The following is a 57,671-nucleotide window of genomic DNA, read 5'->3' on the forward strand; positions in this document are numbered from 1 at the left end:
TTATTGCAGGGCGAAACCGTCGATTTTCACGGCAAACATATTCACGTTCGCGGGGCAAAACTGTTCTTCCCGCCGATACAGCAGCCGCCCCCTCCACTCTACTTTGGCGGCTCTTCCGACGTGGCGCAGGATCTGGCCGCCGAACAGGTTGATCTTTATCTCACCTGGGGCGAACCGCCGGCGCTGGTGAGAGAGAAGATCGAACAGGTACGCGCCAAAGCCGCAGCACGTGGGCGCAAGATCCGTTTTGGCATTCGTTTGCATGTCATTGTTCGCGAAACCAATGACGAAGCCTGGCAGGCCGCAGATCGGCTGATTGCGCACCTGGACGATGACACCATTGCCAAAGCGCAGGCGGCTTTCGCCAGAACTGATTCCGTCGGTCAGCATCGTATGGCGGCGCTGCATAACGGCAAGCGGGACAAGCTTGAGATCAGCCCAAATCTGTGGGCAGGCGTCGGGCTGGTTCGTGGCGGTGCGGGAACCGCGCTGGTGGGCGATGGCCCGACGGTGGCGGCACGCATTAATGAGTATGCGGCGCTCGGTATCGACAGCTTTGTCCTCTCCGGTTATCCGCATCTCGAAGAGGCCTACAAAGTGGGTGAGCTGCTGTTTCCGCATCTTGATATCGCCGTACCGGAAATTCCGCAACCGCAGCCTCTGCTTCAGCAGGGTGAAGCGGTAGCGAACGAATTTATCCCGCGTAACGTCGCGCAACGTTAAGGAATACATTGATGGCAACGCGAACACACAAAGGGTTACTGCGCGTTGCCCCCTGGTTTTTACCGGTGGGCATCGTTGCACTCTGGCAGCTTGCATCTTCAATTGGCTGGCTCTCCGGTCGCCTATTCCCTTCACCGGAAGGCGTGGTTGAAGCGTTCTGGTCACTCTCCGTCAGTGGTGAGCTGTGGCAGCATTTGGCTATCAGCTCCTGGCGCGCGCTGATCGGCTTCTCGATCGGCGGATCGATTGGCCTGACGCTGGGGCTTATCAGCGGTCTTTCACGCTGGGGGGAACGTCTGCTCGATACCTCAATTCAGATGCTGCGTAACGTGCCGCATCTGGCGCTGATCCCACTGGTTATCCTGTGGTTCGGTATTGATGAGTCCGCGAAGATCTTTCTGGTCGCGCTGGGGACACTGTTTCCTTTGTATATCAACACCTGGCACGGGATCCGCAATATCGATCGTGGATTAGTGGAGATGGCGCGCAGCTACGGCCTGTCGGGTTTCCCGCTGTTTATCCATGTGATCCTGCCCGGCGCCCTCCCCTCGATTATGGTTGGCGTTCGTTTTGCGCTTGGGCTGATGTGGCTGACGCTGATTGTGGCCGAAACGATTTCGGCGAATTCCGGGATTGGTTATCTGGCGATGAATGCCCGCGAATTTCTGCAAACGGATGTGGTCGTGGTCGCCATTATTCTCTATGCCCTGCTCGGCAAACTCGCTGATGTTAGCGCACAACTGCTTGAGCGCGTCTGGTTACGCTGGAACCCGGCCTATTACGTGAAGGAGGCAACCGTATGAATACCGCACGTCTGAATCAGGGTACGCCGCTGCTGCTCAATGCAGTCACCAGGCGCTACGCCAGTAATACCGTGCTCAATCAGTTGGATCTGCATATTCCGGCAGGCCAGTTTGTCGCCGTGGTCGGGCGTAGCGGCGGGGGTAAAAGCACCCTGCTGCGGCTGCTGGCCGGACTGGAAACACCGACGGCAGGCGAACTGCTCGCCGGAACCACCCCGCTGGCAGAAATCCAGGACGATACGCGAATGATGTTTCAGGATGCGCGCCTGCTCCCGTGGAAGTCCGTTATCGACAATGTCGGGCTGGGGCTGAAAGGCAGCTGGCAGGACGCTGCTCGCAAGGCGCTGGCGGCAGTCGGCCTGGAAAATCGTGCCACCGAATGGCCTGCCGCGCTCTCCGGAGGGCAGAAGCAGAGAGTGGCGCTGGCGCGCGCCTTAATCCATCGACCCGGCCTGTTGCTGTTGGATGAACCGCTTGGCGCACTGGATGCCTTAACCCGTCTGGAGATGCAGGACCTGATCGTCTCGCTGTGGCAGGCGCATGGCTTTACCGTGCTGCTGGTTACGCATGACGTCAGTGAAGCGGTTGCCATGGCCGACCGCGTGCTGCTGATTGAGGACGGGAAAATCGGTCTGGATCTGACCGTGGATATCCCGCGCCCGCGCCGACGGGGTTCAGTGCGTTTAGCAGAGCTGGAAGCCGAAGTGTTAAACCGGGTGATGCAACGGGGACACAACACGTGGCCAGTTCGTCAGTTACAACACGGCTAACGGTGACATCGCAGGGCAGAATACACTGCCCTGCCTTCACGACAACGGTTCTTCATTCTCCCTGAATATCGCCGGCATTAATGAGAGTGATTGCAGAATGGCAGGTTGATTTTTTTGTCCCGGATCCCACAGCGCCACCAGCGGATGCGTCAGACCGGTATTGCCAAATTCCGCATCAATTTGGCTGATCCCAGGCCAACTCTCAGCCCCCAGATGCGTCGGTAATAATGCCCAGCCAAACCCCTGCGCCAATAATAATTGCAGCATTTCCAGTTCATTAACCCGCTGAATACGGTCGGCAATTTGCAGGCGCTGCGCCATATGCTCAGGTAATCCGACAAAAGGAATGAGTTGCACTGAGGAGGCAAGGCTGAGTAAAGAGACCGGAGAAGTGGGGAAAAAACCCTCCTTAGCATAGAGTGCCAGCGTTATTGCGCCTATTGACCGCCATTGAAAACGGGCATTGATAGGACGATTAATCGCCTGAAAGATCCCCATATCAGCCGCCCCTGACTCAATCATCTGCTCTGCGCGTTCGCGCCCGGTTAACAGCAGATCCAAATGAATGTGTTGTTTTTTTAGCGAATCAGCCAAGCGCAACAAGAAACGCCGTGGCGTGAACGCGTCGTAGCACAACGTGAGTTGGGTATTTATCTGCTGAGGAATTTGCCCGGCTATCTGACCAAATGACTGCGCCTCCTGTAAAAACAGCCGCGCCTGTCGATAGAGCAACTGTCCTTCTGCCGTCAGTGTTAACGGTCGGGTGGTGCGATTAAAAAGTGAGTAGCCCAAATCCAGCTCAAGATAATCCACCAACTCACTCACGGTCGTGCGATCTTTTTTCAGTTTTTTCGCCGCCGCGGTCAGCGTGCCGCTTTCACAGACACAGGCAAACGCGTCAATTTGCGCAAGCGTAAAGCGGATCGGTTTCATGTTTATCCCTCAATAAACTTTGGGGGATTTTCCCACACTCACTGACTCTGTGCGATCTGTTTTGTTCTCTACACTGACCTCGTCTTAGAACAACATGGGAAAACACAATGAAAAATCAATTGACTGCACTCGCCGCACTGACGCTCGGTGCATCCATTACGTTAGGGGTGAGTGCAAGCGCAGACGCCTGCACCCGACTGTTTATGAACATGTATCCCGGCTATATGGTCAGCGCACGTAATCTCGATTTTTTTGGCCCGGTAGACCCATCCCTGGTGATCACCCCGCGTGGGATTGCACATAACGGCGGTGATGCTAAAGATAGCGCCCACTGGGTGACGCGCTATGGCAGCGTGGCCATCTACGCTGACGGCGTTTTTCCAATGGATGGTATGAATGAAAAAGGGTTGGCGGGGCATACGCTTTATTACTCAAATGGCAGCCAGGCGCAAAAAGATAACCAGGATAAACCGGTGTTAGAGAGTCGTGCCTGGCTGAGCTACATTCTGGACAACTACGCGACGGTTGACGACGCCGTCAAAGGACTCCAGCAGAATGTGCGTCTGGTCGCGGCAAAAATGCCCATTGATTACGCATCCGACACCAAACATATCGCCATTGAAGACGTCAGCGGTGACTCTGCCATTATTGAGATCGACAACGGCACCGTACACGTTTACCACAATAAAGCCTATCAGGTGATGACCAACCCCCCTGCCTACGACGCGCAGCTGCGGAATCTGGCGAAATATCAGCATGCCAAACGTAGTGAGATCCCCGGAGGGCTTGAAGCGGACGAACGTCTGGTGCGCGCCAGCTTTAACCTGAAAAATGTGCCACAGCCCGACAACAAAAATCAGGCCCAGGGTTTTGTCTTATCCGCGATTAACAACGTGGCTTACCCTATCGGCTATCCGTCAGGTCCGGGTGAGCAAAAAGTCACTGATATGTATGCGAAATACAGCAAACATCCGGATCAAAACAAAGGTATCGGCACTTACTGGACGACCCTTTCTGATTTAAGCCACGGGGAATACCACTTCAAATCGACATTTGCTGCCGGTCAGGTGTGGATCAAAATGCAGGAGATTAACTTTGCTGCCGGTGAACCGGTGAAACGAATCGATCACCTGAATGACTACGCGCAAAAAGGATGGGAAGGGAACGTGCTGTCCAGAGCACAGATAGAGAAGTAATCTCTGAGTGATAAAAGCCCGGTGGCACTTACGCCACCGGGATTTTTATCAGGCTAACGCCTTACTGATTTTCTCGAACAGATCGCCGGAGAGATTCTCCAGACCTTTTAACTGTTCCAGTGCCGCACGCATCTTCGCCTGACGTTTGGCGTCATAACGTTTCAGTCGGATCAGCGGTTCGATCAACCGTGAAGCCACCTGCGGGTTGCGACTGTTGAGTTCGGTCAGCATTTCAACCAGGAACTGATAACCGCTGCCGTCTTCGGCGTGGAACGCCGCCGGGTTGCTGCCAGCAAACGCGCCAATCAATGAACGAATACGGTTCGGGTTGCTCAGGGTGAAGGAGCGGTGTTTCAGCAGGCCACGTACCGTCTCCAGCACGTTGTCGGCCGGGCTTGTGGATTGCAGGATGAACCATTTATCCATCACCAGCCCATCCTGATGCCACTTATCGTCGTACTCTTGCATCAGGGCGTCGCGACACGGCAGTTGCGCCGCCACCGCCGCAGAAAGTGCCGCCAGCGCGTCGGTCATGTTGTTGGCTTTCTGGTACTGTCGGCTCACTAATGTATTTGCGAGTTCGGTTTCACCAAAGGCCAGGAAACGCAGACAGGTGTTGCGCAGCGTACGTTTGCCGATATCGGCATGCTCAACCCGGTACTCATCAAGATGGTTAGCGTTATAAATGGCCAGCAATTCATCGGCCAGTTCCGTCGCCAGCGTGCGGGTTAATGCTTCGCGCACGGCGGCGATCGCCAGCGGATCGATAATCTCAAACAGTTCGGCCATTTCATTGGCTGAAGGCAGCGTCAGGATCTCAGCCGCCAGCGCGGGATCAATCTTCTCGTCCAGAAGTACCGCGCGGAAGGCGTCAGCGACATGGACCGGCAGAGAGAGCGGTTGCCCCTGCTGATGACGCGCAACGTTCAGCTTGATATACGTCGCCAGCAGGCTTTGCGCCGCATCCCAGCGGGAGAAATCATTACGCGCGTGACGCATCAGGAAGGTCAGCTGCTGATCGCTCCATTTGTACTCCAGCTTCACCGGCGCGGAAAACTCGCAAAGCAGTGCGGGAACCGGCTGGAAGTAGACGTTATCGAAAACAAACGTCTGCTCAGACTGCGTCACATTGAGCACAGCATTGACCGGATGACCGCCCTTCTGCAACGGAATCACTTTACCTTTGTTATCATACAGTTCGATAGCAAACGGAATATGCAGCGGTTTCTTCTCCGCCTGATCCGGCGTTGCAGGCGTACGCTGACTGATGGTCAGGGTGTACTGCTCGGTTTCCGGGTTGTAGTCGTCTTTTACGGTGACTACCGGTGTACCGGACTGGCTGTACCAGCGACGGAAATGAGAGAGATCGACGTTTGACGCATCTTCCATCGCCTGCACGAAATCATCGCAGGTCGCCGCGCTGCCATCGTGGCGCTCAAAGTAAAGCTGCATCCCTTTCTGGAAATTCGCTTCACCCAGCAGGGTATGGATCATACGAATGACTTCTGATCCCTTCTCGTAAACGGTCAGGGTGTAGAAGTTGTTCATCTCGATGACACTATCCGGGCGGATAGGATGCGCCATCGGGCTGGCATCTTCAGCAAACTGCAAACCGCGCATTGTGCGCACATTACTGATGCGATTAACCGCGCGAGAGCCGAGATCGGAGCTGAACTCCTGATCGCGGAACACCGTTAACCCCTCTTTCAGACTCAACTGGAACCAGTCGCGGCAGGTCACGCGGTTACCGGTCCAGTTGTGGAAATATTCGTGTCCGATGACGCGCTCAATGTCGAGGTAATCTTTATCGGTGGCGGTATCGGTACGTGCCAGCACGTATTTGGAGTTAAAGATGTTAAGTCCTTTATTCTCCATCGCGCCCATATTGAAGAAGTCGACGGCGACAATCATATAGATGTCGAGGTCATATTCGAGACCAAAGCGCTCTTCATCCCACTTCATGGAATTTTTCAGCGACGTCATCGCCCATGGCGCGCGATCCAGATTGCCGCGATCAACGTACAGCTCCAGCGCCACTTTCCGCCCGGAACGGGTGGTGAAGGTATCGCTCAGTACGTCGAAATCACCGGCGACCAGCGCAAAGAGATAGCAAGGTTTCGGGAAGGGATCCTGCCACTGTACCCAGTGACGCCCGTTTTCCAGCTCGCCCTGCGCAACACGGTTGCCGTTGGAGAGCAGGAACGGATATTTGCTTTTATCAGCAATGATTTTGGTGGTAAAACGCGCCAGTACGTCCGGACGGTCGAGATACCAGGTAATATGGCGGAAGCCTTCTGCTTCACACTGCGTACATAACGCATCACCGGACTGGTATAACCCTTCCAGCGCGGTATTCGCCGCGGGGCTGATTTCATTAACAATGCGCAGGGTAAAACGCTCTGGCAAGTCACTGAGGATCAGCGCACCCTCTTCTTCTTTATACGCTGTCCACGGCAGAGAGTTCACGTGGATTGACACCAGCGTCAGGTCTTCGCCGTCGAGGCGAAGTGAGGCATCCGACGCGCCATGACGAACAGCCTGGCTCACGGCAGTGACCACGGTTTTTTCAGCATCCAGGTCAAAGGTCAAATCAATATCAGTAATCTGGTAATCCGGCGCACGATAGTCGTGACGGTATTTGGCTTGTGGCTGTTGTGTCATAAAAAAACCTTTAGCATCTTCTGTAGAGTCTCGACTCCAGTCTATTCCTGTTGTGTAAATCACGCTACGCAGAATGTTCATCTTTTCAGTCACAAACACCCTTTTTGCTACATTTTTATAACACGAGGCACGAAATGTACTCGACCCCAAAGAGCGCTTATGTTGTGATCGGGGTTCAATAAATCGCTAAACAAGGTATACTCCAGCGGTTTTCTTAGTTGTTTATTGTACTAAACGCTCCCGTGAGAGGATGCTACTGCGCACCTATGACACAATTCGCTTCTCCTGTTCTGCACTCGCTGCTGGATACAGATGCTTATAAGTTGCATATGCAGCAAGCCGTTTTTCACCGCTACTACGATGTTCACGTAGCGGCGGAGTTTCGTTGCCGCGGCGACGACCTGCTGGGTATTTATGCAGATGCAATTCGCGAGCAGGTGGATGCGATGCAGCACCTGCAACTTCAGGAGGACGAGTTTACATGGCTCTCCAACCTGCCCTTCTTTACTGCTGATTACCTTAACTGGTTACGGGAATTCCGCTACAACCCCGAGCAGGTGAGCGTCACGAATGATAACGGTAAGCTGAATATCCGCTTAACCGGCCCGTGGCGTGAAGTCATCATGTGGGAAGTCCCGCTGTTGGCGGTGATCAGTGAATTGGTGCACCGGTATCGTACGCCAGAAGCGGGCGTGGCGCAGGCGCTTGATGCGCTGGAAAGTAAGCTAGTCGATTTCTCTGCTTTAACGGCCGATCTCGATATGTCCCGCTTCCATCTAATGGATTTTGGCACTCGCCGCCGTTTCTCACGCGAGGTACAACAGGCGATTGTTGAACGCCTTCAGCGGGAACCGTGGTTTGTCGGTACCAGTAACTACGACCTCGCTCGCCGGTTGTCCCTCACCCCGATGGGCACGCAGGCGCATGAGTGGTTCCAGGCGCACCAGCAAATTAGCCCGGACCTGGCGACCAGTCAGCGTGCGGCTCTTGCCGCCTGGCTGAATGAATATCCTGACCAGCTCGGCATCGCACTCACCGACTGCATCACCATGGACGCGTTTTTGCGCGATTTTGGTATGGAGTTTGCGACCCGTTATCAAGGGCTGCGCCACGACTCTGGCGATCCCGTTGAGTGGGGCGAAAAGGCGATCGCGCATTATGAAAAGCTGGGCATTGACCCGTTAACCAAAACGCTGGTTTTCTCAGACAATCTTGATCTGAAAAAAGCGGTCGATCTTTATCGCCACTTCGCACCACGCGTGCAGCTCAGTTTTGGCATTGGCACGCGCCTGAGTTGCGACTTACCGCAAGTGAAGCCGCTGAATATTGTCATTAAGCTGGTGGAATGCAACGGTAAACCCGTGGCCAAATTGTCAGACAGCCCAGGTAAAACCATCTGTCATGACAAAGCGTTTGTGCGCGCACTGCGCAAAGCGTTCGACCTTCCGCATATCAAAAAAGCCAGTTAATCACCCCAGGGAGCCGTTTTGGCTCCCTTTATTTATTGTTTATTTCCGAAATCTTTCACTTTGCCTGTGAATTCTGCTTGTCTGATTGCAGATGCCAGGTAACATAGGTATCCCCCCAATCAGGGTGGACAAGTGTTTATTTTTTCCGACTATTAACAGAGAGAATATTATGAGCGTTGCGCCTGTTGCCGACGTACTCCAGGGCCGTGTAGCCGTTGACAGCGAAGTCACCGTGCGCGGATGGGTACGTACCCGCCGAGATTCAAAAGCTGGCATCTCCTTCCTCGCCGTTTATGACGGTTCCTGCTTTGATCCTGTACAGGCTGTCATCAATAATTCTCTGCCCAATTACAATGAAGACGTTTTACGTCTGACGACCGGTTGCTCGGTGGTTGTAACGGGCCATGTCGTTGCGTCGCCAGGTCAGGGACAAAGTTTTGAAATCCAGGCCACCAAAGTCGAAGTGACCGGTTGGGTTGAAGATCCAGACACCTATCCGATGGCGGCAAAACGTCACAGCATTGAATACCTGCGTGAAGTCGCGCATATGCGTCCGCGTACTAACATGATTGGTGCGGTAGCGCGTGTACGTCATACCCTGGCGCAAGCGCTGCATCGTTTTTTCCACGAGCAGGGTTTCTTTTGGGTATCCACGCCGCTGATCACGGCTTCCGATACGGAAGGCGCGGGTGAAATGTTCCGCGTTTCTACGCTGGATCTGGAAAACCTGCCGCGTAATGATCAAGGTAAAGTCGACTTCGACAAAGACTTCTTTGGTAAAGAAGCGTTCCTGACCGTTTCTGGTCAGTTGAACGGTGAAACCTACGCCTGCGCGCTGTCCAAAATCTATACCTTTGGACCGACTTTCCGTGCAGAAAACTCCAACACCAGCCGCCATCTGGCGGAGTTCTGGATGCTGGAGCCGGAAGTGGCGTTTGCAAACCTGAACGATGTTGCGGGTCTGGCGGAAGCGATGTTGAAGTACGCCTTTAAGGCCGTACTGGAAGAACGTGCAGATGACATGAAGTTCTTCGCCGAACGCGTCGACAAAGACGCCGTTTCCCGTCTGGAACGTTTCATCGAAGCTGATTTTGCTCAGGTTGATTACACCGATGCGGTGACCATTCTGGAAAACTGCGGTAAGAAATTTGAAAACCCGGTGTTCTGGGGTGTGGACCTGTCTTCCGAGCATGAGCGTTACCTTGCTGAAGAACACTTTAAAGCCCCTGTGGTCGTTAAAAACTACCCGAAAGACATTAAGGCGTTCTACATGCGCCTTAACGAAGACGGTAAAACCGTGGCCGCAATGGACGTGTTAGCGCCGGGTATCGGCGAAATTATTGGTGGTTCTCAGCGTGAAGAACGTCTCGATGTGCTGGATGCGCGTATGGCAGAAATGGGCCTGAACAAAGAAGATTACTGGTGGTATCGCGATCTGCGTCGCTACGGTACTGTTCCGCACTCCGGTTTCGGTCTGGGCTTCGAACGTCTGATCGCGTATGTCACTGGCGTGCAAAACGTCCGTGATGTGATTCCGTTCCCGCGTACACCGCGTAACGCCAGCTTCTAATCCTCCGTCACCTCTAAAGGCCAGCCTCGCTGGCCTTTTTTATCTGTGCAATTGTCAAGTTTTGTGAGCAAGAAGTAATCAAATCTAATAGCAACCCCTCAAAATCCACATTCTTGTTACGTCATATTTCCCTGTAATATTTATGCATAAAATATATGCAAATTTATGTTGAAGATGAGTTTTCCCTTAGCTTATAGCACATTTTTTGACCTCCTATTTAGAAGTCCAGACGCCTTCAAATCAAATACCCGTCACCCTGCCGACGGCTCCATCACGTGAAAACACCTCACCTTATCTAAATTAAATATAAGGAAATCATATAAATAGAATTAAAAATGGCGTTTCAAATCGAGAAAAAGCGCTGAAATTTGACGGCGTTCACAAAGTTCATCAAATTTAATTTTTTGTTACATATTTTTTCTCTTAGAAACAAAATCTTTAACTTTGTAGCATTTTCGCTGTAGCGAAACGGTGGTTTGAATGGAAAGATGCCTGTCAGACACATAAAGACACCAAACTCTCATCAATAGTTCCGTAAATTATTATTGACAGAATTCATTGACGGCAGTGGCAGGTGTCATAAAAAAACCAATGAGGGTAATAAATAATGATGAAGCGCAACATTCTGGCAGTGGTTATCCCTGCACTGCTGGCAGCAGGTACCGCAAACGCAGCAGAAATCTACAACAAAGATGCCAATAAGCTGGACCTGTACGGTAAAGCAGTAGGTTTACGTTATTTTTCTAAAGACAACGGCAAAAACAGTTACGGCGGCAACGGCGACGAAACTTATGCCCGTCTTGGTTTCAAAGGGGAAACACAGATCAACTCCGATCTGACCGGTTACGGTCAGTGGGAATATAACTTTGCCGGTAACAACTCCGAAGGCGGTAGCGACGCTCAAGACGGTAACAAAACCCGTCTGGCTTTCGCGGGTCTGAAATACGGCGACTATGGTTCTTTCGACTACGGTCGTAACTACGGTGTTGTTTACGATGCACTGGGCTACACCGATATGCTGCCAGAGTTTGGTGGTGATACCGCCGCATCTGACATGTTCTTCGCTCAGCGTAACGGCGGTCTGGCGACTTACCGTAACGCCAACTTCTTCGGTCTGGTTGACGGTCTGAACTTCGCTGTACAGTACCTGGGTAAAAACGAGCGTGACAGCGATGTTCGTCGTTCTAACGGTGATGGTGTTGGTGGTTCAATCAGCTATGAGTACGAAGGTTTCGGTATCGTCGGTGCCTACGGCGCGGCTGACCGTACCAACGATCAGGAAGCGCTGACTTACGCTAACGGTGGAGCGAAAGCTGAACAGTGGGCAGCTGGCGTGAAATATGATGCGAACAGCATCTACCTGGCGGCTAACTACAGCGAAACACATAACGCAACCCGTATTTCTAACGGCCTCAATGGCCTGAATGGTTACGCTAACAAAACTGAAGACGTCCTGCTGGTTGCTCAGTATCAGTTCGACTTCGGTCTGCGTCCGTCCATCGCTTATACCAAATCTAAAGGTAAAGATATCGAAGGCATCGGCGATGTTGATCTCGTGAACTACTTCGAAGTGGGCGCAACCTACTACTTCAACAAAAACATGTCCACCTACGTCGACTACATCATCAACCAGATCGATTCTGACAACGAACTGGGTATTGGCTCAGACGACACCGTAGCTGTCGGTATCGTTTACCAGTTCTAATAGCAGACCTCTTTGTTAAATGCCTAAAAAACAGGACTTCGGTCCTGTTTTTTTATGTCTGCCAGCAAATTCTCGTGTCTTCTAAAAACAATCAGGCTTTTTGTCACTAACAGTTGGCATTTTGTAAATCTACCGTTAACCTGATTACGGATTTCCCTTCTGTAACTACAATGGAACCTCGTCATGTTTGAGAACATTACCGCCGCCCCTGCCGACCCCATTCTGGGTCTGGCCGATCTGTTTCGTGCCGATGACCGTCCTGGGAAAATTAACCTGGGTATCGGTGTCTATAAAGATGAGACTGGCAAAACGCCGGTGCTAACCAGCGTTAAAAAAGCCGAGCAATATTTACTCGAAAATGAAACGACGAAAAACTACCTCGGCATTGACGGTATTCCGGAGTTTGGCCATTGCACTCAGGAACTGTTATTTGGCAAAGGTAACGCCCTGATCAACGACAAACGGGCTCGCACTGCGCAAACCCCGGGTGGTACAGGCGCTCTGCGTGTTGCTGCTGATTTCCTGGCAAAAAATACCGCAGCCAAACGCGTATGGGTGAGCAACCCGAGCTGGCCGAACCATAAGAGCGTCTTTAATTCCGCCGGTCTGGAAGTGCGTGAATACGCGTATTACGACGCTGAAAACCATTGTCTGGACTTTGACGCGCTGCTGAGCAGTCTGAGCGACGCTCAGGCGGGCGATGTCGTTCTGTTCCACGGCTGCTGCCACAACCCAACCGGGATTGATCCTACGCTTGAACAATGGCAAACGCTGGCTCAGCTTTCCGTTGAGAAAGGATGGCTGCCGTTGTTTGACTTCGCCTATCAGGGCTTTGCCCGTGGTCTGGAAGAAGATGCGGAAGGTCTGCGCGCTTTCGCCGGGCTGCATAAAGAACTGATCGTCGCGAGTTCTTACTCCAAAAACTTTGGCCTGTATAACGAACGCGTCGGTGCCTGCACGCTGGTAGCGGCGGATGCTGAAACCGTTGACCGTGCTTTCAGCCAGATGAAGTCTGTTATTCGCGCGAACTACTCCAACCCGCCGGCGCACGGTGCATCGGTGGTAGCGACCATTCTGAGCAACGACGCTCTGCGTGCTATCTGGGAACAAGAACTGACCGATATGCGCCAACGTATTCAGCGTATGCGTCTGTTGTTTGTGAATACCCTGCAAGAGAAAGGCGCGAACCGCGACTTCAGCTTCATCATCAAACAAAACGGCATGTTCTCGTTCAGCGGTCTGACCAAAGAACAAGTACTGCGCCTGCGTGAAGAGTTTGGTGTCTACGCTGTAGCTTCTGGTCGCGTTAACGTGGCAGGCATGACGCCAGATAACATGGCGCCGCTGTGCGAAGCCATTGTTGCCGTGCTGTAAAACAGACTGAAAAAAAAACAAAGCCCGCTATTGCGGGCTTTTTTATGCGGTTACCAGACAGGCATTTCGTCCTGCAGGAACGGATTATGCAACCGTTCGTTGCCCAGCGTGGAAAGCGGACCATGCCCGGGGATAAACGTCACATCGTCGCCCAATGGCAACAGTTTACGTTTAATCGAATCGATCAGCTGATTGTGATCCCCACGCGGGAAATCACTGCGCCCAACGCCGCCTTTGAAAATCACATCACCAGCAATCAGTAACTGCGATTGTTCATCAAAGAAGACCACGTGCCCTGGCGTGTGTCCCGGACAATGCAACACCTGTAAAGTCACATTCCCTACGCTCACACGATCGCCTTCATTCAACCAACGGTCAGGCGTCAGTGGCTGACACTCTCCGAGGCCAAACATGCGACTTTGCGCCGGTAAACCCTGCAGCCAGAACTCATCTTCTTTTTCCGGGCCGATCACAGGCACGCCATAATGCTCAGCCAGTTCACCCGCCGCTCCAACATGATCAAGGTGACCATGCGTGAGAAGAATCTGCGTGAGCGTAACGCCACTGGCCTCCACTTCGCGTTTGATCTTCTCTGCATCGCCGCCGGGATCGACCAGCGCGGCCAGACGGGTTTGCTCACACCAGATTAATGAACAATTCTGGGCGAATGCGGTGACCGGAATAATACGATAGTTCATACTGCTCCTGTTTCGTTAAGCCTGTGGATCACCAGTGCCGTGCCGGACCGGTGTCAATATGCACAAAGTTACTGCGTGGGTAGTATCCTACACCACCTGCGCGCATAGATAACGCAGCTTTGCGAATATTACTCAATGAAACGCCTTCAATATGGAAATCCATTGCCTGCCCTTTCGTGTGATAGCTTTTTTTCGCTACACCACGGCTGCGCGCGCGTAATTCGTTATTGGTATCAGCCGAACGATACCCCGAAATGAGCTGTACGGGATTACGGGTTCCTAAGAGCCCCTGAAGGCGAAAGAGCTGGTCAAACAATCCTGGGTCGATGGACTTCACTTTATTCGCGCGAAAATCACGGAAAAAATGATTAAGTTTTGCTAATTCATCCTGAATATAGGCTCTGCCATCGAAAAACTCCGCTTTTATCGACTCTCCGGTATGGAGATTATTGAGTGTCAGAATGCGCGGACGAGGGGTAGAGAGGGTTGCAAACGCAGGCGTGGGCAAGATGGCTGCACCGAGGGCAACACCACCTAACGCCAGCAATTTGCGGCGATTAGCGTTGAATTTGTCCATGATAATCAGGTCTACAAGTAAATGTTATCGTTAATATGCACTTCTGGCGCACGAAGGGCACCTTAACTGGCAAAAAAGCCGACGTCAAGATAACCCATCCCCAGCAACGACGGGGCCTGCAGCCAGGCGGCCCCGTTGCGGCTAAGTATTACGACAACAGATTAAGTAGAACGTCTTCATTTACCTGATTAATTGTTCTGCTTTCGACATGATCTGTGCACTGGATCGCGCCGTCTGATCATAATTGTAAATATCTGTACGATACTGGGTGTGCCCATCAGCACCGACGAACGCCGTCAGGTAATAGAGGTTAACCGGAATATTTTGGCGAATGTTGACATACCGTGTATCACCTTGCTTCAGAGCATCGGAGATACGGGTATCATTCCAGCCCGCATCCTGCAGCAGCATATTCGCCAACTCCGACGCTTTATTCACACGTACACACCCAGAACTGAGCGCTCGTGTGTCCTTCTGGAACAACGTGTGGTTTGGCGTATCGTGCAGATAAATCGCTTCAGAACTGGGCATATTGAATTTATAGCGCCCTAATGAGTTGCGCGCGCCCGGTGCCTGCTGGAAGCGGAACGGGAGATTTGACGCGGTAATCGTTCCCCAGTCGACCTGCCAGGGGTCGATCGCCTGTTTGCTGTTCCAGCCACGCATCACGGTATAACCGTGACGCTCCAGATAACCGGGGTCGTTCCACAGTTTCGGCAGGATGTCTTTCCGCGCCAGCGTCGGCGGGACATTCCACGGCGGGTTAACGACCACGTTATTCAATGCGCTGCTCATCATCGGCGTTTTGCGATCGGGACGGCCAACAATAACGCGCGACGCCAATACCTGGTTGCCGTTCTGGTAATACACCAGTGAATAGGCCGGAATATTCACCATAATACCGGTGGATAATTCACCCGGCAGTAGCCGCAGACGCTGAATATTCAGCGCCAGGACACCCGCACGTTGCGCGGCGGTCACGTTTAACCAGTCGCGGGTTGCCGGACCCACGGAGCCATCCGCCCCCAGCCCCTGCCACACCTGAAAACGTTTAACGGCCTCGACCAGTTCACGATCGTAAACGCCGCGAACGGCGGGAGCCGATTTGCGTTTTGAGTTTGTTTGCCGCGCTGCCGGTTTCGCGTCAACGGCAACAGCAGAAGGACTGACCACCGCACTGGCTGGCGTTTCATCGCCAGGCAAAGCGATGTTTGGTCCCCCTTCCAGCATACCTGTCCGCTGTAAAATCTCCCGCAGCGCAGGAACGTCATTACTCCATTGGCCGGGTCGCAGCGTCGCGGTGCTGCTCAACTGCGGCCACGGGCGGGAATCCGCCACCAGCTTTAGCAAATCGCTATGCATCTCCGCGTACTGAGGGTGCTGAGGCGCCAGACTCGTCACAAACGGGGCGAGCTGGCCATTTTCCAACGCGACCTGCCACTGGTTAATGACCGAAATGGGCGGTGTCGTCAGCGCATAGGGTTTATCGCTATACAGCCAACGCGTACCTTTCACCGGAATGTTGGCGATAAAATGGAGATACCCCATCATCGCGTCGGAAAGGACAGTATCCCGTGCAAGTCCCGTCACCGAAGGATCGGTCAGCAACGCAACCCAGGTGGTAAACTGTGGCTGAAATCCTGCAATCGCGACTTCAGCCAACTGCTGTTGAAACGCTTTTACCGCCTCGCGGTTCTCCCACATCGGTTTCATCTCTCGCGCCGCGTACAGAAGCTCGAGCTGATTCATATAGACCGGTGTATACCCGGACGGTAATTGCGATTGTATTTCGGCGCGGGCTTTATCTGCCGCGCCTTCTGGAAGAGGTTGAATCCCGGCCATCATCGCAGTGACGGGCGATTGGGCTTGCGGCTGCGACAACGCGGTAGGCTGTTCGCTGAGCGCGGCGGAACTGTCACCTGGAATCATTTCAGGCTCGTCGGCCTGCACACTAAACAGTGGAGCAAATATTACGACCAGGCATAAACTGATTGCCGAGAGCCGACGACCACATATTTTATTAAGCAACATCCCTTGCCCCCTGTTTTCTTAATCATACTTTACATTGCAAGACCGTCTGCTTAACGCCAATACACACGGAAGTATGACGAGCAAGCCTGCTTACTCGTCAGGCTTACCTTCAGTATATAAACATCAAAAAGTTTTTGCCTGACCTAATGTAAAGAAGTTTAAAGATATTTCACCCAACATTGCTGTTTTCTGAAAAGGAAAAGGCGGCCTTTCAGCCGCCCTTTTCATCTAGCTTGCCTGCGATGAGGCATCTTCGGTCCCTGGAAGAGGCTCAGGTAATTGCGGGGCAAAACCACGCAACCCAACCACATGAACGTGTTCCGTATTATGGAAGACCTTACGCACCAGTTTGTAAGTGGTGCCTTTCTCCGGGCTGATGTTTTCTGGCGCCGCGATGATAAGTTGCATCTGCAAACGTTCGCACAGTTCGAACAGGGTTGCGATGGAACGCGCATCCAGTCGGGCCGCTTCATCAAGGAACAACAGACGGCATGGAGAGATGTCTTTTCCGCGCAGTCTGCGTCCTTCATCTTCCCAGCTTTGTACTACCATCACCAGAATGGACATCCCGGTACCGATCGCTTCACCGGTAGACAAGGCGCCGGATTCTGCTCGCAACCAACCGTCAGACCCACGGTTAACTTCGACTTCCATTTCCAGGTAGTTACGGTAATCCAGGAGCTCCTCGCCAATCGTCTGCGGCGTACGCTGCCCCATATCGATCTGCGGATTCAGACGCTGATACAGCTTCGCCAGCGCTTCGGAGAAGGTCAGGCGGTTGCTGTTAAACAGATCCTGATGCTGTTCATGTTGCTCAGAAAGGACATCCAGCAACGTGGCATGGGTTTCGCGGACATTGACGTTCAGACGCACGCTGTTGACCTGACCGAAGGAAACGCTCTGCAATCCCTGGTTCAACATGCGAATACGGTTCTGCTCACGCTGGATAGTCTTGCGAATAATATTCGCCACGCTGCGTGAACTGATCGCCAGCTTCTGTTCGCGGGAGGTCAACTCTTCCGTCAGACGGCTCAGTTCGATCTCCATTTGTTCAATGGCTTCAACCGGATCGTCAGTACGGATAATATCCTGGCGAATACGTTCGCGCAGGTGTTGATAGACCGCCACGAAGAACTGAATTTTACGCTCAGGACGTTTCGGATCTTCAGACATCCGCAGAACATCGCGAAGATGTTCGTTATCCGCCACGGCCAGACGCAGCGCACCGAGCGCCTTATCCGACATGGAACGGAGTTCATCCGCCGACAGATAGGCCAGTTCGCGACGGTGAAGGCGACGCTCAACGCCGTTGTCTTTCACCATCCGCATGACGGCACACCATCCTGCTTTCGCGGTCACGACCTGCTCACGCATTTCATGATAATCACGCTCAAGCTTGCGCAGTTTGCGGGTCAGGTTGTCCATTTCCGCTTCGCAGAAGGTCAACGCTTTTTCCAGTTGGTTACGACGGGCGCGGTTATTGCTCAACTGCGCATGCAGCTCATCACGACGAATGCGGGCACGCTCTTCCGCGCCGCTGTCAGCACGAACGCCGATATCCTGCAATTCGCGCTGCAAATCGTTAAGCAGCTCTTTTTTGGTGTCGTACGAACTTTTCAACGACGCCATAACCTGATTGTACTGACTCAACTGCGCAGCGTGTCCACGCAATGCTTCGCGAGCACGGGTTCGTTCAGCTTCAGCATGCTCCAGACGTTCACGCAGTTTCTCGTTCAGATCGCTGTTGCCGCTGAGCATTTCCGCCGAGTCGGAGTAGCTAAAGTGGGCACGACGCTGCACTACTTCGCTCAGCGCAAAGGCCTGCTGACGCGCATCACGCTGCACCTGCTGAGAATACGCATAGTCTTCTTTCAACTGCTCAAACTGTTCCGGATCGCTTTGCAGAACAGAAACGATAGGTTCCAGTTTAGCCAGCTGGTTACCATGCTGCTGCACAAAACGCGCGGCTTCCTGAGCCTCATCCAGGCGCTCCTGAATTTCATCAACGCGATCTGCCAGCATTTCATCACTCAGCAGATTCAGGCGTGGCAACAAGCGGTTCAGGGCGGAAACGCCCTCTTTAGCCTGTTCAAACTGGACACGTTGCTGCTGATTCTCATTTTCATGATTGGTCAGCGCGCGTTCCAGTTCAACACGGCGACCATTCAGCTGGCGAATTTCCGCTTCCGGGTCGGCATCAAAGGCAACACTTAAGTGGCTGCCGATAAAACGGCTGAACGCCTGGTGCAGACGCTGGGTTTTCTGTACATCGAAAGAGAGCGTCGCGAACCGTTCGGAAAGCCCTTCACGCTCGGCGTGCAGGTTTTCAATACGGTTTTCACGCGCCGCGCGCCCGAAGATCGGGACTTCCGGGAAGCGGGAGTAGCGCCACTGGCGCTCGGCAGTCTTCACCACCACCGCTTTTTCCAGTTCGTCGACGCTGAAGACGCTGTCATCAAACGACTGCGGGTCACCTTCGATAAAATAGAGATCTTCAGGGCAATCCGTCAGCCCTTCCAGCTGTTCGCTGATGAGAGACAGATCCGGCACCACGATCGCATGGCGCGAAGGGCCATACAGCGCGGAGAAGTACGGCGCATCTTCAAGGCTGACGTCATCATAAATTTCGGACAACAGCACGCCGCCAAAACGTTCGGCCAGCGTATTCAGACGCTGATCTTCCGAGCCGCCCGGCTGGCTTAAGCGTTCAATCTCTTCATCTATCGCATTTTTACGCGCGCCCACTTCGTCGCGCTCAACAATCGCCTCACGTTCACGTTCGAGCAATTGTTGCAGATACTCGGTCACGTCCTGTCCGGAGGTAAACTCTTCGCCACTCTGCTCGCACAACTGATTCAGGCTATTTTGCGCCGCCAGCCAGACAGGGGCTCGCCGCATCAAATGCTGAATACGCGACTCAACCTGCTCCTGCTCCTGGCGCAGCGTCATTCGCTGTTCACGCGCATTCGACACGCTGTCAGAAAGGTCGGCGATGCGTGCTTCCAGTTCCTGATGCAGAGCTTCCAGTTCGTCGATATCGAAATGCTTACCCTGACGCTTACAAAACTCAGCCAACAGGCGTTCGGCTTCCTGTTGTTCACGCAGACGCTGTTCCAGTTCGTTCAAACGCATACGCAACGGCTGAACCTGTTCTGCCAGATGACGCTGGTTGACGCCGTCGCGCAGCAGTTCCCGTGCGACATCCCACGCTTCACCGCGCGCCAGCGGGCCATTGATCGCCGCCACCAGCTGATACGCCTGCTCAAACTGACTGTGCGCGGTTTGCGCCACACTCATTTTTTGTTCCAGCGAGAGCAGTTTTTCCGTCGCTTCCTGCTCTTTGGCCTGGAAGGTTTCCAGCCACTGCGCCGCACTGTCCGCCGTTAAATCCGGCAGATGGCAAATTTCTTTAGCCCGGGCAAGCGCCTGAATCGCCTGGTTGTATTGAATGGCGCGCGTTTGCTGTACATCCAACGCCTGCTGATAATCGGCGAGCTGATTTTTCAGCTCATCCACTTCCAGCTCTGCGGCTTCGGCACGAGCTTCATTCTCTTCCTGACGATCGACCGCTTCGGCGACCACTTCATTTTGTTCTTCAAGGCGGATCTGTAATTCATCCAGGTCAGCCTCGTAACGTTCAATTTTTTCTTGCTGACGCAGGGCCGTTTGCACCAGATTCAGGTGATCGCTCGCCGCCTGATAGTCGGCTTCCAGATCGCCCTCTGCACCGTTGTGCTCGCCCAGTTCACGCGCCATATCGACGTGCTTGTACTGCTCCGCCGCCAGTTGCTTACGGGAGGTGTGCAATTCACGGCGATACTCAAGGGCTTTATCCAGATGGACCCGCCGCTCGTTAGCATGACGCATGTAGTCAGCCGCCACATAGTTAGTGGCTTCGCTGATTAGATGCTTAAACAAGTCGCGGTCAGACTGGGTGACGCGAATCGCTTCCAGCGTCATACGGTTTTCACGCAGCGCAGCTTCCATATCCTGGAACGCTTTACGTACGCCGCTGTTTTCCGGCAGCAGGTAGTCGCGCAGCGAGCGCGTAATCGCGCTGGAGATACCGCCGTAAAGTGACGCTTCGATCAGTCGATAGAATTTACTGCGGTCTGACGCGGAGCGGAGACGGCGAGCAATAATGCCCAGATCGAACATCAACGAGTGATAGTCGGTGATGGAGTTGAACTGCTTAAACTGCACGCCTTCCATCTCGTCGAGCTTTTCTTTCAGCTCCGCAAGCGTCAGCACGCGAGCCTGGCGATCGTTGAGGGTTTCCGTGACCAGTTGCGTCGGTTGTACCGACATCGGCAGCCCCTGAATGGCGAACGGCTTGATGTCGACTTTACGGTCACGCCCGGCAACCTGCTGCAAACGTACGCCCACAACCACACGCTGATGGCGTGAGTTGAGGACATCCAGCATGGAGTAACAGACGCCTGCTTTCAGCTTACCGTGCAGACCTTTGTCTCGCGATCCGCTGGTCGCTCCCGCCTCGGTGGTATTACGGAAGTGCAGCAGGGTCAGGTCCGGGATAAGTGCCGTAACGAACGCCGCCATGGTGGTGGATTTCCCTGCCCCGTTCCCCCCGGATAACGTGGTGACCAGTTCATCGAGATCAAACGTTCGGGCGAAGAAACCGTTCCAGTTAATCAGCGTTAGTGAGCGAAATTTACCGCGTTCAATCATTACTCTTCCTCTCCACTGTCCGCCTGATTCTCTTCGGTCTCATCATTGAGCTGTAGATGGTTTTCGACAGGCATCGCTTCGCCATCACGAATTAAGCGGCGCTGCGCTTCACGAGGATCGTCGCCGCTACGGACATCCGCCCCAAAGCGAAAGACCGACTCGGTGATGCGGAATTTACTGCTGTCGTGGCCCATAAACCACACCATGCCCAGGCGACGCAGACGGTTTAACGATGAACGTACCTTTTCCTGCAGTTTCTGACGGTCAACGTCTGAACCGGTCGAGCGGTTGTTTACCAACTTCAACAGTTTGGCTTCGTCAGCCAGCGTCAGCAGTTCGTCGTACAACTCTTGCTGGGTAAAAATCCCTTCATTCGCCAGACGTTCCGGACTGAGATAGAGATAGCACAGGATTTTACCGACCATCATGTCCAGCTCAGACAACACGGAGCGCGGAATAATCGTTGTGGAACGCGGGCGAAGATAGAAGAAACCTTCCGGCGCGCGAATTAACTCAACGTTATAGCGGCTGTAAAACTCTTCCAGATATTCCTGAAAATCCATCAGAAAGGCATGGTTATCCAGTTCATCCAGACCAATATGTCTGCCCGAGCGTAGTGCGCTGTCCAGCGCCGGAAATAACGGGTTTGCCAGCGCCTGCGCCAGCTTAACCGGCATCACTTGTTCAATATTTGTCAATGACATGCGCCTGTACCTTGGCTCCGTAATCATTAATCGGCTGCCATTTCGGCGGCAGTCCGGTGAAATCTGCTTGCGCTACGCCAAGACGTACCGCTTGATCAATAACAATACGCGCGACGTCAAAATGACGCGCACGCGGGTATTGCGCCAGATACTCGCGCACCACCAGACCGAGATCCAGTGGTGCTTGTCTGGATTTGTAGATAGCCAGCTGTTCTTCGATGAGCGCCGCCAGCTGTTCCCGAATCTCGTTAAATTCTTCATATTCCAGATCCGGCGGCAGCTCCCCGGTTACCTCTTCGTCGCGCAGGACCATCTCTTCATCGCGCATGTCCAGCAGGCGGTCTGCATTGGCGTAAGTTAGCGCCCACGGATCGTCAAAATAGGTCTGCACGGACTGACGTAAACGTTGCGCAAAGACGCGGTTTTTATCCATATCAATCGCGGTACGGATAAATTTATGCACGTGCCGGTCATAGCCAATCCACAAGTCGATGGATTGCTGACCCCAGCTAATAATGCGATCCAGTTTGCTCTGGAGATCGAAGACCAGTCTGTCGACGAAATGTAGATCGTCGCGCGTCATGATCGCGTCCTGAATGTGCAACAGATTGGCTTGCAGCTTATCGCCCGCCGCTTCCAGCGTATCCTGAAGTTCACGCAACGTGCCGGAGGTTTCAGACAGCAACATTTCGCAGCTCGAAATCGCGGCGCGCCAGTCCTTGTTCAGTAACTGGGCAATGTCGTCTTTCACCTGCTGTTGCTGCTCGTCCATGATGCGCTGCGTCAGGTCGATACTGTCGAAGATTTCCGCCACGGAATATTTCAACGGCGCATAGACATTACGATGCCAGTGGAACTCATCGCCGCCTTCACTCGCCGCATCTGCGGCACGCTTCAATTCACCCGCCACAATGGACAGCTGCATTGAGAGACGCAGCGTGGAAAACTCACGCTGGCGAATATAGTAGTCGGTAATGCCGATCCCAAGCGGCGTCAGACGGTATATGGCATTCCCTTCCGCCTGCTCACTGGTAAAGCGGTTCAGCAGACGTTGACGAACCATATCGTTGATCGCGTTGTTGGCGCGCACGCCGATGGTTTCGCTGGTTTGCTCAAACGCATCACTGACATGGCGGAATGCATCCACCAGCTCCCCTTCGCTCATCTCACCGTCCAGACGCTCGCCGTTGAGCGTGGCCACCGCCAGCAGGAACGAAAGTCTGTCTACCGGCAGCGCGATGGAGAAGTCATTTTTTCTGGCCCAGGCAACCAGTTCGGGGACTGTCTGGGAAAATTCACTCATAAGTTATCCTTGCATCTGCGATTTGCGAGCGGTGACATGAATGTAACGGCCAAGGCTAATGTAAGGCTCCTGGCGACAGTAGCGCGTTTCTAATTCGACTAACATTTCATAACAGTCACGCTGTTGGTGCTTCTCACGCAGATAATCATGAAACACACGTACACCCGTTTTGCCGGTAATCTGCCAGCCAATCTCTTCCAGCCATTGGTAAACCTGCCCCGGTTCACGCGGATAGTCTGGCGAAAGCGTACGTTTTTTACGTTTTGGCATCCCGACTTGCACGTAGTCAAAGTTCCCTGCCACCATGTTGTGCATCAACAGGCCGTTAGCATTGTAGAACATTAATGACAGTACGCCGCCGGGACGTAACACAGACCAAAGCGTTTTTAACATGCTGACGGGGTCAGCGACCCACTCAAGCACAGCATGAAACAATATCAGATCAACCGGGCTTTCCAAATGCGAAGCAACATCCTGAGCGGCGCATTGTATAAAATGCATGTTTCCGCTTACGCCTTTCGCCTCTGCCGCCAGCTGCGCGCGCGCAATCATTTCGCCGGACAGATCGCATAGCGTGACCCGATGACCCCGTTCAGCCATTTTGATCGCGGTTTGCCCTTCACCACCGCCAGCATCCAGGATGTGCAGTTTTTGCTCACCCATTTCCGCCAGTACACGGTCAAGATCTTGCCACAAAATGGCCTGCCGCAGCTGCCCCTTGGTGGTTCCGTAAATGTTACGGGAAAACTTTTCTGCAATGTCATCAAAATTGCGATCCCGCATCGGGCTCTCCACAGGCGAACAAAGGGGTTCTCTGATAAAACCGCTATTTTGTCACAGCCACGCCGAGAATGAACCTGTCTGGTGTAATATCCCTGCAGATCCCCTGCTGTATGGTTAAAAAAGGAACCAAAAAGGATGCTTTTTACACTGAAGAAAGTGATTGGCGGTATGATGCTGCCGCTCCCGCTCATGCTCTTGATCATGGGGGTGGGACTGGCGCTGGTGTGGTTTAGTCGCTTTCAAAAAACCGGCAAGGTGTGTCTGAGCCTGGGTTGGCTCGCATTATTACTGTTAAGCCTGCAACCGGTTGCCGATCGCTTACTGAAACCGATCGAAGACCAGTATCCCACCTGGCAAAACACGCAAAAAGTCGAATATGTCGTGGTGCTGGGCGGCGGTTATACCTGGAATCCGCAGTGGGCGCCAAGTTCCAACTTGATCAGCAACAGCCTGCCGCGTCTCAACGAAGGGGTGCGGCTTTGGCTGGCCAATCCGGGGTCAAAACTGATTTTTACCGGCGCAAGAGCAAAAACGAATAATGTCAGTACGGCTGAAGCCGGAGCCAGAGTCGCGCAGTCACTCGGCGTGCCGCTAAGCGATATCATCACCCTGGACAGCCCCAAAGACACTGAAGAAGAAGCGGCGGCCGTTAAACAGGCCATCGGCGATGCGCCGTTCCTGCTGGTCACTTCCGCGTCGCATTTACCGCGCGCCATGATTTTCTTCCAGCAGGCGGGGCTTCATCCGCTCCCCGCCCCGGCAAATCAGCTGGCGATTGATTCGCCGCTCAATCCGTGGGAGCGCGCGATCCCTTCTCCCGTCTGGTTGATGCACAGCGATCGCGTCGGATATGAAACCTTAGGCCGTATCTGGCAGTGGCTTAAGGGGGCCTCAGGCGAGCCAGGGCAGGAGTGATTTGGCCGCAAGATCAAAGTTAGCGCGGTTAAAACGCCCTGTATTGACCAGTTGCGAAACTTCATCCCACAATACATAGAGCCAACGCCGCCAGATAAAGGATTCTGCGACTGGCGCGCGTTGCAGGTAATGCCAGAGCAACCCTTCCGCCAGTGCGTTGTCCATCAAGCGAAACAATTCGTACTCCCGTGGCGCCCACAGCATCACGCCAGGTCCTACCATTGCCAAAAGCTGATCGTTGCGGGCATCTTTAAGCATACTGCGCAAACTGAAATTGCCGTGAATCAGTACGCAATTGTCGTTAAATCCTTCAAACAACGCAGGCAGGCATTCCCGGGTACGGAATAGAATGCGCTTGTCATGCATCGTTAACCCCGTATTGTTGAACTGGTTTAACGTGCTCCATAACACTTCGACACGCTGGCGGTACCAGGAAGGCCAGATATTTTCCTGCGTATTATCCACCGCGCCCACACAGCCACGGCTATCCTGACGATGCCAGGAGAGCAAACCTTCAACAATCTGGTCTTTTAAATGTTCCCACCGTTCAGGCGTTCGCGCTGGCGCTTCAACGGGTACGCCACGCATCCTTTCCAGCAGTAAAATATCGGGGCCGGGATGCTCTTCATGGGTCATGACGCCGTATATGACCGGCATACGCACCGTGCCGCTACGCGCCAGCATGGTCGTTTTCCACGCCAACTGTTGCGCCATACCTGGCGTGGTGAAACTTCTCGCCATGAGCGGCATCGGTTTTCCCTGGCTGTCATACAGTGACCACAGCGCCGTATCTACCTTTTCATTCACGCACTCTATACGGCTGAGTTTTTCACCCAGTAAATGACTCAATTCGGCTCGCAGCTGTTCCATTTCAGATTGCCCTCATAAACGCTACTGCTTTCATAATGAGCGTCGTATGGACAGATGTCACCCTGATGAGATCAATTGATGAAAAGAAAAGTGGAGGAAAATCGTAACGGTACGACACCCCTCTCATAACTGAGCGGAGTGTCGGTATTGAAGCTTAACGCATTTCAGCGCGAACGCGCTCAAGGTCTTCGGCTGTATCCACACCAGTTCCAGGAACTTCTTTAGCAACGGCAACATGGATTTTTTCGCCGTACCACAACACACGAAGCTGCTCCAGCATCTCAATGTGTTCCAGTGGGCTTGGCTGCCAGTTCACATAGCGGCGAATAAATCCGGCACGATAGCCATAGATCCCCAAATGGCGCAGGAAGGTATCGCCAATGGTCTCACGGCTATTGGCAAAACGGTCGCGATCCCATGGGATCGTCGCACGAGAGAAGTAAAGCGCGTAGCCTTGTTCATCCAGCACCACTTTCACCGCGTTTGGATTGAATGCCTCTTCCGCACTGTGAATCGGCACTGCCAGCGTTGCCATACCGACCTGGCGCTGCGCCAGGTTGTCCGCGACCTGGCGAATAATTACCGCCGGGATCATCGGCTCATCGCCCTGTACGTTCACAATGACGGTATCATCGCTGAATCCGCATTTTTCCACGACTTCCGCCAGTCGCTCCGTACCCGACTGATGATCGGCGCGGGTCATGCACACTTCACCGCCAGCCGCCTCTACCGCGCGCGCCACATCTTCATGATCGGTCGCCACGATAATACGATCGGCCCCGGATTCACGCGCACGTTCCAGTACATGCACAATCATCGGCTTGCCGTTGATATCCTGCAGGGGTTTACCGGGCAGGCGCGTCGATGCAAAACGCGCAGGAATAATGACCACAAAACTCATGATTTGCTCTCGTCGGAGGTCAAAGGACGGGCTTCGGTTTCCAGTAATACCGGAATACCATCGCGTAATGGGAAAGCAAGGTTATCCAGTTTGCAAATCAGTTCTTGTTTTTCCTGGTTGTACCAGAGTTTGCCGTTACATACCGGGCAGGCAATGATTTCGAGCAGACGATGATCCATAGTTCCTCCAGATGGACCGGATTGTGATTCTGTAAATATTAACATAATCGTCTATCCCTCTGCGTCTATTTCCCAGCCCTGTCGGCAGTCACCAAACAAACCCTGGGGACAAACGCCCAGCGTAACGCGCCTTGCCTGCTGCCAACGCGCAAAATTGCTAATCGCCTGAAACAGACCTTTTTGCAGGGTTGCACCGGGCTTGATCCCCTCTTGCAGGTACAACGCAATCACTTCCAGCACCCCGCTTTTGCGGTGCATTTTGGCATCCATCCGCCCGACCAGCGCCCCTCGATGCAATAACGGCAGGACAAAATAACCGTATTGTCGTTTAGGTGCTGGGGTATAGCACTCCAGACGATAGGTGAAATCAAACAGTTGCTCTGCCCGTTTTCGATCCCAGACAACGGGGTCAAACGGTGACAACACGGCGCTGTGCGTCGCCGTTAATTGCCCTGCCAGCGCCTGTTCAAGCAACGGTTGAAGGTCTGCATGGAGCCACAACGTGCCTAATGTTTCAACCTCGACTGGAATGATCTGCTGTTGCTCAGCGCGGGCGTCCCGCCATGCATTCAACGCGGGTCGTTTTAAGCGGTAGTAGTCCGCCAGCCACGGTTCACGGAATATCCCCAGACTGCGCGCACTGTTATCCAGCATGGCGGTTTCCGCTTGCGCCTGAGAAAGTAAGTCACGTTTATCATCCCAGTGGGGCATGACGCGTTGCGTCAAATCATACACCCGCTGAAAGTTGCGACGTTCCACTACCATCACTTTCCCGGCGGTAAACAGTCCTTCGAGATGACGTTTATGGGGCTTCCACTCCCACCAGCCGTTAGCCCCTTTGCGTGGATGTTCAAAATCCGCAGAGCGCACCGGACCGTTATGATGAATATGCTGCATCAGCTGCTCGATTTCATGGGCATGCTCTTTCATCCAGGCCGCTTTATACTTCCAGCCCATGTTCTCGGGCGACAGCATTCGGTGGCGGATGAGCGCAAAGTCGCTACGCGGCAGAAAACAGGCCTCATGCGCCCAGTACTCCATCAGTTCGCCGCGCAATAATGCGTCATCCAGCCACTGCGGCGGATAGTTCCCAAGGCGGCTGAATAGCACCAGATACGGGCTACGTGCGACAATGTTGATGGTGTCGATTTGCAACAGCGACATGCGCGAAATGGCGGCGAGAATATCGCCAGGCTGCGCGCGACGGCGTGATTTCTTTAACAGCCCCTGGGCTGCAAGGTGAAGGTGACGAGCGTCGGTAAGAGAAAGTTGCGGCAACGACATTGAGAACTCCATAAATCGTTCGCCGCCGCAGCCCGATTCAGCTAACGAACCAGCGAAATGAGTTGCTTAAGCAAAGCATCCGGTTCTTCACCTGATAGCTGAGCATCAACGGGCAAATACCACCAGTTATCGTCTGCAAACGAACGGCATTTAACGGCATCCTTTTCCGTCATCACCAGCGTCTGACCTTCGGTGAGCAATGCGTTGACGTCACCATAACTGAGCGACTGATGATCGGCCAGCGCCACGCATTTTTGCGGATGTGCGCCGCATGCGTCGAGTGTCGCAAAGAAACGGGGAGGATGGCCGATGCCCGCCATAGCGACAATATTACGCAGTTGCGCCACATTACAGCGCTCACCGGTGCGCAGATTGACTGCAAGGCCGGGTTCCAGATGCATGGGAATTTCACCCGGTTCAGCAACGCCGCCATTAACAATAACTGCATCCACCGATTTAAGCCGACCCGCGCGTTCGCGCATCGGGCCTGCTGGCAGCCACCAGCCATTACCAAATCGGCGAACGCCGTCAACCACCACGATTTCTACATCACGCGCCAGACGGTAATGTTGCAACCCATCATCGGTCACAATAATTTGCACATCATGATGAGCCAAAATGGCTTTTACCGCATCGCAGCGATTGGGCGAAACGGCAACTGGCGCGCCGGTACGTTGAGAGATCAGAACCGGTTCATCACCCGCTTCCGCTGTCGTGGTCTCGTGTGTCAGGAGCAACGGATAGGATGGCGCCTTACCACCGTAACCCCGTGAAACCACCCCCACGCGAATACCACGTTGCTGGAGCTGTTCAACCAACCAGATAACGACCGGCGTTTTACCGTTGCCACCCGCCGTCAGATTCCCCACGACAACGACCGGCACTGGCGCACGCCAGGTTTGTTTTAATCCCAGCCTGAAGCACAAGCGGATACTCCCGCTCACCAGGCCGTATAGCCAGGAGAGTGGGAGTAATAGCCGCCATAAAGGCGACTCACCGGACCAGATGCGTGCGATCATTGACCAAATTGCATTCTGTGCAACTGAGCATAGACACCGCGATGTTCCAGCAGGTCAGTATGGGTTCCACGTTCAACAATCAGCCCGTCTTCCACCACTACAATCTCATCTGCCTGTTCAATAGTGGAGAGGCGGTGAGCAATAACCAGCGATGTACGGTTTTTCTGTAGTTCGTCCAGCGCAGCCTGGATCGCACGCTCCGACTCGGTATCCAGCGCGGAAGTGGCTTCGTCCAGAATCAGAATCGGACTGTCGCGCAGCAGAGCACGCGCAATCGCAATACGCTGGCGCTGACCGCCAGACAACAGGACACCGTTCTCACCAATGACTGTATCCAGACCGTCATCCATTTTGTTGATAAAGTCCATCGCATACGCCATACGTGCAGCCTCTTCGATCTGCTCGCGGGTGTACACCTCATTACGTGCGTAGGCAATGTTGTTAGCGACGGTATCGTTAAAAAGATGTACGTTCTGTGAAACCAGAGCAACCTGGTTACGCAAGGATGCCAGCGTATACTCACGCAGGTCATGCCCGTCCATCAGGATATGGCCTTCATCAATGTCATAAAAACGGGTGATAAGACTGGCGATCGTCGATTTCCCTGAGCCTGAACGCCCGACTAACGCCACGGTTTTACCTGCCGGAATATTCAGACTGATATTACGCAGTGCAGGCACTTCACGTCCCGGGTAGGTGAAGGTGACGTTGCGGAATTCCAGGTCTCCGCTCGCACGTTCAATAACACGTTTACCTTCATCTTTCTCTTGCTCGCTGTCCAGAATCGCGAACAGTGTCTGGCATGCCGCCATCCCGCGCTGGAACTGCGCGTTGACGTTGGTCAGCGATTTCAGCGGGCGCATCAGGGCAATCATGGATGAGAAGACAACGGTGATCGTCCCTGCGGTCAGGTTTTCCATGACGCTCGGGAAGCTGGCCGCATACAGGACAAAGGCCAACGCCAAAGACGCAATCAGCTGGATGATGGGATCAGAGATAGCAGAGGCTGACACCATCTTCATCCCCTGCATACGCATTTTATTGCTGACTTTGTCAAAACGTTTGGTTTCGACTTCCTGACCACCAAAAATCAACACTTCTTTGTGGCCTTTCAGCATTTGCTCAGCACTGGTCGTGACCTGCCCCATCGTGTTCTGCATGTTTTTACTGATGCTACGAAAACGCTTAGAAACCACGCGAATCGCAATTGAGACAACGGGCGCCAGTACGATCAGAATGATCGACAGTTGCCAGCTGTAGTAGAACATCAAGACAAACAAACCGATAATCGAGGCCCCTTCACGCACAACGGTGATCAGCGCCCCGGAAGAGGAAGATGCGACCTGCTCTGAGTCGTAGGTAATGCGCGAGAGCAAAGTACCTGTCGACTGCTTATCAAAAAAGGAGACGGGCATCCCCATCATATGGCCGAACAAGCGACGACGTATTGTCATCACGACCTTACCTGACACCCACGAAAGACAGTAGCTGGAGACATAGCTGGTGATGCCACGTAATACCATCAGACCAATCACCACCAATGGCATCCAAAGCAGCACCGAACGGTCTGTTTTACCAAAACCTTCATCCAGTAACGGCTTCAGGAGCGATAACATGAAGGTATCGCTCGCTGCGTTGAGGATTAACGCCACACCCGCCACGATCAGGCCCAATTTGAACGGCGCAATGGTTGGCCACAGTCTGCGGAATGTCTGCCACGTAGAGAGATCTTTATCGTTATGCATTCAAAAAACCAGCATTTGTTGAAATAGCCGCATATTCTACCCGTTATCCTCTGACACGCCAAACCACTGATGATACCAACGAGGTAAAATTTGCTCCCGCAGACTGCGTATTCGCCAACCTTGCGAGGAAAAGATAAGCGAAATCTGCCCCTGATGCGGCGTATCCAGCCATTGATATCCCTGTTGCCGGTATCGCTGCCTGACTTTCCGTGAAGGCAATCGCCAGGCGTTGTAACGCGATGCCGAGGCCAGCGCCCCCTGCCCCTCAACATGTTGAATTAACGCCAGCGACGAAGACGTATTGCTACCATGATGCGGAACCTGAATAAATGTCGCCTGTAAATGTTGCCAATAGTGACTTAGCATTTTTTGTTCTGCGCCGGATTCAATATCCCCCGTCAACAGCACACTGTATTTACCGTCATCGACTTTGACGACGCAGGAACGGTTATTCCCGTTTTCTTTATTACCTTTGATCGGCCAGTGCGCGCGAAACGTCAATCCTTGCCATTTCCACTGTTCTGCCCGAAAACAGGGCTGGTGCCCTTCCCATCCTAACGGGCTTCTTATCCAAAGCGTTGGCCAGGCTTTCTGTAATGAGTGCAATCCACCACGATGATCCAGATGTTCGTGGCTGAGAATAATGCCTTCGGGTTTCAGGTTGTGCCAGCGTAGCCAGGGAATGATCAACTGCTGCCCGCTGTCACCCTCCGGCCAGGCTCGCCCGGTATCATAGAGAATAGCCTTGCCATTGCGGGCAATGACCATCGCCAACCCCTGCCCGACATCCAGCATGTGAACCTGCCATTCATCTTTGGGCTCTGTACGCCATACGGGCCAACTGACTAAAATCGCCCCAGCCAGGCATACCCCCGGCCAGGTACGCCAGACCGCAAACCGCCAGGCAATAATTATTAACCAGGGAGACAATGCCAACCATTGCCACCGCTTATCAATACTGATCCAGCCTTCCGGTAAATGGCTGAGTAACCAAAACAAGAGTGCCAGTGAACGATCGGCCAGATACCAACATCCCTCTTCAATGAGGAGTGGTCCCGTCAGATGCACCACCATGCCAGCCAGAATGAGCGGGACAGAAATAAATGTCACCAGCGGTACAGCAAACAGATTTGCCAGAAATGCGGTCACACTCATGCCATGAAAAATCGCAATTTGCACAGGTAAGAGCAACACCGTAATGCCTAACTGCAGATGGATAAGACTCCATATCAAGCACCCCACGCGTGATACCGAACAGGCTGGAGCAGGACCCCATTGATACCAAAACAGAAGTGCAGCAACCGCCAATGCCGACAGCCACAAACTCTGCGACAAAATGGCAACAGGATCGGCAATAACAATCGCCGCCAGACAACAAAGCCAGACCTCCCATCCACTCCATTGCCGTCCGCTTAATTTAAGTATTCCCCATGCACTCAAGGCAATAACCGTGCGTAATGCGGGTGGCTGCAACCCCGTAAGCCAGGCATAAAACAGGGCGCTGCCGATTCCACCCACAAGGGGAACCGGCCAGCGAATCCACCCCGCTGGCAACACAAATTGCATACCTCGAATAATTCCCCCCGCGAGCAGTGCAGCAAAGGCAATATGCAACCCGGAAATCGCCATCAGATGTGTTGTACCAGTATCCCGCATGAGGTCTTTCACCTCCTGCGGCACCGACAGACGCTCCCCCATCCCCAGCCCCAGGATAACCTGCTGCCAGGGATAGTTTTCCAGCGAAGCCGTGAGAGAAGACAAGTAACGAGCGCGTAAGCTGCACCGGGGGTCGATCACACTGGCCTGCAAAAAACGTCCTGTCAGAGGTTGGTGCTGGGCTAACGCATAACGCTGGCTATCGAACCCACCTTCATTCAGCTGAGCATGTACCGCGCGTATCTTTAGCGTCATTGCCCACCGTTGTCCGGCGCACACGTTGCCTGGCAAATACTGATCGTTTAAAACGATGCCCACCGCCGGAAAGAGTCGCTTCCCCTGCACATGCGTAACTTGCCCATAATGCGTCGTCATATGGTCCGTCGCTGTTATTTGCACAACAGCCTGTTGCGTTGCACCAGGCAATGTGTTGCCCGCCCAGAGAGTCTGTTTTGCGGCGAAGATCCCCCACAGAAAGAAGAGCACAGTCAGAGCGACATAACGCGACCAACGCCGGGGAATAAAACAGAATACACACGCCAGAAGGAATACGACGGCGAGATACGGCGTATCCGGTAGTGCGGGTAATAGCAACAGAGGAAGAATGCCAGACAATGCGCACGCACTCACCGTTGTTATTTTCATAGACACCTCCCTGTTAGAGAAAGTGTGCCGTTTTGTGGTGTGGTTGTCCGGTGGCAGTTTGACAACTTACAGCAAGGATTCCGCTGTTTTTGGATGGCGGCTGAAACGCGCAAATACAAATGCGAAGGGGATTCCAGTTTCCCATCTTTGACGGGGTTCCAGAAACGAAAAAAGCACCTCTACGGTGCTTTTTTCTGGCTCAAGTTTTAACGTAAAACTTAACCGTAAATATTGGCGCGATCGCGCAGTTCTTTACCTGGTTTAAAGTGAGGAACATATTTTCCTTCCAGATCCACTTTGTCGCCAGTCTTCGGGTTACGTCCGGTACGAGGTGCGCGGTAGTGCAAAGAAAAACTGCCGAAACCGCGGATTTCAATACGCTCGCCCTGCGCAAGAGTCGAGGCCATATGCTCCAGCATCTCTTTCACTGCATCTTCAACCGCTTTCGCGGGAATATGAGATTGCTGGGTTGCAAGTCTTTCAATCAATTCTGACTTGGTCATGATTCCTCCGGTTCCTTAAAGGCAAAATTAGCTGTTACTGTCGCTGCATTGATTAAGGGCGGCCGTAGCCGCCCTTAGTGCTTGATTACAGGACGAATCCCGCAATCTGTCAAGTAAACTCGTGATACTTCAGGATGAAACACCCCGAAGTTTCAGAGAATTACTCGCCTTTAGCTGCTTTGAAAGCTTCAGCCATTGCATTGTTGGAGAAGTTTGCATCTTCCTGTTTGTTAACAGTTGCGATTGCATCTTTCTCATCAGCTTCGTCTTTCGCACGAACAGACAGGCTGATTGCACGGTTTTTACGATCAACGCCGGTGAATTTAGCTTCAACATCGTCGCCAACGCTCAGAACCAGAGTTGCATCTTCAACGCGGTCACGGGAAGCTTCAGAAGCGCGCAGGTAACCTTCAACGCCGTCAGCCAGTTCTACGGTTGCGCCTTTAGCGTCAACTGCAGTGACTTTACCGTTTACGATTGCGCCTTTCTTGTTCAGTGCAACCCAGTTGTTGAACGGATCTTCTGCGAGCTGTTTAACGCCCAGAGAGATACGCTCACGTTCTGCGTCAACCTGCAGAACAACTGCTGCGATTTCGTCGCCTTTTTTGTATTCACGAACTGCTTCTTCGCCTGCAACGTTCCAGGAGATGTCAGACAGGTGAACCAGGCCGTCGATGCCGCCGTCCAGGCCGATGAAGATACCGAAGTCAGTGATAGACTTGATTTTACCTTCAACACGGTCGCCCTTGTTGTGGGTTTCCGCGAACTGCTGCCATGGGTTGTTTTTGCACTGCTTCAGACCCAGGGAGATACGACGACGTTCTTCGTCGATATCCAGAACCATAACTTCCACTACATCGCCAACGTTAACAACTTTGGACGGGTGGATGTTTTTGTTGGTCCAATCCATTTCGGAAACGTGAACCAGGCCTTCAACGCCTTCTTCGATTTCAACGAAGCAGCCGTAGTCGGTCAGGTTGGTCACGCGACCAGTCAGTTTGGTACCTTCCGGATAACGCTTAGCGATAGCTACCCACGGATCTTCGCCCAGTTGTTTCAGGCCCAGAGATACACGGGTACGCTCGCGGTCGAACTTCAGCACTTTAACAGTGATTTCGTCGCCCACGTTTACGATTTCGCTCGGATGCTTAACGCGTTTCCATGCCATGTCGGTGATGTGCAGCAGACCGTCAACACCACCCAGATCAACGAATGCACCGTAGTCAGTGAGGTTCTTAACGATACCTTTAACTTCCATGCCTTCCTGCAGGTTTTCCAGCAGCTGATCGCGCTCTGCGCTGTTCTCGGATTCGATAACGGCACGACGAGAAACAACAACGTTGTTACGCTTCTGGTCCAGCTTGATTACTTTGAACTCAAGCTCTTTGCCTTCCAGGTGCAGCGTGTCGCGAACCGGACGAACGTCTACCAGGGAACCCGGCAGGAACGCGCGAATACCGTTCAGCTCAACAGTGAAGCCACCTTTAACTTTGCCGTTGATAACACCGACTACAGTTTCAGCTTCTTCGTAAGCTTTTTCCAGCGTGATCCAAGCTTCGTGACGTTTAGCTTTCTCACGGGACAGCAGAGTTTCACCGAAGCCGTCTTCTACTGCATCCAGTGCAACGTCAACTTCGTCACCAACCTGGATTTCCAGCTCGCCCTGGGCGTTTTTGAACTGCTCTGCCGGAATGGCAGACTCAGATTTCAGACCGGCGTCAACCAGTACGATATCTTTGTCGATAGCAACAACAACACCACGAACGATGGAACCCGGACGGGTTTCGATTGTTTTTAAGGATTCTTCAAATAGTTGAGCAAAAGATTCAGTCATGTTTAATCTTCAGGTTTCATATTTAACGTCCACCTGGCTCCATGCCGGATGGGGTTGTTTAACATACCCGCTGTCATTCCATTGCAACGGGGGTACTGCAAATTCGGTCGCGTTTAAGCGAGTGCCAGTTTTTGGCGCGCGTATTGTAACGCTTTTTCAATCACTTGCTCAATGCTTAATCGGGTAGAATCCAAAACTAAAGCATCAGCAGCAGGAACCAGCGGCGCTACAGCACGATTACGATCGCGATCGTCGCGTTCTTTGATCTCGGCCAAAAGGCGATCAAAGTTAACACTAAAGCCCTTCTCCTGCAACTGAAGCATACGGCGATGAGCACGTTCTTCAGAGGAGGCGTCAAGGAAAATTTTTACAGGCGCATCAGGGAATACCACCGTGCCCATATCTCGTCCGTCAGCGATCAAACCAGGCGCATCACGGAACGCGCGCTGACGGCGTAGCAACGCTTCACGAACGCGTGGAAAAGCTGCCACTTGTGAGGCGGCATTGGCGACGTCCTGAGTCCGTATTTCGCCACTTACATCTTCCCCTTCCAGAATCACTTCCAGAGTGCCGTTCGTTGAGACAAAACGGACATCCAGATGAGATGCCAGCGGCACCAGCGCGTCTTCAGAGGTTACATCGACATGATGATGTAACGCAGCCAACGCCAGTACACGATAAATCGCACCAGAGTCCAACAGATGCCACTGCAATGCTTCCGCCATTGCCTTGCACAAGGTGCCTTTACCTGCACCGCTTGGGCCATCAATGGTAATTACCGGGGCAATTGCTGTCATCTTTATCTCCTTAAAGGCATACCGTTAACGTGAACGCCGCGCATTATACGCGTCTGTACGACGGAAAGTGAGTATTGCTTGCAAATTACGGGCAACAGGAGATGGAATGCAGAATAATTACGCAATTATAGCGGGCTGAGAGGGTATCAGCCCGGAAGATGACAAACTTTTACTTTTTATCCGCAGCGATACGTTCGCGGATATGTTGCGCACGTTCGGTTGATGGCGGGTGGGAATCGAACATCGATTTAGCATGACCCGAATCCATGGTTGCCAGCTTATCAAAGCTGCCGACTAACCCTTGCGTGCTGATACCGCGTTTTTTCATCAGATCGTAAGAGAAATCATCCGCTTCCGACTCTTTATCACGCGAGTATTTGGCATTGATTGCCCCGGCAGCAATATCGCCAAGTTGAGATTGAGAAAGCTGAGCCGCTACGCCGCTGGTGGCGGAGATAGCGTCGCGTGCGGCAACGATAGCGTAAGACGCTTTCATTTCTGCCAGCGAATGCCCCAACGCGACGTGACCCAGTTCGTGGCCGAGAACGCCTTCGATTTCATTGTCGTTCATCATGTCCATCAGTCCGCTATAGACACGTACGCAGCCGTTTGCCATCGCCCAGGCGTTAACATCACTGGTCATGTATACCTTATAATTTACCGGTGTACCGTTGATGTTATTACCCAGCGCTTTGGCGATTTTGGCTAAGCGTTTGCTGTATTTGCTGGACGAACTGGCCATTTGATTTTGGCTATCCAGTTCCTGACAACCCTGGTTCGCCATCGCTTTAGCATCGGCATCCGTCAGCGTCGCGGCTTTGTAAGCAGACAACCCTGAACTTACCGCCATATTGGTGTCGATACCGTGTGTATTCTGACAGCCACTCAGCAGCGCGGCGGAAACGGCCAGTGCCAGCAGTAATTTTACATTTTTCATGTGAATCATCCGTTGATTAAACATAATTTATATAAATATTAATGAGTTATAAAAGCACACGGAGATTAACATTGTTGCGAACGGCTAAAAAGTCCGAAAAAAAACGCCGACTCAAGGTCGGCGTTCATCACTCATTATTTATGATTACGCAAGCGTACTAATTCGCGTCAGTTGTTCGAAATAATCCGGGAAGGTTTTGGCGGTACATTTAGGATCAAGAATTGTTACCGGCGTGTCGGATAACGCCACCAGCGAGAAACACATCGCCATGCGGTGGTCGTTGTACGTGCCAATCTCGGCAAACTGCAATTGAGCCGGCGGGGTGATGCGAATGAAATCGTGCCCTTCTTCCACTTCAGCGCCCACTTTACGCAGCTCGGTCGCCATTGCAAATAAGCGATCGGTCTCTTTCACACGCCAGTTATAGATATTACGCAGCGTCGTCGTACCTTTCGCAAACAATGCCGCTGTTGCAATGGTCATTGCTGCATCCGGTATATGGTTCATATCCATATCAATGGCATTTAATTCACCACGGGTACAAGCAATAAAATCGTCACCCCAGGTCACCGTCGCGCCCATTTTTTCCAGCACATCGGCAAAACGAATATCGCCCTGCATACTGTTACGGCCAATACCGGTTACCTTCACCGTTCCACCTTTAATGGCGCCTGCCGCGAGGAAATACGATGCGGAAGAAGCATCGCCTTCGACAAGATACGCGCCCGGAGACAGATACTGCTGCCCTCCCTTGACGACAAAACGCTGGTAATTCTGGTTCTCAATCTCAACGCCAAACGTTTTCATCAGATTCAGCGTGATATCGATATACGGTTTAGAAACCAGTTCACCCTTGATAACAATCGTCGAATCTTGCGGCGCCAGCGGCGCGGTCATCAACAATGCGGTGAGAAACTGGCTGGAAACACTGCCGTCAACCTCAACCTGCCCACCGGTAAATCCACCGCGAAGACGTAACGGCGGATAGTTTTCCTGCTCCAGATACTCAATATTCGCCCCGCCCTGACGCAAGGCATCCACAAGGTGTCCAATTGGACGTTCTTTCATGCGCGGTTCACCCGTCAGCACGATATCGTTCGTCCCCAGACACAACGCTGCTGCTAGCGGACGCATGGCGGTTCCCGCATTACCGAGGAACAGTTCCAGCGAGCCTTCAGCCTGTAACGCGCCACTGTTACCGATGATCTCACAGCGGGTACGATCGGCAGACAGGGTGTAATCAATCCCCAGCGCACTCAGCGCATTGAGCATATGGCGAACGTCATCGCTGTCTAGCAGGTTAGTCAGAACAGTGGTGCCGTGTGCTAACGCCGCCAGTAACAAAGCGCGGTTTGACACACTTTTGGAGCCAGGCAGATTAATGGTGCCATCGACCCGCGCGATGGGTTGTAACGTCAGGGATTCCATGAAACTCAACTCTCAAAAACAGAAATAAAAACCCCACAGGCAAGCTGTGGGGATGAAAAAGTACCGCCAATTAACCGCGACGACGCTCGAAATCGATCATGAAATCGGTCAGCGCTTTAACGCCTTCAAGCGGCATGGCGTTATAGATAGAGGCGCGCATTCCCCCCACCACTCGGTGGCCTTTCAGCGCATGTAAACCTGCTGCAAATGACTCCTCCAGGAAGAGTTTATCCAGCGCGCTATCAGCCAACTGGAACGGTACGTTCATGCGGGAGCGGTTAGATTTCGCCACATCGTTACGATAGAAATCACTGTTATCAATCACGCCATACAGCAGTTCGGCCTTTTGTTGATTGATTTTATCCATCGCGGCCACGCCGCCCTGCTCTTTCAGCCATTTGAAGACCAGGCCAGAAAGATACCAGGCGAATGTCGGCGGTGTGTTGAACATCGAGTCGTTCTCGTTCAGCACGCTGTAATCAAGAATAGACGGGCAGGATGTATGCGCTTTGCCCAGTAAATCTTCACGAACGATCACAATCGTCAGACCCGCAGGACCGATATTTTTCTGCGCACCGGCATAAATAACCCCGTAACGGGAAATATCCAGCGGTGTAGAGAGAATTGTCGAAGAGAAATCGGCGGTTACGACCACATCAGACGCAAAATTCGGCGTTTCATTGATCGCGATACCGTCGATGGTTTCGTTCGGGCAGTAGTGCAAATAGGCGGCGTTATCGGACAACTGCCATTGGCTCATTGGCTTAACTGCACGCAGACCGTCAACGGTGACTTTGGCGTCAATCACATTGGGGGCGCAGTATTTTTTGGCTTCTTTAATGGCGCTGGCAGCCCAATATCCGGCGTCAACATAATCCGCCGTTGTTTTATCGCCCAGAATATTGAGCGGAACAGCGGCAAACTGACCACGACCACCGCCATGGCAGAACAAGACTTTGTAGTTAGAGGGGATGCTGAGGAGATCGCGAAAATCTTTCTCTGCTTCCTCTGCGACCTGGATGAACTCTTTGCCGCGGTGGCTAATTTCCATTACCGATGTGCCAAGACCCTGCCAGTCACAGAGATCCTGTTGCGCCAGTTTAAGCACGTCTGCCGGTAGCATTGCCGGACCTGAACTAAAATTGAAGACCTGAGCCATTTCCCCTCACCACGTTGTATTGTTTTCAACTCAACATCCCGTCAGTTGCGAACAGCAGAACGACAGACATTGGATATATGTTATTGCTGTGGATATCGGTTTTATCATTCAGTGACACGCGCCGCAATGGGTAAAACTGACCGGCGCAAAAATGCGCGTTATATCACACAACAGAATCTGTCGGTTTGTCGGGTTAAAACCGATATTTTTGCTGTCAGACGATCCGTTTTGCCTGACTGGCCCTCGACCATTCTGGATTTGCACAGCGTGGACATAATTGATGATCGCCAGCTTTCATCGCTACCACTTCGCTGCAACGCACACAGGCGTAGTCCCCCGCCTCGGGAACAACTTTAAATCGCTGCGTGCACTGTTTAGGCAAAATGCTGAGTCCAGACTTCACCTCTTCGTCGGCAAAAAAATAGACGCTAATTTGTCCATTGGTTTCGAGGATAGCGAGTTTCACCTGCCCCAGTTGTTCAACACCATTTAGACGCAGCTCCATAAAGAACTCAAACTCGGTCATATTCGCCCGCCCGAGCTTCGACCAGGCCAGTTCACCATCCTCAATGATCACCACGGGTTTGCCTTCCAGCATATCTTCCAGTTTCTCGCTGTGCGCCATCAGCCACATGACCAGCCGATAAAGCAAGGCCAGCGAGAGAAAAACGACCAGCACCGGGAGCAGCGGAACATCATCATAAAACGCGACATCTCCGGCAGCCGACCCCAGCGTCAAAATGATCAACACTTCAAAGAGCGACATCTGCCGTACGCCGCGGCGTCCGGTCATCTTCAGAAAAAGGAACACCAGAACAAAGGTATAGAAGCTTCGCAGCGCCACTTCCCCCAGAAACTCCAGCGGCACGTTATCCAGCGCCATACGTTGCCAATCGAACGCCTTCATTTTTATGCCCTTGCGCGGGTGAGTTTTGTAAAAGCATAGTCAATACTTTTATTTACGCCGAAGGCCCGGTGGCGATAGCGCCATGCCTGGAAAACCCGTATCATTGCGCGCTTTCCGTACGACAAAAGTGATTTTCATGACGCAAACATTTATCCCTGGCAAAGACGCTGCTCTGGAAGATTCCATCGCTCGCTTCCAGCAAAAACTGCTCGACCTTGGTTTCCATATTGAAGAGGCCTCCTGGCTGAATCCGGTGCCAAACGTCTGGTCTGTGCACATTCGCGACAAAGAGTGCGCGCTGTGCTTCACCAACGGTAAAGGCGCAACCAAAAAAGCGGCACTGGCCTCCGCGCTGGGCGAATATTTTGAGCGTCTGTCCACGAACTATTTCTTTGCTGATTTCTGGCTCGGCGACACCATCGCCAACGGCCCGTTCGTACATTACCCGAACGAAAAATGGTTCCCGTTAACCGAAGATGACGACGTTCCTGAAGGTCTGCTGGATGCGCGTCTGCGCTCATTCTACGATCCGGAAAATGAACTGACCGGAAGCATGCTGATTGACCTGCAGTCCGGTAACGAAGAGCGCGGCGTCTGCGGTCTGCCGTTTACCCGCCAGTCTGATAACAAGACCGTGTATATTCCGATGAATATTATCGGCAACCTGTATGTCTCTAACGGGATGTCCGCCGGTAACACACCTAATGAAGCGCGCGTTCAGGGACTTTCTGAAGTTTTTGAACGTTATGTGAAGAATCGCATTATCGCGGAAAGCATCAGCCTGCCGGAAATCCCAGCCGATGTGCTGGCGCGTTATCCGGCGGTAGTCGAATCCATCGCGAAGCTGGAAGCCGAAGGTTTCCCGATTTTCGCTTATGACGGTTCATTGGGCGGTCAGTATCCGGTTATCTGCGTGGTTCTGTTCAACCCGGCCAACGGCACCTGCTTCGCCTCCTTCGGTGCGCACCCGGACTTCGGCGTGGCGCTGGAGCGCACGGTCACCGAACTGTTGCAGGGTCGCGGTCTGAAAGATCTTGATGTGTTCACTCCGCCAACTTTTGATGATGAAGAAGTGGCTGAACACACCAACCTCGAAACTCACTTCATCGATTCCAGCGGTCTGATCTCCTGGGATCTGTTTAAGCAGAATGCCGATTATCCCTTCGTTGACTGGAATTTCTCCGGCACCACGGAAGAAGAATTCGCTACCCTGATGGCTATCTTCAATGCTGAAGATAAAGAAGTGTACATCGCCGATTATGAGCACCTGGGTGTTTATGCCTGCCGTATCATTGTGCCGAGCATGTCTGACATCTACCCGGCCGAAGATCTGTGGTTAGCCAACAACAGCATGGGTAGCCATCTGCGCGAAACGATCCTTGCTCTGCCGGGTAGCGAGTGGGAAAAAGAAGCCTACCTGAATCTGATCGAACAACTCGACGAAGAAGGTTTTGACGACTTTACCCGCGTACGCGAACTGCTGGGACTGGCAACCGGGCCGGATAACGGTTGGTCTACGCTGCGCATTGGCGAGCTAAAAGCAATGCTGGCGTTGGCAGGCGGTGACCTTGAGCAGGCGCTGATCTGGACCGAGTGGACGATGGAGTTTAACGCCTCCGTCTTCAGCGCTGAACGTGCGAACTACTACCGTTGCCTGCAGACATTACTGCTACTGGCGCAGGAAGACGATCGTGAACCACTGCAATATCTGAATGCCTTTGTTCGCATGTATGGCGCGGAAGCCGTTGAAGCGGCAAGCGCAGCATTAAGCGGAGAATCGGCGTTTTATGGGTTACAGGCGGTTGACGGCGACTTACTGGCTTTCCCAGCGCACCAGTCTCTGTTGAAGGCCTATGAGAAGCTGCAACGTGCAAAAGCCCTCTGGTGGTCAAAATAAAACCGAATAGCTTACGCTAAGTAGGCTTGAACACTCGGTTGAGCTATATTACGGGGCGCTTTTAGTGCCCCGTTTTACTTATTTTTGCCTAACCAAAAATAAATGTAATAACAAGGTTAAATATTGGTAGTTGATATTACATAAAATAATGCGTAAGTGTTGCTATATATGTCAATTACTCCATTTTAATTAACTGCATTTCCAGAGGTCCAGAGAAAAAATTCAACTCACATTATAACTTTTAAAATTTATTTTTATTTTGTAAATCAATAAATTACATCGCAATAGTGCAAAAACCATGCGACTTGAAGGCCTATAAGCCAGGTGAGATATGATCTATATCAAATTCTCATCTATAATGCTTTGTTAGTATCTCGTCGCCGACTTAATAAAGAGAGAGTTAGTGTGAAAGCTGACAACCCTTTTGATCTATTACTCCCTGCTGCAATGGCCAAAGTGGCCGAAGAAGCAGGTGTCTATAAAGCAACGAAACATCCGCTGAAGACTTTCTATCTGGCGATTACTGCCGGTGTATTCATCTCAATCGCCTTTGTTTTCTATATTACCGCCACAACCGGTACCGGAACGATGCCGTTCGGTATGGCTAAACTGGTGGGGGGTATCTGCTTCTCTCTGGGGCTGATTCTTTGTGTTATCTGCGGCGCAGACCTCTTTACGTCAACCGTACTGATCGTCGTCGCCAAGGCCAGCGGCCGAATCACATGGGGTCAACTGGCAAAAAACTGGCTCAACGTTTATGTTGGCAACCTGATTGGCGCCTTGCTGTTCGTATTACTTATGTGGCTATCTGGCGAGTATATGACCGCCAATGGCGCATGGGGACTCAACGTTCTGCAAACTGCTGACCATAAAATGCACCATACTTTTGTTGAAGCTGTCTGCCTCGGTATTCTTGCTAACCTGATGGTTTGCCTGGCCGTGTGGATGAGCTACTCGGGTCGCAGCCTGATGGACAAAGCGTTCATCATGGTATTACCGGTCGCCATGTTTGTGGCCAGCGGTTTTGAGCACAGTATCGCAAACATGTTTATGATCCCTTTGGGTATTGTAATCCGCGACTTCGCAACACCGGAATTTTGGGCCGCTGTCGGTTCCGCTCCGGAGAATTTTACTCACCTGACCGTGATGAATTTCATCACCGATAACCTGATTCCGGTTACGATCGGTAACATTATCGGCGGCGGTTTGTTGGTCGGGTTGACATACTGGGTCATTTACCTGCGTGGCAACGATCATCATTAGTTCTTTGATGTTGGTTATACGCAGTAAATAAAAAATCCACTTAAGAAGGTAGGTGTTACATGTCCGAGCTTAATGAAAAGTTAGCCACAGCCTGGGAAGGTTTTACCAAAGGTGACTGGCAGAATGAAGTAAACGTCCGTGACTTCATTCAGAAAAACTACACTCCGTATGAGGGTGACGAGTCCTTCCTGGCTGGCGCGACCGATGCGACCACAGCTCTGTGGGACAGCGTGATGGAAGGCGTTAAACAGGAAAACCGCACTCACGCGCCTGTTGACTTTGACACCTCCGTTGCATCCACCATCACTTCTCACGACGCTGGTTACATCAACAAAGCGCTCGAGAAAATTGTTGGTCTGCAGACTGAAGCTCCGCTGAAACGTGCGATTATCCCGTTTGGCGGCATCAAAATGGTTGAAGGTTCCTGCAAAGCGTACGATCGCGAACTGGACCCGATGCTGAAAAAAATCTTCACCGAATACCGCAAAACCCACAACCAGGGCGTATTCGATGTTTACACCAAAGACATTCTGAACTGCCGTAAGTCTGGCGTTCTGACTGGTCTGCCGGATGCGTATGGCCGTGGCCGTATCATCGGTGACTACCGTCGCGTTGCGCTGTACGGTATCGACTACCTGATGAAAGACAAATACGCTCAGTTCGTCTCTCTGCAGTCCGATCTGGAAAACGGCGTAAACCTGGAAGCGACTATCCGTCTGCGTGAAGAAATCGCTGAACAGCACCGCGCGCTGGGTCAGATCAAAGAAATGGCAGCTAAATACGGTTGCGATATCTCTGGTCCGGCTACCAACGCTCAGGAAGCTATCCAGTGGACCTACTTCGGCTACCTGGCCGCTGTTAAGTCTCAGAACGGTGCAGCAATGTCCTTCGGTCGCGTATCCACCTTCCTGGATGCTTACATCGAACGTGATATCAAAGCAGGCAAAATCACAGAGCTTGACGCTCAGGAAATGATTGACCACCTGGTCATGAAACTGCGTATGGTTCGTTTCCTGCGTACTCCTGAATATGATGAACTGTTCTCTGGTGACCCGATTTGGGCAACTGAATCTATCGGTGGTATGGGCGTTGACGGCCGTACTCTGGTAACCAAAAACAGCTTCCGCTTCCTGAACACCCTGTACACCATGGGTCCTTCTCCGGAGCCGAACATCACCGTTCTGTGGTCTGAAAAACTGCCTCTGAACTTCAAGAAATTCGCCGCTAAAGTGTCCATCGACACCTCTTCTCTGCAGTACGAGAACGATGACCTGATGCGTCCGGACTTCAACAACGACGATTATGCTATCGCTTGCTGCGTAAGCCCGATGGTTGTTGGTAAACAAATGCAGTTCTTCGGTGCGCGTGCAAACCTGGCGAAAACCATGCTGTACGCAATCAACGGCGGCGTTGATGAAAAACTGAAAATCCAGGTTGGTCCGAAATCTGAACCGATCAAAGGCGACGTTCTGAACTTCGACGAAGTGATGGACCGCATGGATCACTTCATGGACTGGCTGGCTAAGCAGTATGTCACCGCGCTGAACGTTATCCACTACATGCACGACAAGTACAGCTACGAAGCCTCTCTGATGGCGCTGCACGACCGTGACGTTATCCGCACCATGGCGTGTGGTATCGCTGGTCTGTCCGTTGCTGCTGACTCCCTGTCTGCAATCAAATATGCGAAAGTTAAACCGATTCGTGACGAAGACGGTCTGGCTGTTGACTTCGAAATCGAAGGCGAGTACCCGCAGTTTGGTAACAACGACTCTCGTGTTGATGACATGGCGGTTGACCTGGTAGAACGTTTCATGAAGAAAATTCAGAAACTGAATACTTACCGTAACGCTATCCCGACTCAGTCTGTTCTGACCATCACCTCTAACGTTGTGTATGGTAAGAAAACCGGTAACACCCCAGATGGTCGTCGTGCTGGCGCGCCGTTCGGACCGGGTGCTAACCCGATGCACGGCCGTGACCAGAAAGGTGCTGTTGCCTCTCTGACCTCCGTTGCAAAACTGCCGTTTGCTTACGCTAAAGATGGTATCTCTTACACCTTCTCTATCGTTCCGAACGCACTGGGTAAAGACGACGAAGTTCGTAAGACCAACCTGGCAGGCCTGATGGATGGTTACTTCCATCACGAGTCTTCCATTGAAGGCGGTCAGCACCTGAACGTGAACGTCATGAACCGTGAAATGCTGCTGGACGCGATGGAACACCCGGAAAAATATCCGCAGCTGACCATCCGTGTATCTGGCTACGCAGTACGTTTTAACTCCCTGACTAAAGAACAGCAGCAGGACGTTATTACCCGTACCTTCACTCAGACCATGTAATTCCCTGTCTGACTGAAAAAGCGTACAATAAAGGCTCCACGTAAGTGGGGCCTTTTTAACAGGTAGTCCCCCTACCCGCAGCCTGTTTCGTCAGCTATCTATACTCAATGGATGACTGCCAAAACAGACTCGACACAGTGAACAACTGTGCACTCACACGGCCCCGGATGGGCCACATCTGGAGAAACACCGCAATGTCAGTTATTGGTCGCATTCACTCCTTTGAATCCTGTGGCACCGTTGACGGCCCAGGTATCCGTTTTATTACCTTTTTCCAGGGCTGCCTGATGCGCTGCCTGTACTGCCATAACCGTGATACGTGGGACACGCACGGCGGTAAAGAAGTGACCGTTGAAGAGTTGATGAAAGAAGTCGTCACCTATCGTCACTTTATGAACGCCTCCGGCGGCGGCGTTACCGCATCCGGCGGTGAGGCTATTCTGCAGGCGGAGTTCGTTCGCGACTGGTTCCGCGCCTGTAGAAAAGAGGGCATTCACACCTGCCTCGACACAAACGGTTTTGTCCGTCGTTACGATCCGGTGATCGATGAGCTGCTGGAAGTGACTGACCTGGTCATGCTTGACCTGAAGCAAATGAATGACGAGATCCACCAGAACCTGGTGGGCGTCTCTAACCATCGCACGCTGGAATTCGCCCGCTACCTGTCCACGAAAAATATTAACGTGTGGATCCGCTACGTCGTCGTACCGGGTTGGTCAGATGATGATGACTCAGCACATCGCCTGGGCGAGTTTACCCGTGATATGGGCAACGTCGAGAAAATTGAGCTGCTGCCGTATCACGAGTTGGGTAAACACAAATGGGTGGCGATGGGTGAAGAGTACAAACTTGATGGCGTTCATCCACCGAAGAAAGAGACCATGGACCGCGTAAAAGGCATTCTCGAGCAGTATGGTCATAAAGTGATGTATTGATATTAATGTATTAAGGAAGCAAAGCATGGATGGCGTTTTGCGATATGGAATGTTCGCGCTTCTGTTTGCGCTGAGCTCCGGCCCGGGTTGATCCTGGCCGGAGCTGTTATTTGTATAACGATGACAATACTGAAGAAACCGTCGCGTTCTTCTACGATAATACCTTTACTCGCTGTAATGAATGTAATCCTTACAGCCAAAGCGATATCGACGCACTACGCTCAGCGCCGCTCAGCCCCCGAATAGGCAATATTTATAAAGTTGCGAATAATCAAATCTGCACCGACGTAACTGAGCGTTTCCCCCTTCCCATAATTAGCCAAAAGAGTCGTCCTGAGCCTATACCGATAATCGTTGATTTAACCGACTGCGAGCAGGTTGCAGCCAGCTTCTACCTGTCAGGCCGTTAAAGGAGATAATTATGCGCTTACTTATTTCAGGGATTTTACTGCTGTCCAGCCAGGGCCTGAACGCCGCCACTCGTTGCGATATTAACGCCATTGTGCAGCACGTGTGGCCAGATGCGAAACCGGCAGCGGAAGGTACGATGATCACCCATGGTAATCAGGTTATCGATATCACGGGCAACTCACCACAAAGCGCGATTTGTCGCGTCTGGCCTGCCCAGCCTGAATTGACGCTTGCCGCTGTACCCCTGATGTCCCAGGAGAAAATCGACTATGGACACAATGGCGATCTGGAGTTGCTGGTGCTCAACTCCGTCACCCTGGAGGTTAAACAACGATTACTCCTGCCAGAGCGGATGAGTGATGATGCTATCCGCATTACGGGTATCGCCCTTGATACCGCACGCTGGAAAGTGGCTCCCGGCCAAACCGCCTTTGGTCTGCACATTACCCGTAGCGGCAGCTCGCGTGTTAATCCGATTGGTGAGGATGCACTGTCGTTGTACGTCATTGAAAATAACCAACTACGCCTGGTATTAAAGGGGATCGCGCTGACGGCTAACAGCGGTGAATGGGACGGGAACTGTGCTGGAGAGTTTAACGATATCAAACGTACCCTTGCTATCGGCTCCTCTTCCCATAAGGGCTACGCCGATATCCGTGTCAGCGAAAAAAGTGTGGCATCCACAGCCTTTATTGATGCTAATGGTGAATGTACTGCGAAAGATACACCTGGTAAGGCCACCTGGACCCTGCACTATGACGGGAAACAGTATACCGTCCCGCAAACACTGGCACCGTTGGAGTAAGATCTTTTCCGACAGCGTATTTGCCGCGCGCTCAACCGAAAAATGCGCTTCTTGTGCGCTTTGCTGCATTCCGCATAGCGCTCATCCAGTTCCTTCAACGCCACAATCGGTTGTAGATTACAGCCTGAAAGACAAGCCAGATGTCAGGAAAAGTGCCTGAAGTACGTCATGCTGTTAATGCAGCTTTTAGGCTTACTTAAAGACGCCGTTTATCACGGAGGTGACAATCGCGGTACTCAGTGCAATTAACACCAGATCCTCACCGACAATGCGCCATTCATAACCCGGATAAGAGGGTAATTGCCCCAGCATTGAAGAAGGCACCATTTTCTTTGCTATCCCCGGCGGCAGAGGCTTACCACGGGCGTAGTTTTTGGCAATGCCGGGTGGAAGCGCTTTGTATCCGGTTAAACCGTAATTGAGTGCCAACGACCGTGCGCGATCGTAATTAATCCGAATAGAGACATCATCATCGACGTTCTTTTTATCCGCCTTTGACTTATTCTCATGATTTTGTTTATTTCCATGGTTACCGGAATTTCCATTACCATGGTTGCCGCTATTGCTTTTACCGCCGCTATTCCCATTACCATTGCCAGGATCGGCGATAACCGGAGCAGAAGCGAATGTTAAAGACAACACCACCGCCAACGCGGTAGTGAGGAAACGACGTGTTGACATGATTGCAGCCTTTTAAAAGAGATGCCTGATTGAATTATCGTTTCTCTCAGGAAGTAAACAATACGTAAAACTCTTAGATATGACGGCATAAAAAAAGCCTGTTGTGAACAGGCTTTTTTACATCAGGCATGCGCCACGGGGGTTGGATGCTTGCCAGCCTTGCGCAGTAACATCAACAGATAAATAAACGATACGCTGGCAATCATAATAAACAGCAGATTATCTGAATAATTTTGCATCAGCATAGCCGTAAATGAGGGGCCAAGCAGGCTACCAACGGTATAGCTCAGCAATAACGCCTGATTCATCGCCACAAGTTGGTGCTGTCCGACCTTTTCACACGCCCAGGCCATCGCCACCGGATAAAGCGTAAAGCCGGCTGCGCCCAGAATAAACAGTGCTGGTGCCATCGCAGCCTGCATCATCATGGCAAGACTGCCGAGGATCACCACAAAGACCTGGACACGTAAAACCAGCAGTCGACCAAATTTGTCCGCCAGACGGCCAATCGGCCATTGTCCCAGAATACCGGCACTCACTAATACCGCCATCCAGAAACCGATACTGGCGTTGCTGATCCCCTGGTGCTTGAGATAAAGCGGCATCAGACCGTACAGCGAACCCAGCACAATTCCGGAAATAATGCAGCCGTTCACACCCAACCGCGCCTGGCGCAGCTTAAGCATAGAGACAATCGGCGTCGTGCTTTGGCCTTCAGACTGCTGATTCAGAATACGGGTAAAGAGCAGCGGTAAAATCCCCGCCAGAATCATACCTGTTACCCAGGGCAGCACGTTCATCAGATCCGTCGGCACTTTGCTGACCAGCACCTGGCCAAGAAATGTCCCCACGTAATAGACCATCATATAGGCAGCAAGCAACCGGCCACGGTTTCGCGACGTGCCGCTACACATCAGCGCGCTTTCGACAACGACCCAAATCATGGCGCAACCGACGCCCGCGATAAAGCGCCAGGTCATCCAGCTCCAGAATCCCACCATCACGCCCAGCCCAACACAGCCGACAGCAAAAATCAGCGACGCAATGTAATAGCTGCGATTAAACCCAAGGCGTTTAATTAAATACCCTGTGAGTAATGTCCCTACCAGGTTCCCGGTAAAGTAGGACGAACTGACAATGCCGACCTGCCAGGTCGGCAGATCTTCCTGGGCGAGCCATAGCGGAACGAGCGTGTTTAATACCGCTATCGCCAGAGTCAATAAAAGCAAGCCACACAGCAACAGCATGACAGGCCGGGTATAGGTGGACATGGATAAAAACCGTGAGGAAGTTCAAATTTCATGCGCATCATGCCACCGGCAAAAACATTGTCAATCGGCGAAATCAGCGGTATGACGGGGTTTCAGGGCTATCGATTTGAAATACTGATTCTTAACATGAATGAATAGAAAGTGATAAATCCCAGGTTATTGTTTTAATTGATCTAAGACAAAATTGTCCCGTTTCGTTCAGTCGAAAAATTTCATGATTGAAAATGCCCTATTTTTCGTTCGTTAGGCTCCTGACCGTTTAAAAAGAAAAACCGGGGCAAAAGCCCCGGTTCAGATAATTGACACTCTCTACGCTTAGCTCGCGACCGCCATACCGACTGTCATGTGCAAGCCGTAGAACACGCCACGACCAATCAACTCCCCCACCAACAGCAGGATAAACGCGACCGACAGCAGCGGTACTGCGGGTTGATATCCTTTGAGCTGCGGCAGGATCCAGCAGCATAACGCCACAGCCAGCAGCACAATACGCCAGGCCATTAATGAACCGTAATCCGGCACCAGCGCAGATGCTTGCTGAATTGAGCTATGGATCGTCGCCAGTTCAGCGCCCTGCATCACGGACATCATGGCACTGACAACCAGCGCCAGTACAGAAATCACCGGTAACAACCGCATTGCCCATCCATCCACACCCGCCAGGCGCAGCAGTAGATAGCCCAATAACGGACCGCCCATTAACAGCGTCAGGAAGAAGCCTACCGGAGTCCACACACTGTACCAGGTCGGTACGGTGTCGATGGTGTTATACACACGCACCATCATCCAGACAAAGACAACGCCCAGTACCATCGTCGCAACCAGCCACAGATTACGCAGCGCGGGAGAGAGTTTCCTGAGCATAGCCAGCAACCAGCCGATCCCGCCAATGGCAAAGAAGAGAGAGCCACTGGCAATTTCATTACTGAGCGCTGAAGATCCCACACGATTAAGCGAGTTAAAGGCGCGCATCGGTGAGCCCAGATGGAGCATAGAGGCAATAAAACCGATCCCCATCAGCACCCACAGGCCAAACATGCAGGCAATGACCCGCTGCTGAGATTCAGCACGCAGATCCCCTTTCATCAGCGCTAATGCCATTACGATAAAACCGCCAGCCACACATTGTCCGAAGACCGTGAAGATCATTAGCGGCCATTCATGCCATCCACTTCCCATCTTACACCTCCTTCGGATTTGCCAGATAACCGGTGGTATCTCCGGTCGGACGGCTATTGGCGTTAGGTTTGATAACAATGCATGGCTTCGTGAAATGCGCGCCCGGTAACGGTGCGACTGCGGCCAGTTCGCCATGTTTTTTACGCAACTCGTCAATCGGGCCGAAGTCCAGCGCGCGCAGCGGGCAGGATTCCACGCAGATCGGTTTTTTACCGTCGGCGACACGGTCATGACAACCATCGCACTTGGTCATGTGGCCTTTGGCAGCATTGTATTGCGGTGCGCCGTATGGGCAGGCCATATGGCAATAGCGGCAACCGATGCAGACATCTTCGTCCACCACCACAAAACCGTCTTCACGTTTATGCATCGCACCGCTTGGGCAGACCTTGGTACAGGCCGGATCTTCACAATGGTTGCAGGCGATGGAGAGATAATAGGCAAAGACATTCTGATGCCATACACCGTTATCCTCCTGCCAGTCGCCGCCGGCATACTCGTAAATACGACGGAAACTGACGTCCGGGGTTAAATCTTTGTAGTCTTTGCAGGCCAGTTCGCAGGTTTTGCAACCGGTGCAACGGCTGGAATCAATAAAAAATCCATACTGGGTTGTCATCGGTTACTCCTTAGACCTTTTCAACCTGAACGAGGTTGGTATGTGACGGATTCCCCTTCGCAAGAGGCGACGGACGCTGCGTTGTCAGAACGTTAATACACCCGCCCTGATCCACGCGTTTTGCATCCGGGTCATACCAGGCCCCTTCACCCAGGGCGACAACGCCTGGCATCATACGCGGCGTGACTTTGGCTTCGATATGAAGCTCACCACGGCCATTGAAGATACGTACCTTGTCTCCGTTTTTGATGCCACGTTTTTGCGCATCCATCGGGTTAATCCACATTTCCTGACGGCAGGACGCTTTCAGCACATCCACGTTGCCGTAAGTTGAGTGCACGCGAGACTTGTAGTGGAAGCCCGTCAACTGCAGCGGATAGTCTTTGGTCAACGGATCGTTGTAGCTTTCAAAACCCGGCGCATAGATCGGCAGCGGATCGATCACATCACCTTCAGGCAATTCCCAGCTCGCAGCAATCTCTGCCAGCGCCTGCGAGTAGATCTCGATTTTACCGGACGGAGTCGTGAGCGGATTAGCCTGTGGGTCTTCACGGAACGCTTTGTACGCCACGTGATGTCCTTGAGGATCGCGCTGTTTAAAGATCCCTTGTTTGCGGAACTCTTCAAATGACGGAAGTTCCGGCATGGCTTTGCGCGACTGCTCGTACAAATAGCGCATCCACCCTTCCTGGGTACGCCCTTCTGTAAACTGTTGCTCTACCCCCAGACGTTTTGCCAGCTCGCTGGTCATCTGGTAGATCGTCTTACATTCAAAACGGGGCTTGATGGCCTCATCGGTGAAAATCACATACGACATATTCCCGCAGGAGGCATCCAGCGCAAAGTCCATCTGTTCAGATGCCGTGCAGTCAGGCAGCAAAATATCGGCATATTTCGCTGAAGAGGTCATATGGCAGTCGATGACGACAATCATTTCGCACTTCTTGTCATCCTGGAGAATTTCATGCGTGCGGTTGATTTCCGAGTGCTGGTTGATCAGACAGTTGCCCGCGTAGTTCCAGATCATTTTGATCGGCACATCAAGCTTGTCTTTACCGCGCACGCCATCGCGCAGCGCGGTCATTTCCGGACCGCGTTCAATCGCATCCGTCCACATGAACATCGAAATACTGGTTTCTACCGGGTTTTCCAGCGTCGGCATACGTTCAAACGGAATGCTATAAGAACCTTCGCGCGCCCCGCTGTTACCGCCGTTAATACCAACGTTGCCGGTCAGTATCGCCAGCATGGAAATGGCACGCGTCGCAATTTCACCATTCGCATGGCGCTGCGGCCCCCACCCTTGCGAAATGTAGGCCGGTTTAGCACTGCCGATTTCACGGGCCAGTTTCACAATTCTTTCAGCCGGAATACCGGTAATTTGCGCTGCCCATTCAGGCGTTTTCGCTATACCGTCTTTACCTTGCCCCAGAATATAAGCCTTATAGTGGCCATTTTTCGGCGCACTGGCAGGTAAGGTTTTTTCGTCGTAACCCACACAATATTTGTCGAGGAACGGCTGATCGACCATGTCTTCGGTAATCAGTACGTACGCCAGCGCATTAACCAGCGCCGCGTCGGTACCCGGACGAATTGGGATCCATTCATCCTCTCGCCCTGCCCCCGTATCGGTGTAGCGCGGGTCGACGATTATCATTCGTGCATTTGATTTCTGACGCGCCTGTTCGAGGTAATACGTTACCCCGCCCCCGCTCATGCGGGTTTCGCCAGGGTTATTGCCAAACAGTACGACCAGCTTACTGTTCTCAATATCAGAAGGGCTGTTGCCATCCGCCCAGCCGCCGTAGGTGTAATTCAGTCCGGCCGCAATTTGCGCAGAAGAATAATCCCCATAATGGTTCAGATACCCACCGCAGCAGTTCATCAGACGCGCCACCAGCGTTTTGCCTGGCGGCCATGAACGCGTCATCGTACCGCCGAGCGTACCGGTGCCGTAGTTCAGGTAGATAGACTCGTTGCCATAGTCTTTGATCAAACGTTGCATATTGGTCGCGATGATCTCGTAGGCTTCATCCCAGCTAATACGCTCGAATTTGCCTTCTCCGCGCTTGCCTACACGTTTCATCGGATATTTCAGGCGGTCGGGATTGTAGACACGTCGACGCATAGAGCGTCCACGCAGGCAGGCACGTACCTGATGCAATCCTTCGTAATCATCATCACCGGTATTATCGGTTTCAACGTACTTGATTTCCCCATCCACCACATGCATACGCAGTGGACAGCGGCTACCACAGTTTACCGTACATGCGCTCCAGACAATTTTTTCGCTGGACTGAGCCGGGCTGATTGCTTCAGCGGCATTCGCGATTCGGGTAAATGGCAGGGTGAACGCGCTACTGGCTATTGCCAGTCCGCCTATCGCCGTCGTTTTTACCAAACCGCGACGACTCACCTCAGTTGCCAGTACGGCATCGGGGATCTTAGTTTTCATAATGGCTCACTCTGCTGCTCACATAACAAAGGCAAAACTTCGTTGTGTAGTTATTTATATATCGACATCATCGCTATATAGTTTTGTATATAATGAGTGTGATGAAATTCAGCGAAATCTGCTGAGTTTCATACGAAGCCAGTATTACCTCTAAGGGGGTATGGATTATTGTTCGGTATCAAACGGACATAAAAAAAGCGCCCTGAGGCGCTTTTTTAACTCAAAGAAAGCAGTATTAGCCGATATATTCCAGTCCGTTCATATACGGACGTAATACTTCCGGCACCGCAATGCGGCCATCTGCCTGCTGATAGTTTTCCATTACCGCCACCAGCGTACGGCCAACGGCCAGACCAGAACCGTTCAGTGTATGAACCAGACGGGTCTTTTTGTCAGACTTGTTGCGGCAACGCGCCTGCATACGGCGAGCCTGGAAATCCCAGACGTTAGAGCAGGAAGAGATCTCGCGATAGGTATCCTGAGCCGGGATCCACACTTCCAGATCGTAGGTCTTGCATGCGCCGAAGCCCATGTCACCGGTACACAGAACAATTTTGCGATACGGCAGACCCAGCAACTGAAGCACTTTCTCAGCATGGCCGGTCATCTCTTCCAGTGCGTCCATGGAATCTTCCGGACGAACGATCTGCACCATTTCAACTTTGTCGAACTGGTGCATACGGATCAGACCACGCGTGTCGCGACCGTAAGAACCCGCTTCAGAACGGAAGCACGGCGTATGCGCGGTCATTTTGATCGGCAGGTCGTCTTCGTCGATGATTTCATCGCGCACCAGGTTGGTCAGCGGCACTTCTGCTGTCGGGATCAGCGCATAGTTGCTGCTGTCGGATTCTTCTTCCAGCGGACGCGTATGGAACAGATCGCCGGCAAATTTCGGCAACTGACCTGTACCGTACAGCGTGTCGTGGTTCACCAGATACGGTACATAGTTTTCGCTGTAACCGTGCTGTTCTGTGTGCAGATCCAGCATGAACTGCGACAGTGCGCGGTGCATACGGGCGATCTGACCTTTCATCACCACAAAGCGAGAGCCGGTCAGTTTAACCGCAGCAGCGAAATCGAGACCGCTGTGCATTTCGCCCAGGGTAACGTGGTCGCGAACGTCGAAATCGAATTGACGCGGGGTGCCCCAGCGGCTGACTTCAACGTTGTCGTTTTCGTCTTTACCGACCGGTACGTCATCGTGAGGGATGTTCGGGATGGTCAGCGCGATATCGCGGATTTCCGCCAGCAGCACATCCAGCTCAGATTTCGCGGCATCAAGCTGCTCACCGAGTTTGTTCACTTCCAGGCGTAATGGCTCGATATCTTCCCCGCGCGCTTTCGCCTGGCCAATGGATTTCGATCGCGAGTTGCGCTCTGCCTGCAGGTTTTCGGTTTCGACCTGCAGTACTTTACGACGCTCTTCAAGAGCGCGAAGTTTATCTACATCCAGCTTAAAGCCCCGGCGTGCCAGTTTTTCTGCGACTGCGTCTGGCTCGGTACGCAGCAGATTGGGATCGAGCATGCTTATCCTGTGCTTATCGAATTAAAAAAGGGAATGCAACCGCAGCCTGCGGTTGCAAAGATACATTGCCAACATTACCGCAACGCCTGCGCTAGCGGTAGCGTTTTGTGCGGCTATTTTGATCCTGTTCAGCGAGCCAGGCGAGCTTTTCGCCAATCTTACCTTCAAGACCCCGTTTAGTCGGATGGTAATAGCGCGTTTGTGCCATTTCAGCCGGGAAATACTCTTCACCTGCGGCGTACGCGTTGGGCTCATCATGGGCATAGCGATACTCCTGCCCATACCCCATTTCTTTCATCAGTTTAGTCGGTGCATTACGCAGGTGAACCGGCACGTCGTAATCCGGGCGTTCACGTGCATCGGCCATCGCGGCTTTGAAAGCGGTATAAACAGCATTACTTTTTGGCGCACAGGCCAGGTAAACAATCGCCTGCGCAATCGCACGTTCGCCTTCTGCCGGGCCAACGCGGGTGAAACAGTCCCATGCGGAGATCGCGACCTGCATGGCGCGTGGGTCGGCATTACCCACATCTTCAGACGCAATAGCCAGAAGACGACGCGCCACGTACAGCGGATCGCCACCGGCGGTAATGATCCGGGCGTACCAGTAGAGCGCCGCATCCGGGGCGCTGCCGCGAACGGATTTATGCAATGCGGAGATGAGGTCGTAAAAGCGGTCACCTTTGTTATCAAAGCGCGCGCTGCGTTCCCCGGCAATCTCGGTCAGTAACGCGGGCTGAAGAACACGTTTTCCACTGGCATCGACTTCCGCCATGTCCGCCATCATTTCAAGCGTATTTAGCGCACGACGCGCATCGCCGTTAACCAGTTCGGCTATTGCCCGGCGCGTTTCATCCGGCAGGACGATGTCCTGACCGCCATAACCACGGGCTTTGTCTTCCATCGCCTGGCTTAGCACCCGCTCAATATCGTCGGTGGTCAGCGATTTCAACAAATAGACGCGCGCTCGCGACAACAACGCGGAGTTCAGCTCAAAGGAAGGGTTTTCAGTTGTGGCGCCGATAAAGGTGATGGTGCCGTCTTCAATATGCGGCAGAAACGCATCCTGCTGGCTTTTATTGAAGCGGTGAACTTCGTCGACAAACAGGATCGTGCGACGACCCGCGTTGCGGTTCTGGCGAGCACGTTCAATGGCTTCGCGGATCTCTTTCACGCCAGAAGTGACAGCCGAAATACGTTCGACATCCGCATTGGCATAACGGGCGATCACTTCGGCAAGGGTAGTTTTTCCCGTGCCAGGCGGCCCCCACAGGATCATAGAGTGCAGATGACCTGCCTCGATGGCGCGAGGTAATGGCTTACCCGCAGCCAGCAGATGCTGCTGACCAATATACTGCGCTAAATTTTCTGGCCGCATACGTGCGGCCAGTGGCTGAAAGGTATTATCAGAAAAATCGAGCGACAGATTGCTCACTCACAGGCCTCTACTTACGTTGATCGTCTACCGTTACGCCTTGCGGTGGGGTAAAGGTAAATTTCGATGCTTCTACAGCACC

Annotated in this window: 46 protein-coding genes (2 of these 46 cut by a window edge); 15 read left to right on the forward strand and 31 right to left on the reverse strand. The window is 52.5% G+C overall.

Going from position 1 to position 57,671, the window contains the following annotated elements:
• The 3 genes in view from ssuD to ssuB are tightly spaced (at most 11 nt apart) and all read left to right on the forward strand, a layout consistent with a single transcriptional unit that may run on beyond the window.
• A protein-coding gene (ssuD, locus tag JM656_RS13690) for an FMNH2-dependent alkanesulfonate monooxygenase (protein ID WP_203358259.1) crosses the window boundary here: on the forward strand, positions 1 to 723 show its 3' portion. Its footprint begins 423 nt before the window's first position; only the last 723 of its 1,146 coding nucleotides appear in the window; its start codon lies off the left edge, out of view; the stop codon is at positions 721 to 723.
• An 11-nt stretch (positions 724 to 734) separates the two neighbouring features.
• A complete protein-coding gene (gene ssuC, locus JM656_RS13695; protein ID WP_203358260.1) occupies positions 735 to 1,526 on the forward strand; it encodes an aliphatic sulfonate ABC transporter permease SsuC in 792 nt (263 codons plus the stop codon).
• Positions 1,523 to 2,296 (forward strand): aliphatic sulfonates ABC transporter ATP-binding protein, encoded by a 774-nt coding sequence (gene ssuB, locus JM656_RS13700; RefSeq protein ID WP_203358261.1) that lies wholly within the window; start codon positions 1,523 to 1,525, stop codon positions 2,294 to 2,296. The genes ssuC and ssuB overlap by 4 nt, the downstream gene beginning before the upstream one ends.
• A 36-nt stretch (positions 2,297 to 2,332) precedes the next feature.
• On the opposite strand, the gene JM656_RS13705 is transcribed toward ssuB, so the two are convergent.
• Positions 2,333 to 3,229, reverse strand: a complete 897-nt coding sequence (locus JM656_RS13705) for a LysR family transcriptional regulator (protein ID WP_203358262.1) — start codon at positions 3,227 to 3,229, stop codon at positions 2,333 to 2,335.
• Positions 3,230 to 3,336: 107 nt separating this feature from the next.
• Between JM656_RS13705 and JM656_RS13710 the strand changes: the two genes are divergently transcribed.
• Positions 3,337 to 4,425: a linear amide C-N hydrolase gene (locus tag JM656_RS13710; protein ID WP_203358263.1), complete on the forward strand. Its 1,089-nt coding sequence runs from the start codon at positions 3,337 to 3,339 to the stop codon at positions 4,423 to 4,425.
• 48 nt (positions 4,426 to 4,473) lie between these two features.
• Here JM656_RS13710 and pepN read toward each other — a convergent pair whose 3' ends face one another.
• Positions 4,474 to 7,086, reverse strand: a complete 2,613-nt coding sequence (pepN, locus tag JM656_RS13715) for an aminopeptidase N (protein ID WP_203358264.1) — start codon at positions 7,084 to 7,086, stop codon at positions 4,474 to 4,476.
• Between the two features lie 266 nt (positions 7,087 to 7,352).
• Between pepN and pncB the strand changes: the two genes are divergently transcribed.
• The 4 genes from pncB to aspC all read left to right on the forward strand — a co-directional run bounded on the left by pncB (position 7,353) and on the right by aspC (position 13,204).
• On the forward strand, positions 7,353 to 8,555 hold the full coding sequence (pncB, locus tag JM656_RS13720) for a nicotinate phosphoribosyltransferase (RefSeq protein ID WP_203358265.1): 1,203 nt from the start codon (positions 7,353 to 7,355) through the stop codon (positions 8,553 to 8,555).
• Between the two features lie 169 nt (positions 8,556 to 8,724).
• Complete coding sequence (gene asnS / locus JM656_RS13725; RefSeq protein WP_203358266.1) at positions 8,725 to 10,125, forward strand: asparagine--tRNA ligase; 1,401 nt, start codon at positions 8,725 to 8,727, stop codon at positions 10,123 to 10,125.
• Positions 10,126 to 10,732: 607 nt separating this feature from the next.
• Positions 10,733 to 11,830, forward strand: a complete 1,098-nt coding sequence (ompF, locus tag JM656_RS13730) for a porin OmpF (RefSeq protein WP_203358267.1) — start codon at positions 10,733 to 10,735, stop codon at positions 11,828 to 11,830.
• A gap of 183 nt (positions 11,831 to 12,013) precedes the next feature.
• Positions 12,014 to 13,204, forward strand: coding sequence for an aspartate transaminase (aspC, locus tag JM656_RS13735; RefSeq protein ID WP_203358268.1), 1,191 nt, complete (start codon positions 12,014 to 12,016; stop codon positions 13,202 to 13,204).
• 50 nt (positions 13,205 to 13,254) lie between these two features.
• Here the strand turns inward: aspC and JM656_RS13740 are convergent, their stop codons facing one another.
• The 7 genes from JM656_RS13740 to cmoM form a co-directional block, all read right to left on the reverse strand.
• Positions 13,255 to 13,902 (reverse strand): MBL fold metallo-hydrolase, encoded by a 648-nt coding sequence (locus JM656_RS13740; RefSeq protein WP_203358269.1) that lies wholly within the window; start codon positions 13,900 to 13,902, stop codon positions 13,255 to 13,257.
• A gap of 28 nt (positions 13,903 to 13,930) precedes the next feature.
• Positions 13,931 to 14,479 (reverse strand): YcbK family protein, encoded by a 549-nt coding sequence (locus JM656_RS13745; RefSeq protein ID WP_203358270.1) that lies wholly within the window; start codon positions 14,477 to 14,479, stop codon positions 13,931 to 13,933.
• A 180-nt stretch (positions 14,480 to 14,659) separates the two neighbouring features.
• Positions 14,660 to 16,510: a L,D-transpeptidase gene (gene ldtD / locus JM656_RS13750; protein WP_203358271.1), complete on the reverse strand. Its 1,851-nt coding sequence runs from the start codon at positions 16,508 to 16,510 to the stop codon at positions 14,660 to 14,662.
• A 228-nt stretch (positions 16,511 to 16,738) separates the two neighbouring features.
• Positions 16,739 to 21,199 carry a chromosome partition protein MukB gene (mukB, locus tag JM656_RS13755; RefSeq protein ID WP_203358272.1) on the reverse strand — a complete coding sequence of 1,487 codons (4,461 nt, stop codon included), beginning with the start codon at positions 21,197 to 21,199 and terminating at the stop codon, positions 16,739 to 16,741.
• The gene (gene mukE / locus JM656_RS13760) at positions 21,199 to 21,903 is read right to left on the reverse strand and encodes a chromosome partition protein MukE (RefSeq protein ID WP_203358273.1); all 705 of its coding nucleotides are present in this window, start codon (positions 21,901 to 21,903) and stop codon (positions 21,199 to 21,201) included. The genes mukB and mukE overlap by 1 nt, the downstream gene beginning before the upstream one ends.
• Positions 21,884 to 23,206, reverse strand: coding sequence for a chromosome partition protein MukF (gene mukF, locus JM656_RS13765; RefSeq protein WP_203358274.1), 1,323 nt, complete (start codon positions 23,204 to 23,206; stop codon positions 21,884 to 21,886). Before mukF ends, mukE begins: the two co-directional genes overlap by 20 nt.
• 3 nt (positions 23,207 to 23,209) lie before the next feature.
• The gene (cmoM, locus tag JM656_RS13770; protein WP_203358275.1) at positions 23,210 to 23,989 is read right to left on the reverse strand and encodes a tRNA uridine 5-oxyacetic acid(34) methyltransferase CmoM; all 780 of its coding nucleotides are present in this window, start codon (positions 23,987 to 23,989) and stop codon (positions 23,210 to 23,212) included.
• A 135-nt stretch (positions 23,990 to 24,124) separates the two neighbouring features.
• On the opposite strand from cmoM, the gene elyC reads away from it, so the two are divergent.
• The gene (gene elyC, locus JM656_RS13775; protein ID WP_203358276.1) at positions 24,125 to 24,904 is read left to right on the forward strand and encodes an envelope biogenesis factor ElyC; all 780 of its coding nucleotides are present in this window, start codon (positions 24,125 to 24,127) and stop codon (positions 24,902 to 24,904) included.
• On the opposite strand, the gene JM656_RS13780 is transcribed toward elyC, so the two are convergent.
• From JM656_RS13780 to JM656_RS13845, 14 genes are all read right to left on the reverse strand, one after another.
• Positions 24,881 to 25,774, reverse strand: a complete 894-nt coding sequence (locus tag JM656_RS13780) for a YcbJ family phosphotransferase (RefSeq protein ID WP_203358277.1) — start codon at positions 25,772 to 25,774, stop codon at positions 24,881 to 24,883. The two genes, elyC and JM656_RS13780, sit on opposite strands and share 24 nt — an antisense overlap.
• Positions 25,775 to 25,928: 154 nt before the next feature.
• Complete coding sequence (kdsB, locus tag JM656_RS13785) at positions 25,929 to 26,675, reverse strand: 3-deoxy-manno-octulosonate cytidylyltransferase (RefSeq protein ID WP_203358278.1); 747 nt, start codon at positions 26,673 to 26,675, stop codon at positions 25,929 to 25,931.
• A complete protein-coding gene (gene ycaR, locus JM656_RS13790; protein WP_162380057.1) occupies positions 26,672 to 26,854 on the reverse strand; it encodes a protein YcaR in 183 nt (60 codons plus the stop codon). The genes kdsB and ycaR overlap by 4 nt, the downstream gene beginning before the upstream one ends.
• Positions 26,855 to 26,905: 51 nt before the next feature.
• Entirely contained in the window at positions 26,906 to 28,138 is a 1,233-nt protein-coding gene (locus JM656_RS13795; protein ID WP_203358279.1) for a winged helix-turn-helix domain-containing protein, read from the reverse strand.
• Between the two features lie 41 nt (positions 28,139 to 28,179).
• Positions 28,180 to 29,157 carry a tetraacyldisaccharide 4'-kinase gene (gene lpxK, locus JM656_RS13800; protein WP_203358280.1) on the reverse strand — a complete coding sequence of 326 codons (978 nt, stop codon included), beginning with the start codon at positions 29,155 to 29,157 and terminating at the stop codon, positions 28,180 to 28,182.
• Positions 29,154 to 30,902: a lipid A ABC transporter ATP-binding protein/permease MsbA gene (msbA, locus tag JM656_RS13805; RefSeq protein ID WP_203358281.1), complete on the reverse strand. Its 1,749-nt coding sequence runs from the start codon at positions 30,900 to 30,902 to the stop codon at positions 29,154 to 29,156. Before msbA ends, lpxK begins: the two co-directional genes overlap by 4 nt.
• 36 nt (positions 30,903 to 30,938) lie before the next feature.
• Positions 30,939 to 33,203, reverse strand: coding sequence for a ComEC family protein (locus tag JM656_RS13810; RefSeq protein ID WP_203358282.1), 2,265 nt, complete (start codon positions 33,201 to 33,203; stop codon positions 30,939 to 30,941).
• Positions 33,204 to 33,421: 218 nt separating this feature from the next.
• Positions 33,422 to 33,706 (reverse strand): integration host factor subunit beta, encoded by a 285-nt coding sequence (ihfB, locus tag JM656_RS13815; RefSeq protein WP_002463068.1) that lies wholly within the window; start codon positions 33,704 to 33,706, stop codon positions 33,422 to 33,424.
• Positions 33,707 to 33,866: 160 nt separating this feature from the next.
• Positions 33,867 to 35,540, reverse strand: a complete 1,674-nt coding sequence (gene rpsA, locus JM656_RS13820; protein WP_004860074.1) for a 30S ribosomal protein S1 — start codon at positions 35,538 to 35,540, stop codon at positions 33,867 to 33,869.
• A gap of 113 nt (positions 35,541 to 35,653) precedes the next feature.
• The gene (gene cmk / locus JM656_RS13825) at positions 35,654 to 36,337 is read right to left on the reverse strand and encodes a (d)CMP kinase (RefSeq protein ID WP_203358283.1); all 684 of its coding nucleotides are present in this window, start codon (positions 36,335 to 36,337) and stop codon (positions 35,654 to 35,656) included.
• Between the two features lie 169 nt (positions 36,338 to 36,506).
• A complete protein-coding gene (locus JM656_RS13830) occupies positions 36,507 to 37,274 on the reverse strand; it encodes a M48 family metallopeptidase (RefSeq protein WP_203358284.1) in 768 nt (255 codons plus the stop codon).
• A 144-nt stretch (positions 37,275 to 37,418) separates the two neighbouring features.
• Positions 37,419 to 38,702 (reverse strand): 3-phosphoshikimate 1-carboxyvinyltransferase, encoded by a 1,284-nt coding sequence (gene aroA / locus JM656_RS13835; RefSeq protein ID WP_203358285.1) that lies wholly within the window; start codon positions 38,700 to 38,702, stop codon positions 37,419 to 37,421.
• A 70-nt stretch (positions 38,703 to 38,772) separates the two neighbouring features.
• Complete coding sequence (gene serC / locus JM656_RS13840; RefSeq protein WP_203358286.1) at positions 38,773 to 39,861, reverse strand: 3-phosphoserine/phosphohydroxythreonine transaminase; 1,089 nt, start codon at positions 39,859 to 39,861, stop codon at positions 38,773 to 38,775.
• A 214-nt stretch (positions 39,862 to 40,075) separates the two neighbouring features.
• Positions 40,076 to 40,768: a DUF421 domain-containing protein gene (locus JM656_RS13845; RefSeq protein ID WP_203358287.1), complete on the reverse strand. Its 693-nt coding sequence runs from the start codon at positions 40,766 to 40,768 to the stop codon at positions 40,076 to 40,078.
• A 136-nt stretch (positions 40,769 to 40,904) separates the two neighbouring features.
• On the opposite strand from JM656_RS13845, the gene ycaO reads away from it, so the two are divergent.
• The 6 genes from ycaO to JM656_RS13875 all read left to right on the forward strand — a co-directional run bounded on the left by ycaO (position 40,905) and on the right by JM656_RS13875 (position 48,421).
• A complete protein-coding gene (gene ycaO, locus JM656_RS13850; protein WP_203358288.1) occupies positions 40,905 to 42,665 on the forward strand; it encodes a 30S ribosomal protein S12 methylthiotransferase accessory factor YcaO in 1,761 nt (586 codons plus the stop codon).
• Between the two features lie 405 nt (positions 42,666 to 43,070).
• Positions 43,071 to 43,928, forward strand: a complete 858-nt coding sequence (gene focA, locus JM656_RS13855; protein WP_203358289.1) for a formate transporter FocA — start codon at positions 43,071 to 43,073, stop codon at positions 43,926 to 43,928.
• Between the two features lie 59 nt (positions 43,929 to 43,987).
• Positions 43,988 to 46,270, forward strand: coding sequence for a formate C-acetyltransferase (pflB, locus tag JM656_RS13860; protein ID WP_203358290.1), 2,283 nt, complete (start codon positions 43,988 to 43,990; stop codon positions 46,268 to 46,270).
• Between the two features lie 194 nt (positions 46,271 to 46,464).
• The gene (gene pflA / locus JM656_RS13865) at positions 46,465 to 47,205 is read left to right on the forward strand and encodes a pyruvate formate lyase 1-activating protein (protein WP_203358291.1); all 741 of its coding nucleotides are present in this window, start codon (positions 46,465 to 46,467) and stop codon (positions 47,203 to 47,205) included.
• Positions 47,206 to 47,315: 110 nt separating this feature from the next.
• Positions 47,316 to 47,615 (forward strand): hypothetical protein, encoded by a 300-nt coding sequence (locus JM656_RS13870; RefSeq protein ID WP_203358292.1) that lies wholly within the window; start codon positions 47,316 to 47,318, stop codon positions 47,613 to 47,615.
• A gap of 11 nt (positions 47,616 to 47,626) precedes the next feature.
• A complete protein-coding gene (locus JM656_RS13875; protein WP_203358293.1) occupies positions 47,627 to 48,421 on the forward strand; it encodes a hypothetical protein in 795 nt (264 codons plus the stop codon).
• A 192-nt stretch (positions 48,422 to 48,613) separates the two neighbouring features.
• Here the strand turns inward: JM656_RS13875 and JM656_RS13880 are convergent, their stop codons facing one another.
• From JM656_RS13880 to lolA, 8 genes are all read right to left on the reverse strand, one after another.
• Positions 48,614 to 49,102: an anti-virulence regulator CigR family protein gene (locus JM656_RS13880; RefSeq protein WP_203358294.1), complete on the reverse strand. Its 489-nt coding sequence runs from the start codon at positions 49,100 to 49,102 to the stop codon at positions 48,614 to 48,616.
• Positions 49,103 to 49,224: 122 nt separating this feature from the next.
• Positions 49,225 to 50,373: an MFS transporter gene (locus tag JM656_RS13885; RefSeq protein ID WP_203358295.1), complete on the reverse strand. Its 1,149-nt coding sequence runs from the start codon at positions 50,371 to 50,373 to the stop codon at positions 49,225 to 49,227.
• A 315-nt stretch (positions 50,374 to 50,688) separates the two neighbouring features.
• A complete protein-coding gene (locus JM656_RS13890) occupies positions 50,689 to 51,552 on the reverse strand; it encodes a dimethyl sulfoxide reductase anchor subunit family protein (protein ID WP_203358296.1) in 864 nt (287 codons plus the stop codon).
• A 1-nt stretch (position 51,553) separates the two neighbouring features.
• Positions 51,554 to 52,171 carry a dimethylsulfoxide reductase iron-sulfur subunit DmsB gene (dmsB, locus tag JM656_RS13895; protein WP_203358297.1) on the reverse strand — a complete coding sequence of 206 codons (618 nt, stop codon included), beginning with the start codon at positions 52,169 to 52,171 and terminating at the stop codon, positions 51,554 to 51,556.
• Between the two features lie 10 nt (positions 52,172 to 52,181).
• Complete coding sequence (gene dmsA / locus JM656_RS13900; protein WP_203358298.1) at positions 52,182 to 54,626, reverse strand: dimethylsulfoxide reductase subunit A; 2,445 nt, start codon at positions 54,624 to 54,626, stop codon at positions 52,182 to 52,184.
• Between the two features lie 235 nt (positions 54,627 to 54,861).
• Complete coding sequence (serS, locus tag JM656_RS13905) at positions 54,862 to 56,154, reverse strand: serine--tRNA ligase (RefSeq protein ID WP_203358299.1); 1,293 nt, start codon at positions 56,152 to 56,154, stop codon at positions 54,862 to 54,864.
• A 91-nt stretch (positions 56,155 to 56,245) separates the two neighbouring features.
• Positions 56,246 to 57,589, reverse strand: a complete 1,344-nt coding sequence (rarA, locus tag JM656_RS13910) for a replication-associated recombination protein RarA (RefSeq protein WP_203358300.1) — start codon at positions 57,587 to 57,589, stop codon at positions 56,246 to 56,248.
• A 10-nt stretch (positions 57,590 to 57,599) separates the two neighbouring features.
• A protein-coding gene (gene lolA, locus JM656_RS13915) for an outer membrane lipoprotein chaperone LolA (RefSeq protein WP_203358301.1) crosses the window boundary here: on the reverse strand, positions 57,600 to 57,671 show its final stretch. 540 nt of this gene lie beyond the right edge of the window; the window shows 72 of its 612 coding nt (coding positions 541-612); its start codon lies off the right edge, out of view; it ends in the stop codon at positions 57,600 to 57,602.

Source organism: Citrobacter sp. R56, from assembly GCF_016811995.1.
Taxonomy (GTDB): Bacteria; Pseudomonadota; Gammaproteobacteria; order Enterobacterales; family Enterobacteriaceae; genus Citrobacter_D; species Citrobacter_D enshiensis.

What these genes read in the sequence shown, in the direction of transcription:
- JM656_RS13875 (WP_203358293.1), top strand. Translation starts at nt 47,627, where the DNA reads ATGCGCTTACTTATTTCAGGGATTTTACTGCTGTCCAGCCAGGGCCTG.
- JM656_RS13710 (WP_203358263.1), top strand. Translation starts at nt 3,337, where the DNA reads ATGAAAAATCAATTGACTGCACTCGCCGCACTGACGCTCGGTGCATCC.
- elyC (WP_203358276.1), top strand. Translation starts at nt 24,125, where the DNA reads ATGCTTTTTACACTGAAGAAAGTGATTGGCGGTATGATGCTGCCGCTC.
- ldtD (WP_203358271.1), bottom strand. Translation starts at nt 16,510, where the DNA reads ATGTTGCTTAATAAAATATGTGGTCGTCGGCTCTCGGCAATCAGTTTA.
- kdsB (WP_203358278.1), bottom strand. Translation starts at nt 26,675, where the DNA reads ATGAGTTTTGTGGTCATTATTCCTGCGCGTTTTGCATCGACGCGCCTG.
- mukF (WP_203358274.1), bottom strand. Translation starts at nt 23,206, where the DNA reads ATGAGTGAATTTTCCCAGACAGTCCCCGAACTGGTTGCCTGGGCCAGA.
- ihfB (WP_002463068.1), bottom strand. Translation starts at nt 33,706, where the DNA reads ATGACCAAGTCAGAATTGATTGAAAGACTTGCAACCCAGCAATCTCAT.
- ssuC (WP_203358260.1), top strand. Translation starts at nt 735, where the DNA reads ATGGCAACGCGAACACACAAAGGGTTACTGCGCGTTGCCCCCTGGTTT.
- rpsA (WP_004860074.1), bottom strand. Translation starts at nt 35,540, where the DNA reads ATGACTGAATCTTTTGCTCAACTATTTGAAGAATCCTTAAAAACAATC.
- serS (WP_203358299.1), bottom strand. Translation starts at nt 56,154, where the DNA reads ATGCTCGATCCCAATCTGCTGCGTACCGAGCCAGACGCAGTCGCAGAA.
- pepN (WP_203358264.1), bottom strand. Translation starts at nt 7,086, where the DNA reads ATGACACAACAGCCACAAGCCAAATACCGTCACGACTATCGTGCGCCG.
- pncB (WP_203358265.1), top strand. Translation starts at nt 7,353, where the DNA reads ATGACACAATTCGCTTCTCCTGTTCTGCACTCGCTGCTGGATACAGAT.
- JM656_RS13780 (WP_203358277.1), bottom strand. Translation starts at nt 25,774, where the DNA reads ATGGAACAGCTGCGAGCCGAATTGAGTCATTTACTGGGTGAAAAACTC.
- JM656_RS13880 (WP_203358294.1), bottom strand. Translation starts at nt 49,102, where the DNA reads ATGTCAACACGTCGTTTCCTCACTACCGCGTTGGCGGTGGTGTTGTCT.
- JM656_RS13830 (WP_203358284.1), bottom strand. Translation starts at nt 37,274, where the DNA reads ATGAAAAATGTAAAATTACTGCTGGCACTGGCCGTTTCCGCCGCGCTG.
- dmsA (WP_203358298.1), bottom strand. Translation starts at nt 54,626, where the DNA reads ATGAAAACTAAGATCCCCGATGCCGTACTGGCAACTGAGGTGAGTCGT.
- JM656_RS13795 (WP_203358279.1), bottom strand. Translation starts at nt 28,138, where the DNA reads ATGTCGTTGCCGCAACTTTCTCTTACCGACGCTCGTCACCTTCACCTT.
- aspC (WP_203358268.1), top strand. Translation starts at nt 12,014, where the DNA reads ATGTTTGAGAACATTACCGCCGCCCCTGCCGACCCCATTCTGGGTCTG.
- JM656_RS13885 (WP_203358295.1), bottom strand. Translation starts at nt 50,373, where the DNA reads ATGTCCACCTATACCCGGCCTGTCATGCTGTTGCTGTGTGGCTTGCTT.
- mukB (WP_203358272.1), bottom strand. Translation starts at nt 21,199, where the DNA reads ATGATTGAACGCGGTAAATTTCGCTCACTAACGCTGATTAACTGGAAC.
- JM656_RS13745 (WP_203358270.1), bottom strand. Translation starts at nt 14,479, where the DNA reads ATGGACAAATTCAACGCTAATCGCCGCAAATTGCTGGCGTTAGGTGGT.
- JM656_RS13810 (WP_203358282.1), bottom strand. Translation starts at nt 33,203, where the DNA reads ATGAAAATAACAACGGTGAGTGCGTGCGCATTGTCTGGCATTCTTCCT.
- asnS (WP_203358266.1), top strand. Translation starts at nt 8,725, where the DNA reads ATGAGCGTTGCGCCTGTTGCCGACGTACTCCAGGGCCGTGTAGCCGTT.
- JM656_RS13705 (WP_203358262.1), bottom strand. Translation starts at nt 3,229, where the DNA reads ATGAAACCGATCCGCTTTACGCTTGCGCAAATTGACGCGTTTGCCTGT.
- cmk (WP_203358283.1), bottom strand. Translation starts at nt 36,337, where the DNA reads ATGACAGCAATTGCCCCGGTAATTACCATTGATGGCCCAAGCGGTGCA.
- JM656_RS13845 (WP_203358287.1), bottom strand. Translation starts at nt 40,768, where the DNA reads ATGAAGGCGTTCGATTGGCAACGTATGGCGCTGGATAACGTGCCGCTG.
- pflB (WP_203358290.1), top strand. Translation starts at nt 43,988, where the DNA reads ATGTCCGAGCTTAATGAAAAGTTAGCCACAGCCTGGGAAGGTTTTACC.
- ycaO (WP_203358288.1), top strand. Translation starts at nt 40,905, where the DNA reads ATGACGCAAACATTTATCCCTGGCAAAGACGCTGCTCTGGAAGATTCC.
- aroA (WP_203358285.1), bottom strand. Translation starts at nt 38,702, where the DNA reads ATGGAATCCCTGACGTTACAACCCATCGCGCGGGTCGATGGCACCATT.
- mukE (WP_203358273.1), bottom strand. Translation starts at nt 21,903, where the DNA reads ATGTCATTGACAAATATTGAACAAGTGATGCCGGTTAAGCTGGCGCAG.
- cmoM (WP_203358275.1), bottom strand. Translation starts at nt 23,989, where the DNA reads ATGCGGGATCGCAATTTTGATGACATTGCAGAAAAGTTTTCCCGTAAC.
- JM656_RS13740 (WP_203358269.1), bottom strand. Translation starts at nt 13,902, where the DNA reads ATGAACTATCGTATTATTCCGGTCACCGCATTCGCCCAGAATTGTTCA.
- ompF (WP_203358267.1), top strand. Translation starts at nt 10,733, where the DNA reads ATGATGAAGCGCAACATTCTGGCAGTGGTTATCCCTGCACTGCTGGCA.
- JM656_RS13890 (WP_203358296.1), bottom strand. Translation starts at nt 51,552, where the DNA reads ATGGGAAGTGGATGGCATGAATGGCCGCTAATGATCTTCACGGTCTTC.
- ssuB (WP_203358261.1), top strand. Translation starts at nt 1,523, where the DNA reads ATGAATACCGCACGTCTGAATCAGGGTACGCCGCTGCTGCTCAATGCA.
- pflA (WP_203358291.1), top strand. Translation starts at nt 46,465, where the DNA reads ATGTCAGTTATTGGTCGCATTCACTCCTTTGAATCCTGTGGCACCGTT.
- serC (WP_203358286.1), bottom strand. Translation starts at nt 39,861, where the DNA reads ATGGCTCAGGTCTTCAATTTTAGTTCAGGTCCGGCAATGCTACCGGCA.
- lpxK (WP_203358280.1), bottom strand. Translation starts at nt 29,157, where the DNA reads ATGATCGCACGCATCTGGTCCGGTGAGTCGCCTTTATGGCGGCTATTA.
- ycaR (WP_162380057.1), bottom strand. Translation starts at nt 26,854, where the DNA reads ATGGATCATCGTCTGCTCGAAATCATTGCCTGCCCGGTATGTAACGGC.
- dmsB (WP_203358297.1), bottom strand. Translation starts at nt 52,171, where the DNA reads ATGACAACCCAGTATGGATTTTTTATTGATTCCAGCCGTTGCACCGGT.
- msbA (WP_203358281.1), bottom strand. Translation starts at nt 30,902, where the DNA reads ATGCATAACGATAAAGATCTCTCTACGTGGCAGACATTCCGCAGACTG.